The 41,183-nt window shown below is 74.1% G+C and carries 36 protein-coding genes and 3 pseudogenes; 16 read left to right on the top strand and 23 right to left on the bottom strand.

Going from position 1 to position 41,183, the window contains the following annotated elements:
- From AEQ27_RS06690 to AEQ27_RS06680, 3 genes are all read right to left on the bottom strand, one after another.
- A partial coding sequence (locus AEQ27_RS06690; RefSeq protein ID WP_082383309.1) for an ABC transporter permease subunit occupies positions 1-828 on the bottom strand: 828 nt, incomplete at its 3' end.
- Positions 825-1,805 (bottom strand): ABC transporter permease subunit, encoded by a 981-nt coding sequence (locus AEQ27_RS06685; protein WP_152970220.1) that lies wholly within the window; start codon positions 1,803-1,805, stop codon positions 825-827. The genes AEQ27_RS06685 and AEQ27_RS06690, both read right to left, overlap by 4 nt.
- The gene (locus AEQ27_RS06680) at positions 1,805-2,947 is read right to left on the bottom strand and encodes an ABC transporter substrate-binding protein (protein WP_054145944.1); all 1,143 of its coding nucleotides are present in this window, start codon (positions 2,945-2,947) and stop codon (positions 1,805-1,807) included. The genes AEQ27_RS06685 and AEQ27_RS06680 overlap by 1 nt, the downstream gene beginning before the upstream one ends.
- Before the next feature lie 284 nt (positions 2,948-3,231).
- Between AEQ27_RS06680 and AEQ27_RS06675 the strand changes: the two genes are divergently transcribed.
- On the top strand, positions 3,232-3,750 hold the full coding sequence (locus AEQ27_RS06675) for an NYN domain-containing protein (protein ID WP_161805502.1): 519 nt from the start codon (positions 3,232-3,234) through the stop codon (positions 3,748-3,750).
- Between the two features lie 203 nt (positions 3,751-3,953).
- Here AEQ27_RS06675 and bla read toward each other — a convergent pair whose 3' ends face one another.
- Both bla and AEQ27_RS06665 read right to left on the bottom strand, forming a co-directional pair.
- The gene (gene bla, locus AEQ27_RS06670) at positions 3,954-4,907 is read right to left on the bottom strand and encodes a class A beta-lactamase (RefSeq protein ID WP_054145942.1); all 954 of its coding nucleotides are present in this window, start codon (positions 4,905-4,907) and stop codon (positions 3,954-3,956) included.
- A gap of 71 nt (positions 4,908-4,978) precedes the next feature.
- Positions 4,979-5,458, bottom strand: a complete 480-nt coding sequence (locus tag AEQ27_RS06665; RefSeq protein WP_054145941.1) for a hypothetical protein — start codon at positions 5,456-5,458, stop codon at positions 4,979-4,981.
- A gap of 128 nt (positions 5,459-5,586) precedes the next feature.
- Between AEQ27_RS06665 and AEQ27_RS06660 the strand changes: the two genes are divergently transcribed.
- The 3 genes from AEQ27_RS06660 to AEQ27_RS06650 are packed head-to-tail and all read left to right on the top strand — an operon-like array spanning position 5,587 to position 9,778.
- The gene (locus AEQ27_RS06660) at positions 5,587-6,552 is read left to right on the top strand and encodes an ABC transporter ATP-binding protein (RefSeq protein ID WP_304437574.1); all 966 of its coding nucleotides are present in this window, start codon (positions 5,587-5,589) and stop codon (positions 6,550-6,552) included.
- A 14-nt stretch (positions 6,553-6,566) separates the two neighbouring features.
- Positions 6,567-7,616, top strand: coding sequence for an iron-siderophore ABC transporter substrate-binding protein (locus AEQ27_RS06655; RefSeq protein WP_304437573.1), 1,050 nt, complete (start codon positions 6,567-6,569; stop codon positions 7,614-7,616).
- Between the two features lie 8 nt (positions 7,617-7,624).
- Complete coding sequence (locus tag AEQ27_RS06650) at positions 7,625-9,778, top strand: iron ABC transporter permease (RefSeq protein ID WP_082383308.1); 2,154 nt, start codon at positions 7,625-7,627, stop codon at positions 9,776-9,778.
- Positions 9,779-9,904: 126 nt separating this feature from the next.
- Here AEQ27_RS06650 and AEQ27_RS17745 read toward each other — a convergent pair whose 3' ends face one another.
- From AEQ27_RS17745 to AEQ27_RS06635, 3 genes are read right to left on the bottom strand one after another with little or no spacing between them, the layout of a single operon-like run.
- The gene (locus AEQ27_RS17745) at positions 9,905-10,381 is read right to left on the bottom strand and encodes a DUF2809 domain-containing protein (protein WP_161805501.1); all 477 of its coding nucleotides are present in this window, start codon (positions 10,379-10,381) and stop codon (positions 9,905-9,907) included.
- Positions 10,378-13,455, bottom strand: a complete 3,078-nt coding sequence (locus AEQ27_RS18055; protein WP_200908333.1) for a GMC oxidoreductase — start codon at positions 13,453-13,455, stop codon at positions 10,378-10,380. Before AEQ27_RS18055 ends, AEQ27_RS17745 begins: the two co-directional genes overlap by 4 nt.
- Positions 13,452-14,825: an alpha/beta hydrolase gene (locus tag AEQ27_RS06635; protein ID WP_054145939.1), complete on the bottom strand. Its 1,374-nt coding sequence runs from the start codon at positions 14,823-14,825 to the stop codon at positions 13,452-13,454. The genes AEQ27_RS18055 and AEQ27_RS06635 overlap by 4 nt, the downstream gene beginning before the upstream one ends.
- 240 nt (positions 14,826-15,065) lie before the next feature.
- Here AEQ27_RS06635 and AEQ27_RS17740 point away from each other — a divergent pair, with 240 nt between their 5' ends.
- The gene (locus tag AEQ27_RS17740; protein WP_156155479.1) at positions 15,066-15,218 is read left to right on the top strand and encodes a hypothetical protein; all 153 of its coding nucleotides are present in this window, start codon (positions 15,066-15,068) and stop codon (positions 15,216-15,218) included.
- Between the two features lie 20 nt (positions 15,219-15,238).
- Positions 15,239-15,583, top strand: coding sequence for a ribonuclease E inhibitor RraB (locus AEQ27_RS06630; protein WP_054145938.1), 345 nt, complete (start codon positions 15,239-15,241; stop codon positions 15,581-15,583).
- A gap of 33 nt (positions 15,584-15,616) precedes the next feature.
- Here AEQ27_RS06630 and AEQ27_RS06625 read toward each other — a convergent pair whose 3' ends face one another.
- The 5 genes and pseudogenes from AEQ27_RS06625 to AEQ27_RS18530 form a co-directional block, all read right to left on the bottom strand.
- A complete protein-coding gene (locus AEQ27_RS06625; protein WP_054145937.1) occupies positions 15,617-16,450 on the bottom strand; it encodes an SDR family NAD(P)-dependent oxidoreductase in 834 nt (277 codons plus the stop codon).
- A gap of 42 nt (positions 16,451-16,492) precedes the next feature.
- Positions 16,493-17,323: an ABC transporter ATP-binding protein gene (locus AEQ27_RS06620; RefSeq protein WP_054145949.1), complete on the bottom strand. Its 831-nt coding sequence runs from the start codon at positions 17,321-17,323 to the stop codon at positions 16,493-16,495.
- A gap of 77 nt (positions 17,324-17,400) precedes the next feature.
- Positions 17,401-18,267 (bottom strand): annotated as a pseudogene (locus tag AEQ27_RS18275) (FecCD family ABC transporter permease); the annotation flags it as partial.
- 226 nt (positions 18,268-18,493) lie between these two features.
- On the bottom strand, positions 18,494-18,610 hold the full coding sequence (locus tag AEQ27_RS18725) for a hypothetical protein (protein ID WP_369813601.1): 117 nt from the start codon (positions 18,608-18,610) through the stop codon (positions 18,494-18,496).
- Between the two features lie 128 nt (positions 18,611-18,738).
- Positions 18,739-19,548 (bottom strand): annotated as a pseudogene (locus AEQ27_RS18530) (iron chelate uptake ABC transporter family permease subunit); the annotation flags it as partial.
- 128 nt (positions 19,549-19,676) lie between these two features.
- On the opposite strand from AEQ27_RS18530, the gene AEQ27_RS06610 reads away from it, so the two are divergent.
- From AEQ27_RS06610 to AEQ27_RS06595, 4 genes are all read left to right on the top strand, one after another.
- The gene (locus AEQ27_RS06610; protein ID WP_054145936.1) at positions 19,677-20,672 is read left to right on the top strand and encodes an iron-siderophore ABC transporter substrate-binding protein; all 996 of its coding nucleotides are present in this window, start codon (positions 19,677-19,679) and stop codon (positions 20,670-20,672) included.
- Positions 20,673-20,770: 98 nt separating this feature from the next.
- Positions 20,771-21,130: a hypothetical protein gene (locus tag AEQ27_RS06605; RefSeq protein WP_054145935.1), complete on the top strand. Its 360-nt coding sequence runs from the start codon at positions 20,771-20,773 to the stop codon at positions 21,128-21,130.
- Between the two features lie 70 nt (positions 21,131-21,200).
- Entirely contained in the window at positions 21,201-22,553 is a 1,353-nt protein-coding gene (locus AEQ27_RS06600; RefSeq protein ID WP_054145934.1) for an alpha-amylase family glycosyl hydrolase, read from the top strand.
- A gap of 105 nt (positions 22,554-22,658) precedes the next feature.
- A complete protein-coding gene (locus AEQ27_RS06595) occupies positions 22,659-23,480 on the top strand; it encodes a hypothetical protein (RefSeq protein WP_152970219.1) in 822 nt (273 codons plus the stop codon).
- A gap of 96 nt (positions 23,481-23,576) precedes the next feature.
- On the opposite strand, the gene rlmC is transcribed toward AEQ27_RS06595, so the two are convergent.
- Together rlmC and AEQ27_RS06585 are read right to left on the bottom strand one after the other, a co-directional pair.
- Positions 23,577-24,746: a 23S rRNA (uracil(747)-C(5))-methyltransferase RlmC gene (rlmC, locus tag AEQ27_RS06590; protein ID WP_054145932.1), complete on the bottom strand. Its 1,170-nt coding sequence runs from the start codon at positions 24,744-24,746 to the stop codon at positions 23,577-23,579.
- 61 nt (positions 24,747-24,807) lie between these two features.
- Positions 24,808-25,533: a sulfite exporter TauE/SafE family protein gene (locus tag AEQ27_RS06585; protein WP_054145931.1), complete on the bottom strand. Its 726-nt coding sequence runs from the start codon at positions 25,531-25,533 to the stop codon at positions 24,808-24,810.
- 146 nt (positions 25,534-25,679) lie between these two features.
- On the opposite strand from AEQ27_RS06585, the gene AEQ27_RS06580 reads away from it, so the two are divergent.
- Positions 25,680-25,991 carry a hypothetical protein gene (locus AEQ27_RS06580; protein WP_054145930.1) on the top strand — a complete coding sequence of 104 codons (312 nt, stop codon included), beginning with the start codon at positions 25,680-25,682 and terminating at the stop codon, positions 25,989-25,991.
- A gap of 128 nt (positions 25,992-26,119) precedes the next feature.
- Here the strand turns inward: AEQ27_RS06580 and AEQ27_RS06575 are convergent, their stop codons facing one another.
- The 4 genes and pseudogenes from AEQ27_RS06575 to AEQ27_RS06560 form a co-directional block, all read right to left on the bottom strand.
- Entirely contained in the window at positions 26,120-26,818 is a 699-nt protein-coding gene (locus AEQ27_RS06575; protein ID WP_054145929.1) for a hypothetical protein, read from the bottom strand.
- A gap of 202 nt (positions 26,819-27,020) precedes the next feature.
- The gene (locus AEQ27_RS06570) at positions 27,021-27,728 is read right to left on the bottom strand and encodes a response regulator transcription factor (protein WP_054145947.1); all 708 of its coding nucleotides are present in this window, start codon (positions 27,726-27,728) and stop codon (positions 27,021-27,023) included.
- Positions 27,725-29,131, bottom strand: a complete 1,407-nt coding sequence (locus tag AEQ27_RS06565) for a sensor histidine kinase (RefSeq protein WP_235451003.1) — start codon at positions 29,129-29,131, stop codon at positions 27,725-27,727. The genes AEQ27_RS06570 and AEQ27_RS06565 overlap by 4 nt, the downstream gene beginning before the upstream one ends.
- 92 nt (positions 29,132-29,223) lie before the next feature.
- Positions 29,224-31,321 (bottom strand): annotated as a pseudogene (locus AEQ27_RS06560) (serine hydrolase domain-containing protein).
- 135 nt (positions 31,322-31,456) lie between these two features.
- On the opposite strand from AEQ27_RS06560, the gene AEQ27_RS06555 reads away from it, so the two are divergent.
- Entirely contained in the window at positions 31,457-31,834 is a 378-nt protein-coding gene (locus AEQ27_RS06555; RefSeq protein WP_152970218.1) for a hypothetical protein, read from the top strand.
- A 332-nt stretch (positions 31,835-32,166) separates the two neighbouring features.
- Here the strand turns inward: AEQ27_RS06555 and AEQ27_RS06550 are convergent, their stop codons facing one another.
- Both AEQ27_RS06550 and AEQ27_RS06545 read right to left on the bottom strand, forming a co-directional pair.
- Positions 32,167-32,871, bottom strand: coding sequence for a hypothetical protein (locus AEQ27_RS06550; protein WP_054145927.1), 705 nt, complete (start codon positions 32,869-32,871; stop codon positions 32,167-32,169).
- Positions 32,872-33,130: 259 nt separating this feature from the next.
- Entirely contained in the window at positions 33,131-33,967 is an 837-nt protein-coding gene (locus AEQ27_RS06545; protein ID WP_054145926.1) for an alpha/beta fold hydrolase, read from the bottom strand.
- Between the two features lie 174 nt (positions 33,968-34,141).
- Here AEQ27_RS06545 and AEQ27_RS06540 point away from each other — a divergent pair, with 174 nt between their 5' ends.
- The 3 genes from AEQ27_RS06540 (at position 34,142) to AEQ27_RS06530 (ending at position 37,409) form a co-directional block, all read left to right on the top strand.
- On the top strand, positions 34,142-34,369 hold the full coding sequence (locus tag AEQ27_RS06540; RefSeq protein ID WP_054145925.1) for a heavy-metal-associated domain-containing protein: 228 nt from the start codon (positions 34,142-34,144) through the stop codon (positions 34,367-34,369).
- Positions 34,366-36,843 (top strand): cation-translocating P-type ATPase, encoded by a 2,478-nt coding sequence (locus AEQ27_RS06535; RefSeq protein WP_082383304.1) that lies wholly within the window; start codon positions 34,366-34,368, stop codon positions 36,841-36,843. The genes AEQ27_RS06540 and AEQ27_RS06535 overlap by 4 nt, the downstream gene beginning before the upstream one ends.
- 293 nt (positions 36,844-37,136) lie before the next feature.
- Positions 37,137-37,409, top strand: a complete 273-nt coding sequence (locus AEQ27_RS06530; protein ID WP_054145924.1) for a zinc-ribbon domain-containing protein — start codon at positions 37,137-37,139, stop codon at positions 37,407-37,409.
- Positions 37,410-37,530: 121 nt separating this feature from the next.
- Here AEQ27_RS06530 and AEQ27_RS06525 read toward each other — a convergent pair whose 3' ends face one another.
- Positions 37,531-37,767, bottom strand: a complete 237-nt coding sequence (locus AEQ27_RS06525; protein ID WP_152970217.1) for a hypothetical protein — start codon at positions 37,765-37,767, stop codon at positions 37,531-37,533.
- Between the two features lie 220 nt (positions 37,768-37,987).
- Between AEQ27_RS06525 and AEQ27_RS06520 the strand changes: the two genes are divergently transcribed.
- Positions 37,988-39,220 carry an ROK family transcriptional regulator gene (locus AEQ27_RS06520; protein WP_082383303.1) on the top strand — a complete coding sequence of 411 codons (1,233 nt, stop codon included), beginning with the start codon at positions 37,988-37,990 and terminating at the stop codon, positions 39,218-39,220.
- A 145-nt stretch (positions 39,221-39,365) separates the two neighbouring features.
- On the opposite strand, the gene AEQ27_RS06515 is transcribed toward AEQ27_RS06520, so the two are convergent.
- Positions 39,366-41,183: alpha-galactosidase (locus tag AEQ27_RS06515; protein ID WP_152970216.1), on the bottom strand; the 1,818-nt coding region annotated here is incomplete at its 5' end.

Genomic DNA, 41,183 nt, shown 5'->3' with positions numbered 1-41,183 from the left:
GATCGGGCGGGCGGCCCCGAGGGCTCCGACCCGGCCGATCACGAGCAGCAGCACGAAGGCGAAGGCCAGCGAGATCAGGGCGAGGATCACGGCGGCGTAGGGGTCGGAACGCGACACCTGCACCAGGGCGGTCTGCAGGTTCACGCGGTTGAGCAGCGAGGCGATGGTGAACTCGCCGAGCACCACGGCCACGGTGATGAACGCCGCCGCGAGCAGGCCCCGGCGCAGGCTCGGCACGACAACGAGGGCCATCGTGCGCGGCCAGCTCGAGCCGAGCGTGCGCGCGGCCTCGGTCAGCGTGCGGAGGTCGGTGGCCGCCAGGTCGGACTGGACCGCCCGGTAGGCGTAGGGCAACACCGTGACGCCGTAGGCGAGGGCCAGCGTCCAGGCGCCCGAGCCTGCCACCCGCGAGACGACCGAGTAGACCGGCGCGAGGCCGACCACGAGCACGATCGCCGGCACCGTGATCGGCACGAGGCAGACGAACTCCAGCGGCCGCACGAGGCGCGGGTAGCGCAGGTGCACGAGCACCATGGCCGGCACCAGCAGCACGAGCACGAGCAGTGCCGCGACGACGGCGAGCAGCAGCGAGTTCGTGACTCCCTCGACGAGGTTGCGGTACATCCGCTCGTTCTCGGGGTCGACGATCGCCAGCCAGTGGTCCAGGTCGTGACCCGTGCCGTCGGCGCTGCGCAGCGAGAACGCGACCATCGCCGCGATCGGCACCGCGAAGAGGGCTCCCACGACGACCAGGGCGGTGCGGCGCGCGACCGTGCCCGCGCCTCCTGCGCTCGTCGACCGCGGGGCGTTCGTCGTCCGCGCGCTCATCGCTGCCACCGCTCGGTGCGGCGCTGCAGCAGCGAGTAGCCGGTCATCAGCACGGCCATGACGACGACCATGCCGAGCGCGAGCGCGCCGGCGACGTTCTCGCGGCCGAGCACGGTCTCGCTGATGAGAGCGGCGCGGATCTGCAACGGCACGATCTGCGCGCCCTGGCTGATCAGGGCGGCGGCGGTCGCGTACGACGAGAAGGCGTTGGCGAAGAGCAGCAGCAGGCTGCCGACGAACGCCGGGGCGAGCACCGGGACGACCACGCGGACGAGGTGCTGCCACCGGGTGCCGCCGAGCGTGGCGACGGCCTCGCTCCACTGCGGGCGGAGGCCGCTGACGGCGGGCATGAAGGTGATCACCATCAGGGGTACCTGGAAGTAGAGGTAGGGCAGCAGCAGCCCGGGCACCTGGTAGAACCAGACCCCGTCGGCGTAGAGGTCGACGCCGGCGACGTCGATCAGCAGCCGCGTGACGACGCCCTGGATGCCGATCGTCGCGATGAAGGCGAACGCCAGCCTGACGCCGCCGAACTGGGCGAGCACGCTCGACGCGGCGTCGATCGCGCTGCGGACGGCTCCGTCGGGGCGCAGCGAGGTGAGGCCCCAGCAGACGACGGCTCCGACGACGGCCCCCGCCACCGCGGTGACGGCCGAGACCGCGGCCGAGCTGGCGAAGGCCCGCACGATCAGCGGGTCGCCGAGCGCCGCGAGGTTGTCGAGCGTGGGGGCGCCGTCGCCGTCGACGAAGCCCGTTCCGAGTGCGAGCAGGCACGGCACGATCAGGAAGAGGAGCACCCAGACGGCGAACGGGGTCAGCCCCCACCACGCCGCCGGACGGCGCCGACCCCGCGAGGGGCCGACGCCGTCGGAGGACGAGGACGAGGAGGCGCGGGTCGACAGGCCGCCGCCGCCCCCTTCGTGCGCCGACCGCACGTCGGCGGTCGTGTCCGCCGCGCGGGTCGACGTCGTCACCATCAGCCGATCGCCGTGGCCCAGGTGTCGGCCAGGACCTTCGAGGCGGCCTCGGTCTGCTCGGCCGTGAACTGCACGGTGTCGGCGGGCTGCTCGCCGACCTTCTCGAGGGCGTCCTGGTCGACGGTGCCGGCCTCGGTCATCGCCGCGAGGCGGACGGGGTAGGCGCCGGCCGCGAGGTACAGGTTCTGCGCGTCGTCGCTCATGACGTACTCCTGCCACAGGCGGGCTGCGGCGGGGGGCGGGGCGTCGACGTTGATCGCCTGGTTGTAGTAGCTGCCGAGCGCGGTGCCGGGCAGCACGGCCGTCTTCCAGTCGCGTCCGCCGGCGTCGGCCGCGGCGGCCAGGTTGTTGTAGCTCCAGTCGAAGACGACCGGGGTCTCGCCCGAGGCGATGGTCGCCGGGGTCGGGTCGGTGGGCAGGAAGTTGCCCGCGTCGGAGAGCTTCGAGAACCAGTCGACGCCCGTGCTGACGTCGTCGGCGCTGCCGCCGGACTGCAGCGCGGCCCACTCGACGGCCGCGGCGGCGGCACCGGCTTGGGTCGGGTCCCCGTTGATCGCGACCTTGCCCTCGTAGTCGCCACCGAGGAGGTCGTCGAGGCTCTCGGGGGCGGGCACGGCGTCGGCGTCGTAGCCGACCGACATCAGGCCCGTGTAGTCGTAGACCCACTTCCCGTCGGCGTCCTTGTGGTCGTCGGCGATGTCGTCCCAGGTCGACACCTTGTAGGGCGCGAACTGGTCGAGGTTGGCGAGGGCGACGGCCGAGCCGAGGTCGAAGACGTCGGGTGCGGTGTCCTGACCCTTCAGGTTCTGCGCGGCGGTGATCTCCTCGGCGCTCGAGACGTCGGGGCTGTCCGAGTTGACGGTGATGTCGTACTTCTCCTCGAACCCGTCGATGATCTTCCCGTAGTTCGCCCAGGTGTCGGGCAGGGCGATGACGTTGAGCTCGCCCTCGGCCTGGGCGGCGCTGACGAGGGCGTCCATGCCGCCGAAGGCCTCGGCGCTGGTGGCGGTGGCGGTGGCGGCGTCGGTGCCGTTCGCCGCGCCTCCTGCACTGTCGGCGTCGGCGCTCGCCGAGCAGCCGGTCAGGGCGAGGGCGGCGATGCTGAGGGTCGCTGCCGAGACGAGCAGGCGCTTGTCGATCATGCGGTGTGGGTCCTTCGGGTGCGGGGCCGGGGTTCGCCGGGGACGGCGACGGGGGACCGGGCGGCCCGCTGGGCACGCTAAGGAGGCGCGGCGACGTCCCGGGGGAGGCCGCGTGAACGCGGGGCGAACAGGTGGTGGCGGGGTGTGCGGCGGACGGTGTGCCCAACCAACTCGCGGACGAGCTGCGGATCGATGGCCCTGGGGGCACACCCGCGCCGTTCGGGCTCGTCCACTGGCTCGATCTCGCGACTCTGGCCGCGCGTCTTTTCCCACACAGGGACGTCGTGGGGGTCAAGTACTTCACGGCCAAGCTCAAACCGTTGACGAACAACCCCGGGATCGGCCAGAGGCAACAGATCTACTGGGAGGCCTTGCGAACGACGCGTGTCGAGATCATCGAGGGTTCGTTCCAGTTCAACAAGCAGTTCCTGCCCCTGCACCCCGAGCAGTTGGATGCCAGTGGCCGGGTGGTCACGGTCAGAGTGAAGCGGCCCGAAGAGAAGGGCAGCGATGTGGCGCTGGCCTCACATCTCTTGGTGGATGCGTTCGAGGGACGCGCCGACTCGTACGCCGTTGTGACGAACGACTCGGATCTCGTCCCTCCGGTCCACATGCTCAGTCAGAGGGGTGTCGCCGTGGCCCTTGTGTCTGTGGTGGGCTCGCAGTACAACAAGGCGTTCAGTGCAGCTGGCCTCGAATCGGTCCGGCAGATCCGCCGAGGCAGTCTTGCTGCTTCGCAGTTCCCTGCAGCAATCACGACCGGTACCGGACGGACGATCCGCAAGCCCAAGACGTGGTCTTAAAAAGTGCAGGCCCCCGATTTCTCGGGGGCCGCGCTCGGTAGTCGAAACATCCGAGTGGTTACGCATCGACTCTAGCCCGAGACGCCCGAGCTGTCCATGGCGTTCACACCGACGGTGCCGCAGGAGCGCACATCGAGAGTTCGCCCGTCCGGATGAGTCATCACCGACCACCTGCCCCCGCCCCCGACGCCTCCGGGGCCGCGTCAGCGGGCGGCGGCCGCGGCGGCGAGGGCGATGCGGGCGGCCTCGGCGACCAGGGCGTCGTCGTAGGTCGCGGCCGGGTCGTTGCGCGTGGTGAGGACCGAGATCACCACGGGGTCGCCCGACGGGGGGACCACGATCGCGACGTCGTTACGGATGCCGCCCGCGCCTCCGGACTTGTCGGCGACCTGCCAGCCGTCAGGGGCGCCGGCGCGGATCAGGGTGTCGCCGGTCGCGTTGCCCGACATCCACTCGAGCAGGGTGGCGCGGTCGTCGGCGGCGAGCCAGTCGCCGTCCGAGATGCGGGCGAGGGTGGCGGTGAAGGCGGCGGGCGTGGTCGTGTCAGCCGTGCTGTCCGGTGTGAGCGTGTTGAGCTCGGGTTCGCCGTGGACGACGTCGGTCACGTCGTCGCCCTGCGCGGCGAGGGCGGCGTCCAGCCCGGTCGGGCCGCCGAGCTCGGTGAGCACGAGGTTCAGCGCCGTGTTGTCGCTCTGCCGCACGGCCGCCTCGGCGAGCTGCCGCAGCGGGAGCCCGTCGGCGACGTGCTGACCGGTCAGCGGCGAGTAGCCGGCGGCGTCGACCTCGGCCTGGGTCCAGGTGACGACGCGGTCGAGGTCGGCGTCGTCGGTCGCGTCGAGCGGGGCCGCCGCGGCGAACGCCTTGAGGCTCGACGCGTAGCCGAAGCGCTCGTCGGCACGGTGGTCGAGGGTCGCGCCCGAGCCGGTGTCGAGCACGGAGAGCCCGACGCGCGCGTCGTACCGGGTCTCGAGGTCGGCCAGTGCGGACTCGACCTCGGGGGTCGCGAGGTCGGGCGCGGCGACCGGGCTGGGCAAGGGCACCGGGGTGGCGGTCGGGCTCGGGGCGGGGGCCGACGCCCCGGGCGTCGAGCAGGCGGCGAGGCCGAGGCCCAGGGTGGCGGCGATCGCGAGGGAGGCCGAGAGGGCGCGGGAGGACATGCGGCTCGTTTCGTCGTCGGGCGGAGGAGCGGTCACCACGATAGGCGAGACCTCTGTCGGCCCCGCGGGCGTCACGACACGACGGGATGTCCCTCCACACCTTCCGAGCGGTGGTGCTTCCAGTGCCGGTGCAGCCGGAGCAGCGCCCTGGTCGGCTCGGCCGACACCAGCGGCGCGAACGGCCCCGACACCCAGAACGCCGTCAGGGGAGTGGCGCGCCAGGGCAGACGAGGGCTCGTCCAGGTGATCCAGGGCAGGGTGCCCACCGATTCCGGCCCGGGCATCCGGCGGACGGCGTCGAGCGGGATGCGTCGGTTGCGGAAGAGTCCTCGGACGACGAACGCCTGCGGCTCGCATGAGACGCCGAGCGAGAGAGAGCGCATCACGAGGACTGCTCCCGCGACGAGACCGACCGCGGCGATGGCGACCACGAAGCCGACGTCCGCAGGGCCCTCGTATCCCGAGGCTCCTGCGAGGACCCCGAAGCCGGCGACGATGACGCCGAGAAGGGTGTTGCTGTATCGGATGAAGCGCGAGGCGGGGACGAACACCGCTGAATCCTGTCCCATCGAGCGCCTCACCCGGAAGCCCCGCTCCGAGGGGACCGGGAGGCGCTTGTCGGCTCGACGTCGAGAGGCCGGGTTGCGGCTACGGGGTGAGGTTAGGCTAACCTAAGCACGTGACCACCGACCTGCCCCTCGCGGCCACCGCATCCTCCTCGGCCGCCCTCCGCGCCGACGACGTCTCGGTCGCCTACGACGGCGTCGACGTCGTCCGCGGGGCCCGCCTCGAGCTGCGGCCCGGCTGCGTCACCGCCCTCGTCGGCCCGAACGGCAGCGGCAAGTCGACCCTGTTGCGCACCCTCGCCCGACTGCAGAAGCCGCGCACGGGCTCGCTGACCCTCGCCGCGCCTCCTGAAGGGGGCGAGTGGTCCGAGAACGTCGTTCGCGCCTCGGGGAAGGACGATTCGCGACCACTCGACCGGCCCGACGCGCGCGAGAACACGGGCACGGGCACGGGCGAGGACGTCGACGCGTTCGAGCTGTCGTTGCGGCAGTTCGCGCAGCGCGTCGCGTTGCTGACGCAGGGGCGCCCGACCCCCGGCGGCCTCAGCGTGCGCGACGTCGTCGAGTTCGGCCGCTACCCGCACCGCGGCCGCTGGGGACGCTCCGACCCCGACGGCCCGGCCGCCGTCGACCGGGCTCTCGAGCTCACCGGCGTGGCCGACCTCGCCGACCGCGGCGTGGACCAGCTATCGGGCGGGCAGCTGCAGCGCGTCTGGCTCGCCAGCTGCCTCGCGCAGGACACGGGGGTGCTGCTGCTCGACGAGCCCACCACCTACCTCGACCTGCGCTACCAGGTCGAACTGCTCGACCTGGTCCGTGACCTGGCCGACTCGGGCCGCATCGCGGTCGGAGTCGTCCTGCACGACCTCGACCAGGCCGCCGCGCTCGCCGGCCGCATCGTCGTGCTGAGCGAGGGCCGCATCGTCGCCGAGGGCGACCCCGGGGACGTGCTGACACCGCGCCTCCTGACCGACGTCTGGGGCATCCGCATCGACGTCGACACCGACCCCACCACCGGCCACCTGCGCACCCGCGCGATCGGCCGACACCACACCCGGGCCGAGACGCCCGTCCGATGAGAGAGACACCACCCGTGACCCAGCGCCCCCAGACGACGCCCCGCCACACCCCGAGCTCCGGCGGGCCCGCCCGCCGCCCCGTGCGCCGACTGCTGACGGTCACCGCCGTCGCGGCCGCCGCGGCCCTGACCCTGGCCGGCTGCGGCACCACCGAGTCGGCCGATGCCGGTCCGACCTCGGGCAGCGGTGAGCAGATCACCCTGACCGACGGCACGGGGGCCGAGATCCCCCTCGACGGCCCGGCGTCCCAGGTCGTCGGCACCGAGTGGAACGTCGTCGAGGACCTCGTCGCCCTCGGCGTCGAGCCCGTGGGCGTCGCCGACGTCAAGGGATACAACGAGTGGGACGCGGCCGTGCCGCTGACCAACGAGCCGACCGACATCGGCACCCGCGGCGAGCCGAGCCTCGACACCGTCGCGTCACTCGCGCCCGACCTGATCGTCGCGACCGACGGCCTCAGCGCCGACGCCGTCGAGCAGCTGAAGGAGATCGCTCCCGTGCTGCAGGTCACCTCGGCCGACGCCTCGCGCCAGATCGAGCACAGCATGGACAACCTCGACCTCATCGCCAAGGCGACCGGCACCGAGGACAAGGCGACCGAGGTGAAGAAGGAGTTCACCGACGCCGTCGAGTCGGGCAAGCAGGCCCTCGCCGACGCCGGCCTCGCCGGCACGCCGTTCGCCTTCGCCGACGGGTACGTCGACGCCGGCCAGGTCAGCATCCGGCCCTACGCCAAGGGCTCGCTCGTCGCCGACGTCACCGAAGAGCTGGGTCTGACCAACGCCTGGACCGTCGAGGGCGACGAGGCGTACGGCCTCGCCACGACCGACGTCGAAGGCCTCACGCAGCTGCCCGCCGACGTGCAGTTCCTCTACATCGACAACACGGCCGCCGGTGCCGACGACCCGTTCGCGGTGTCGCTCGCCTCGAACGCCGTCTGGACGTCGCTGCCGTTCGTGCAGTCCGGTGACGTGCCCCGCCTCGCCGACGGCGTCTGGATGTTCGGTGGCCCGGCCGCGATGACCGCCTACGTCGACTCGCTGGTGTCGACGCTGACGAAGTAACCGGCCCCGTGAGCACGCCCGTCACCCCCCCCGACCCCGCGCCGTCCCGGCTCGACGAGCCCGCCGCCGGGCCCGACGAGCGGGCGCTGCGCGCGGCACGAGCCCAGGAGGCGCGGCTCGCCGCCCCCCGTCGGCTCACGCTCGGGTCGGTGGGCGTGACGGTCGCGCTGGTCGCCGTCGTCGTGGTGCTCGCCCTCGTGGACGTCACGCAGGGCACCGCCGACGTCGGCGCCCGGCAGGTCTGGCAGGCGCTGACCGGCACCGCGACGGCCGGTGACGCGTCCGTGGTGGTGGCCTCGCGCCTCCCGCGGATGGTCGCGGGCCTGCTGGTCGGCGTCGCCCTCGGCGCCGCCGGTGCGGCCCTGCAGCAGATGAGCCGCAACGTGCTCGCCTCGCCCGACACCCTCGCCGTGAACGCCGGGGCCTACGTCGCGCTCGCGCTCGCCGCCGTCACCGGGCTGAGCCTGCCCCTGCTCGCGTCGTCCGGCGTCGCTTTCGTCGGTGGGCTGCTCGCCGCGGGGCTCGTGCTCGCCGTGTCCGGGCTCGGAGCGGGCACCGTGCGGCTCGTGCTCGCCGGCAGCGCCCTCGCCCTCGGCCTCGCCTCGGTGACCAGTGCCCTCCTGCTGCTCTTCCCGCAGCAGACCGCCGGGCTCTACGCCTGGGGCCAGGGCAGCATCTCGCAGAACGGCTTCGACGGCGTCGTGCAGCTCGCCCCGGTGATCGTCGTCGGGCTGCTGGTGCTCGTCGCGGTGAACCTCCGCGTGGACGCCCTCGCCCTCGGGGACGACGCCGCCCGCAGCGTCGGCGTCGACGTCCGCACCACCCGCGTGGTGACCGTCCTCGCCGCCGTGCTGCTCTCGGCCGCCGCCGTCACCCTCGCGGGGCCGATCGGTTTCGTCGGCCTCTGCGCCCCCGCCCTCGTCCGGCTGCTGCGTCGGGCCGTGCCCGCCGTCCGTCGCTTCCTCGTCTTCCTGCCCCTCGCGGCTCTGGCCGGCGCCGCCCTCGTGCTCGGCGCCGACGTGCTGCTGCGCGCCCTGGTCGGTGCTGAGACGTCGGTCCAGGTGCCCACCGGCGTGGTGACCTCGCTGCTCGGGGCGGTCGTCCTCGTCGTGCTGGCCTTCCGGGCCCGCGACCACGGCGGCGTCACCCCGACCGACCGGCACCCCGTCGTCTCGCGCCTGCGTTTCGTGGTCGTCCTCGTGGTCGTGCTCGCCGCCCTCGTCGCCGTCGTGCTCGGCTCGGTGCTGCTCGGCGACGCCAAGCTGTTGCTCGGCGACGTCGCCAACTGGGTGACCGGTCGGTCCGGCCGCGTCGTCACCTACGTGCTCGACACGCGCGTGCCGCGGGTCGCGGCCGCCCTGGCGGCGGGTGCGGCGTTGGCCCTCGCCGGCACGCTCGTGCAGGCCGTCACCCGCAACCCGCTCGCCGAGCCGGGCATCCTCGGCGTGACGGGCGGAGCCGGCCTCGGGGCCGTGCTGCTCGTCACCACCGTGCCGCTCGCGACGGGCTGGGGAATCGCGGGTGGGGCGTTCGCCGGGGCCGTCGCCGCGGCCGTGGTCGTGTTCGGCCTCGCCTCACGCGGAGGCTTCCCGCAGAACCGGCTCGTGCTGATCGGCATCGGCGTCTCGACGGCGACGGCGGCCGCGATCAGCCTGCTGATCGTCCTGACGGACCCGTTCAACGGCGCCAAGGCGCTCACCTGGCTGTCCGGCTCGACCTACGGCCGCACGCTCGACGACGCCCTGCCGGTGTCGCTGGTACTCGTGGCCGCCCTCGTCGTGGTCGTGCTGCTGCGTCGTCGCCTCGACCTGCTCGGGGTGGACGACGACACCCCGCGCCTCCTCGGGGTCTCGTTGTCGCGGTCGCGGCTGGTCTTCCTGGCGCTGGCGGTGCTGCTCACGGCGACGGCCGTGGCCGCCGTCGGCGTGGTCGGATTCGTCGGGCTCGTCGCCCCGCACGCCGCGCGTTCGCTGGTCGGACGGCGGCACGCGCGGGTGCTGCCCGTGGCCGTGCTGCTCGGTGCCGTGCTGGTCTGCGCCGCGGACGTGCTCGGCCGCACGCTGATCGCCCCGGCGCAGCTCGGCGCCGGCCTGCTGACCGCCGTCATCGGCACGCCGTACTTCGTCTGGCTGCTCTGGCGCGGGCGGGCCTCCGCGAGCTGAGGCCCCGGCCCTGGCTCTGGCGCGGGCCCTGGCTCTCGCGCCGGTCGAGTGGGCAGAAGACGTCCCTCGCGTCTCGACGAAGGACACTCCGCGCCCACTCGACCCGCGCCTCCCGGGGGGAGGGGGTCAGGAGGCGCGGCGCAGCACCCGGAGCAGCACCAGTCCCGAGACCCCACCGGCGAGGTACCCGAGCAGATCGGTCGCCGCGAACGTCGAGCCGAGCACCCAGGCCGCAGGCGGGAACGCGGCCGACGCGGCGGCGGGCAGCCCGGTCAGCTGCAGCAGCTCGACCCCGACCGAGGCGACCGTGGCGGCACCGGACACGATGACGGCGGGCAGGCGCGGGGCGACGAGCGCGAGCAGCAGGGCGAGCAGCACGGTGTAGAGGACCGAGCCGAGCAGGTCGCCCGCCAGCCCGGGCACGGCGAGCTTCGCGACGACGCCGAGCACGACCGTCGTGGCCGCCGCGACCGCCGTGACGGTTGTCGCGGTCCGCAGCCGTCGCGCACGCCCCGAGCGCGCGTCCCGCGGGTCGAGTGGTCGCGAACCGGCCCTCGTCACAGCAGGAGGGACGCTTCGCGACCACTCGACGGGCGGCGTCACGAGAGGCACCCGGTCTGGACGCCGAACGACAAGCCGTCGGCCGTGCCGCGGATGCTCGCCGACTCGATGCCGTCGGGACGGCCGGGTGGCGCGGACCAGTAGTCGCGGCCCATGGCCCGACCGGCCTGGTGGAACCCGTCGGCCGACCACCCGTCGATGACCGCGTCGAACGGGTCCTGCGCGTCGTCGTAGACGGTGAACACGGGCACGAGCACCGACCCGACCACTCGCGTGCCGAACTCGGTCTCGCACAGTTCGCGTCTGGTCTCGACCTCGGCCGGCACTCCCGTCGCCGCCACGGATGCCTCGACGTAGGCGCGCACGGCGGCCTCCTGTTCGGGCAGTTCGGCGAGCGGGCCCTCGTTGACGAACGGGTTCTCACCGACGTCGCCCGGCTGGGGCTCTGGACCGTCGTCGGGCTCGGGTGCGCCGAGGGGCAGGCCGACCCAGCCCGTCTCCGGGGTGGCCGCGTCCGGCCGCTGCACCGAGAAGCCCGTGCGGCGGGCGACCCCGGAGTCGGCCTGCTCGTCGACTGCACCCCGCAGGGTGGTGACCACGACGTCGGGGGCGTAGGTCGAGATGCGCAGCGACGGTCGCGTGCTCGCCGTGGCGTCGCCGGGGACGAAGGCGAGTTCGGTCACGCCGTCGAGGGCGAGGACGGCGTCGATCGTCGCGAGCATCGTCGGCGCCGGTGAGGTCGGGGTCAGGGCCACGGACGGGGCGACGGACGTCGTGGTCGCGGCCTGGCCGAGCCGCACCGTGAAGGGCGGGTCGGCCGTGCCGAGGTGGGGCTGGACGGCGGCCGCGGCGTCGGCGAACGATCGCCCGGATGCGACGACCCCCGTGAAGGCGTACCGCGTCGTGTCGATCGAGGCGAGGGCGCTCTCGACGCGCAGGGCACCGGCCAGCGCGACGCGGGTCTCCGACGTCGGATCGACGGTGACCGGGGCGAGGCCCGGGCCGCCGGGGACGTCGAGGTCGATGTCGAGGGTGGTACCCGTGACGCCGTCGCCCACCGCGTCGTCGACGAGGGTGGCGACAGCCAGGTCGGAGCCGTCCGCGGTGACGTCGACGTGGGCGTCCCAGGTGAACGGATCGTCCTTCGCGTCACGCTGCTGCAGGCGGGTCTCGACCGAGTCGATGCCGTCGACGGCCGCGATCCGATCGGCGAGCTCGGCCAGGGACTCCTCGGACCCCTCGGGCGGTGGTTCGGCGAAGAAGCACGACGTGAGGCCGCACGCGACGACGACGGTTGCCAGCGATGCCGCGATCGCCCGGTGCAGCGTTCGTGAGGCCATCTCTCGAGCGTACGAACCGGCCCGACGGGCCGCGTCCTCCTCGGGGACCACACCGTGCGCCGGGAGGACCATCCCGTCAGCCCACCGACGGACGTCCCCCGACGACGCGACCCGCGCCTCCTGGGCTGGGAGGCTCAGGAGGCGCGGCTCGCGTGATGCAGGGCAGGCCGCGTCGACGACGCGCGAGACGTCCGCGCCGACGCGCTCGCCGGCGACGGCGCCCGAGAGCCCGGCGCTCGCCAGGAAGCGGTCGGCGGTACGCAGGCCGAGCGCCATGATCGTCAGCGCGGGGTTGGCGACGACGGCGCTCGGGAAGACCGAGTTGTCGGCGATCCAGAGGTTCGGCACGTCGAAGCTGCGTCCGTCGGGGTCGACCACGGCCGTCGCCGGGTCGGTGCCCATGCGGCAGGTGCCGATCGTGTGCGCCGTGCGGGCCAGGACGCGGATGTCGCGCCCGCCGGCCGCCTCGACGATGGCCGTCATGGTCTCGACGGCGTGGTCGTCGATCGCCTTCTCGTTCTCGCCCGGCGTGAACGTGACGACGACCTTGGGCATGCCGAACTCGTCGACCTCGTCGGACAGCGTCAGGCGGTTCTGCCCGCCCGGCCGGCACTCGGCGTGGATGCCGACGCCCGCCATGAAGCGGTAGTCGTCGCGCGCCTTCACGAGGCCGGGGCCCCACAGGCCGGCGCCGCGGGCCAGGGTCGTGGCCAGCGTCAGGGGCATCGCGCCGAGGCTCTGGATCAGGTAGCCGCCGACGAAGTCGACGCCGTCGGGCCGCATCGTGTCTTCGGTGATGATCGACGACGGGTACCCGCGGTAGCCGCGCATCTCGGTGTCGAAGGTGCCCCAGACCTGCGTGGCGCCGTGGGCCATGAAGTTGCGGCCGACCTGGTCGCTGCTGTTCGCGATGCCGGCGTGGAGCAGCAGGCGCGGGGTCTCGACACCGCCCGCGCAGAGGAAGAGCGCGGCCGTGCGCTGGCGGTGCTCGACGCCGTCGCGGACGTAGACCACGGCCGACACCTCGCCGGCCTCGTCGAGCTCGATGCCCGTGACCATGGACTCGGGGCGGATCTCGGCCCCGTTCGCGACGGCCATCGGCAGGTAGCTCGTGTCCATGCTGACCTTGGCGCCGCTGCGGCACCCCTGGTGGCAGCTGCCGCAGCCGACGCACGCCGGGCGGGTGCCGACGTGCTCCTGGCGCCAGTCACGGCTGACCAGGGCGGCGGGGGCGTCGGTCGCCCGGATGCCCAGGGCCTCGCAGCCGCGGATCATCATGTCGCTCGACGCGTTGCGCGCGGGCGGCGGCATCAGGTACGAACGCGACGGGTCCCACGGGTAGTCGGCCGGGCCGGAGACGCCGACGAAGTGCTCGACCTCTTCGATGTAGTCGATCAGCTCGGCGTGGTCGACCGGCCAGTCCTCGCCCTTGCCGGTCAGCGACTTCAGCTTCAGGTCGCGCTCGTCGGGGCGGGGCGTGAACGCGCCCCAGTGCAGGGTGGAGCCGCCGACGCCCTTGCCGCTGTTGTTCTGGCCGAACGCGGTCGGGGTCTCGCCGCCGCTGAGGCGCTCGTCCATCCAGTTGATCTGGACGGCCTCGATCTCGTCCTGCGTGTACTCGTCGGGCTCGAAGTTGCGGCCCGCCTCGAGGGCGACGACCTTCAAGCCCTGCAGGGCGAGCTTCGCCAGGATCGGGGCACCACCGGCTCCGGTGCCGATGACGACCGCGTCGACGACCTCGGACTCGTCGTAGGTGCGTTGTCCGTCGAGCTTCATCGGGTGACCTCCATGGCTGGTTCCCAGCCTTCTCGTTGGCCGGCGCCGAGCCGGCTGAATCCTTGCAGGGCGCGACCGGCACGGCCGTTCGCGAAACCGTCGAAGCCGATGCGTTCCATCGTCGCGGGGTGGGCGGGCCAGGCCTTGACCAGGTCGACGCGGCAGTCCTCGAACCACGCGGTCAGCTGCTCCGCCGAGAAGGAGTCCGTCGCGGGTGCCTCGCCCGCGACGATGGGCGTGAGGTGCGCGTCTTGCTGCTCGGGCGTCAGGTCGCTGAAGTCGGCCAGGGCGTCGAGGCCCAGCGCGTAGGCCTCGGGGTCGGTCGGCAGGTCGGCGTTGCGCCAACCGTCGCCCTGGCCCGCGGCCAGCTGGGCGTCGACCCGGGCGGCGAGGTCGATCGAGTGGTCGGGGTCGTCCTGCGGCACGACGCGGGCGGCGACGGCGCGCAGCGTGGTCAGCTGGGCCTCGGTCAGCACCTGCGGCGCGTAGCGCGGGTCGTCGGCGACGGCTCGCTTCGCGAGGATGCCGCGGGTGTTCGAGGCGGTGCGGCTCGACGCGATGACGCGGGCGAAGTCGTCCGACAACACCGGAGTCCGCCCGGCGTCGTCGCGCCAGAAGTCGACGACGGCCGAAGCGACCTCGGCCGGACGCTCGAGCGGCAGCAGGTGGCCGGCCCCGTCGAGGGTCAGGTGCGTGGCGCGCGGGTAGACGGAGCCGTTGAGGCGACGCTGGGCGTCCTCGCCGAGCGGCCCGTCGGCGCCGCCGGCCACGATCAGGGCGGGCAGGTCGAGGGTGCCGACCTCGGCCGACCAGTCCTCGCGGCTGCCGCGGTCGAACCAGGCCGTCCACGCCTCGGGGGAGGTGCGGTGCAGGTCGGCGAGGGCCTGGTCGTCGAGCGCCGTGGGCAAGGGTGAGCCCACGTTGTCGTCGACGAAGGCGCGGGCCGTGTCGGGGCCGAGGGGCCCGTCGGCGGCCGCGGCGATCATCTGCTCGCGGTTCTGCTCGTCCATGGGTTCGGGAGACGGGGGCGAGGCCGCGAGCAGCACCACCCCGGCGAGGCCGAACAGCCCGCCCTGGCCGGCGAGCGTGCGGGCCGCGACGATCGAGGCGATCTTGCCGCCCATGCTGTGGCCGACGAGCAGCCAGCGGGTGGCGCCGTGCCGGCGGATCTGCCGGGTGACCTGGCGGACCATGTCGTCGACGGTCACGCCGTCGGCGGTGGTGGCGTCGCCGAAGCCGGGCAGGTCGAGGGCGACCACCTCGAAGTCGTCGCCGAGTGCGTCGGTGACGGGGCCGTACTCGAGTCGGCTCATGCCGAGGGCGTGCAGGCAGAACAGGGTCGGGCGGGTGGTGGTCGTGTCGCTGGTCACTCGGACTCCTCGGAGAAGACGTGGTGCCGGGCGACGTCCCCCGTCGCGCCGACGACCTCGACGCTACGTCCGGCCGCCGACATCGGGCCGAATGAGGGCGTGCGGTCCGTGCCGGTGGTACGACTGACTGCCCGAGGACGATGGTAGGGACGCTGGGAGGCGTACCCCGAGGAGGCGCGGGCGGCGGATGCTCAGGAGTCGCGCCTTGTGCGGGCCCCGCCACCCCGGGAGGATGGACGGATGGAAACCGTCATCATCGCCCTCATGGTCATCGGGTCGATCGTCGTCATCTTCGGCATCGTCTTCTTCTTGGTCGCGGCGGTGCTGCCCTCCCGTGCCCCGCGCGCCGACCGTCGCGGTCGCGGCGGACGCCCCGCCGCCCGCACCCGCTAGGCCGGGCCCGAGGTACGACGATGGACACGGGACTCGTCGTCCACCTCCAGCGCTGCGCGGCCCAGCTGGTGACCCGCCGCGAGCTCCGCGACCGGTTCGACCTCGCGCGGACGGTCACGCACTCCGCAGGCTTCCCGCGCCGCGCGGCTGCCGAACGGGCAGCAGGCGAGCTGCGCAGCTCGGGCTACGACGCCACGGTCACCCGGCACGGTCTGCTGGGGGCCGATCTGCGGGCCAGCCGTGAGGACGCGCTCGACGACGACCGCGCCGTGACCTTCACCCGCGAGGTGTTCGACGTCGTGCAGCGAGCCGGCGGTCGGTACGACGGCTGGAGCGCCGAGGTCGTCGCCGAAGCCCAGGCCTGAGCCGGCTGCCCCGCCTGTACCTCGCTTCCCGCTCTACGGGACGATCGCGTCGACGTAACCGCCGTCGACCCGCAGCGCCCCGCCCGTCGTCGCCGAGGCGAAGCGCGAGCTGAGGTAGACCACCATGTTCGCGATCTCCTCCGGCTCGATCAGGCGCTGGATGAGCGACTGCGGCCGGTGCTTCAGCATGAACTCGTGCTGGGCCTCGTCCCAGGGCAGGTCGTCGCCGACCAGCTCGCGGACGAACTCCTCGACGCCACCCGTGTGCGTCGGCCCGGCGATGACGCTGTTGACCGTCACGCCCGAGCCCGCCGCCGCCTTCGCGAAGCCCCGCGACACCCCGAGCAGCGCCGTCTTCGACACTCCGTAATGGATCATCTCGACCGGCGTCACGATCGCCGAGTCGCTCGCGATGTACTGCACCCTGCCCCAGCCGTGCTCCATCATGCCGGGCAGGTAGGCCCGCGTCAGCCGCACGGCCGAGAGCACGTTCGTCTCGAAGTAGCGCCGCCACTCGTCGTCGTCGATGCTCAACGCGTCGGCCGAGCCGAAGACGCCGAGGTTGTTCACCAGCACGTCGACCTCGGGGAAGGCCGCGACCGCCGCCCGGGCGCCCGCCTCGGTGGCCAGGTCGGCCGCGAGCGTGACGACCCGCGCCTCCTGGGCTTCGTGGTCGAGGGCCGCGAAGGCGGCGTCCTCGGCCAACGATGCGAGGAGGCGCGCTCGGGCCGCCCCCGTGGTCTCGGTCGAGCGTCCGTTCACGATGACGCGGGCCCCGGCGGCGGCGAGCCCCCGGGCGATCGCGAAGCCGATGCCCTGGGTCGATCCGGTGACGAGTGCGGTGGTGCCGTCGAGTTCGATCTTCATGGGTCCATCCTGCTCGCCGGCACCCCGGGTGCCTACCCGACCTCAGCGGCGGCGCGGCACGACCATGGGCGAACCGGTCACGGGATCCGGCACGACGACGCAGGGCAGGTCGAACACGTCGGTCACGAGCTGCTCGGTCAGCACCTCGGCCGGGGTGCCCGTCGCCACCACGTCGCCGTCGGCCATCACGATCAGGTCGGTCGCGTACCGCGCGGCCTGGTTGAGGTCGTGCAGCACCGCGACCACGGTCGTGCCCTGCCCGTGCAGCCGGGCGAACAGGTCGAGCAGGTCGTACTGGTGGGCGATGTCGAGGTAGGTCGTCGGCTCGTCGAGCAGCAGCACCGGGGTCTGCTGCGCGAGCGCCATCGCCACCCACACCCGCTGCCGCTGCCCGCCCGACAGTTCGTCGACGGGCACGTCGACCAGCTCGGTGAGGTCGGTCTCGGCCAGGGCCGCGTCGACGGCCTCGCGGTCGGTGCCGGTCCACTGCCGGAAGAGCCCCTGGTGCGGGTAGCGGCCGCGCGCGACGAGCTCGGCGACCGTGATGCCGTCGGGTGCGGTCGAGGTCTGCGGCAGCAGGCCGACGATGCGGGCCACCTCTTTCGCCGGCACGCCCGCGAGCTCGCGTCCGTCGAGCAGGACCGACCCCGACCGGGGCTTCAGGAGGCGCGCGAAGGCCCTCAGCAGGGTCGACTTCCCGCAGGCGTTCGGCCCGACGATGACCGTGAACGAGCCGTCGCGCACGTCGGCGTCGACGGCCTCGCTCACCGTGCGCCGGTCGTAGGCGAGGTGCGCTCCGCGGGCGACGAGGCGGGAGGAGCGGCTCCCGTCGGAGGCGCGGGCGGCGCCGGTCCCGTCGGGCGCACGGGTCACGTCGGGCGCACGGGTCACGTCGGGCGCACCGGGCGCACCGGTCACGTCGGGGGAGGGGGGGCGGGTGGCGTCGGCGTTCACGCGGACCTCCTGGATTCCGAGACGAGCAGCGTGATCAGGTAGACCCCGCCGATCACGAGGGTGACGAGGCCGACCGGCACCGGGTTGGCGGCCACGTGCTGGGCGACCAGGTCGGCGACGAGCAGCAGCACCCCGCCGACGAGCCCACCCGCGACGAGCGGCACCCCGGCCGAGCGCACCAGGCGGCGGGCGAGCTGCGGCGCGGCCAGGGCCACGAACGCGATCGGCCCGGTGCTGGCGGTCACGACGGCGGTCAGCGCGACGCCGACGACGACCAGCGCCAGGCGCGACCGTTCGGCGCTGAGGCCGTGCGACCGGGCGGCGTCGTCGCCGAGCTCGAGCTGACGCAGCGGCCGGGACAACCCCGTCACGAGCGGGGTCAGCACGACGAGCAGCACCAGCGCCGGGACGAGCTGCTGCCAGCCGACCAGCGCGAGCGAGCCCGCCCCCCAGAACGACGCGGTCAGCGCGACCTCGTTCTGGGCGCGCAGCAGGAGCCAGCTGTTGACGGAGTGCAGCAGGGCCGTGACACCGATGCCCACGATGATGAGCCGCAGTCCGTGCACGCCGCGGCGGTAGGCGAGCACGTAGACGACCAGGGCGGTGACGAGCCCGCCGATCAGGGCGCCGGCGGCCGTGCCGATCGTCGAGGCCGCCCCCGACACGATGACGACGATCGCCCCGGTGTAGGCGCCGGTCGAGAAGCCGATCACGTCGGGCGAGCCCAGCGGGTTGCGGGTCAGCGACTGGAAGATCGCGCCCGAGACGCCGAGCGCGGCGCCGAAGACGAGGGCCGCGAGGACGCGCGGCAGCCGCCAGTTCAGCACGATGGTCGACGCGAACCCGCCGCCGCCGAACAGGGCCCGCACGACCGCGGGGGGGCGGGGGGGGGGGCCGCCGGGGCCGGGGGCGACGCCCGCGACGACGACGCCCCCCACGCCCAGCACCGCGGCGCCGTGGGCCGCCGCCCGCCGGTCGAGCGCCACGAGCGCAGGAGGCGCGGGCCGACACCCGAGGACCCCGGCGTCGTCCGTGACCCCGACGTCGTCCCCCTGCCCGAAGTCGAGTGCGTGCCCTCGTCCGCCCGCGTCATGCGCCGCCCACCCGTCGGCGTCGGGCGATCGCGATGAGCACCGGTGCCCCGATCGCAGCCGTGACGAGCCCGGCGGCCAGCTCGCCCGGGGGCGCGACCACGCGACCGAGCACGTCCGCGAGGAGCAGCAACACGGGCCCGAGCACGGCCGAGAGCGCGGGGATCCAGGGCTGGCTGGGGCCGCGACGCCGCGGGCGGCGTGCGCGACCATGAGCCCCACGAACGCGACGGGCCCGACCACCGCGGTCGCGCCTCCGGCCAGCAGGGTGACGACGACCAACGAGACGACGCGGACGGCGGGCACCGAGCCGCCGCCCGGCGCGGCGTGCTCGCCGCCGAGCGCGACGGCGCCGAGCGGGCGCGGGGCGATCAGGGCGACGACGACCCCGGCCGCGACGAAGGGCAGCACGGTGACCACGGGCTCCCAGCCGCGGTCGGCGAGCGAGCCGACCTCCCACGCGCGGACAGCGTCGAAGCGGCGGGGATCGGCCAGGACGATCGACGAGGGGATGCCCGCGGGCACCGAGCCGAGCGCGGGGCGGGGGAGGGGCGGGCGGGGGGGCCCGCCGCCGCCTCGGCCGGCGCCGCCGATCAGCGCGACGGCGACCGGCGCGACACCGGCGCCGACGAACGAGAACCAGGCCCAGCCGCTCGCCGAGGTGACCCCGGCGAAGCCGACCGCGAGGGCGACGGCGAAGGCGCTGCCCGAGGTGACGCCCAGGATGCCCGGGTCGGCCAGAGGGTTGCGCGTCACGGCCTGCACGACGGCGCCGGCGACCCCGAGCCCGGCCCCGGCCACGATCGCGGCGACCGTACGCGGCAGCCGGAGGTCGAGCACGGCCGTGGCGTCGGCCGTGTCACGGCCCGCGGCCCCGGTGAGGCTGCGCAGCACCTCGTCGAGGGCGACCGGCCGCGCGCCGACGGCCAGGCCCAGCACGACGGCGAGGGCCAGCAGGGCCAGGGCGGCCAGGAGGGCGAGGAGGCGCGTGCGGATGCGCCGCGAGCCTCGCGTCGGTCGCGGGGCACGGCCGACCGTGAGCGCTCGGGGCATCGCCATGATGATTAGCTTAGGCTACCCTCACTTGGAGTCCTGCCGGGCGGCGTCCGCCGGGACACCCGGCACCCGACCTCCCGCCCGACACCACGTCTCCGCACCGACGTCACAGCCCTGAGGAACACATGCGCAAGTCACTCTCGATCGCCGCCGCCGTCGCGGTCGCCACCCTCGCCCTGGCCGGTTGCTCGGCCGACACCGACTCCGACGACGCCGCCAGCGGCGCCTCGGGCGGGTCGGGAGCGTTCCCCGTCTCGATCGACACGAAGTTCGGCGAGGTCACCGTCGAGAAGAAGCCGACGCGCGTCGTCGCGTTGGGCTGGGGCGACGCCGAGGCGGCGCTCGCGCTGGGCGTGCAGCCCGTCGGGGCGTCGGACTGGCTGGCCTTCGGCGACGAGGCCGACGGCGTCGGCCCCTGGGCGCAGGGTCTCTACGACCAGGCCCCCGAGATCATCGGCACCCTGGAGCCCTCGTACGAGGCGATCGCGGCCCCCGAGCCCGACGTGATCCTCGACACGAGGAGCGCGGGCGACCGGGTGCGCTACGACCGCCTGTCGAGCATCGCCCCGACGGTCGGCGTGCCCGAGGGCGGCGACAGCTACCTGACCGACTTCGACGACCAGATGGAGCTCGTGTCGAAGGCGCTGGGCGAAGAGGCGAAGGGCGAGCAGCTCGTCGACGAGAACGAGAAGGCCGTCGAGGCCGTCGCCGCCGCCCACCCCGAGTGGGAGGGCAAGACGATCACCGCCGCCACGAAGACCAGCGAGGGCTGGGGCGCCTACGTCGAGGACAGCGAGCGGGTCGACCAGCTCGAGGCGCTCGGCTTCGAGCAGAACCCCGCCATCTCGGCGTCGAAGCCGAACGCCGGCGGCTTCTCGGTGTCGATCTCGAGCGAGCAGCTCGACCAGATCGACGCCGACGTCATCGTGGCGTTCCCGATCTACATCGACACGACCGAGATCACCGACGACCCGCAGTGGAAGGCCCTGTCGGCCGTGCAGGACGGCCACGCGGTCGTCATCGACGGCGACGTCGCCGCCGCGTACTCGCTCGGTTCGGCCCTGTCGCGCCAGTACGCGCTGGAGAAGCTGGTGCCGCTGCTCGAGGGCGCCACGAAGTAGTCGCCGCGCCCCCTCCGCGCTGCGCCGATCCGGCCCGCACACCCCTTCCGAGCCGGGGCGTGCGGGCCGGATCGCTGCAGAGGGTGAAAGATGTTCTGGTGACCCACGAGCTGCACGACCTGATGACCCCCGAGAAGAACGTCCAACGCATCATGTGGACCGGCACGATCTGGTTCGTCGCCGCGGTCGGCAGCGTGGCGGTGGCCCTGGGGTTGCTGCTCTCGTCCGGCTGGCGTCCGGCGGTGCTCTCGGCCGGTGTGGCCACCCTGTTCTGGGTCGGTGCCGCGCTCGTCGCCCTGAGCGTCGGCCTGATCGGCTGGTCGGGCTGCCCGATCCTCGAGGTCGACGTCCCCACGGCCGACCGCAACAAGACCCGCACGATGCAGGCCGGCACGATGCTCTTCATCGTCGGCGGTGCCGCCGCGCTGCTCGCCGTCCTCCTCGGCCCCGCGAGCTGAGCCCTGCGAGCTGAGCCCTGCGAGTCGAGCGGGGGACACCTCACGAGCGCCCCTCACTAGGGTGGCGCGAATGAGCGAACACGAGCCCACGACGACGGCCACCGCCGTGCCGGGCCCCGACTGGACCGAGCACGTCGTGTGGTGGCACGTGTACCCCCTGGGATTCGTCGGGGCGGACACGACGGGAGCGGACCGCTCGCCGGCACCGCGCCTCCTCGATCTCGTGCCGTGGCTCGACCACCTGCTGGCGCTCGGCGCCAACGGGCTCGCCCTCGGGCCGGTCTTCGCGTCGTCGACCCACGGCTACGACACGATCGACTGGTTCACGGTCGACCCGCGCCTCGGCACCGAGGCCGACCTCGTCACGCTGATCGAGGCCGCCCACGCGAAGGGCGTCAAGGTCATGCTCGACGGCGTCTTCAACCACGTCGGCCCCGAGTTCCCCGCGCTGGTCGAGGCCCGTCGCGACCCCGACTCCCGTGAAGCCTCGCTGTTCCGACGCGAGGCCGACGGCAGCCTGGGCACCTTCGAGGGCCACGACGGGCTGATCGCCCTCGACCACTCGTCGCCCGAGGTGGCCCGCACGGTGACCGACGTGCTGACGTACTGGGCCGACCGCGGCGCCGACGCCTGGCGCCTCGACGCCGCCTACTCGGTGCCCTCGGAGTTCTGGGCGACCGTGCTGCCCCCGCTGCGTGAGCGGCACCCCGACGTGTACGTCGTCGGCGAGGTGCTGCACGGCGACTACGCCGCGGCCGTCCGCGACGGAGGCCTCGACTCGGTCACCCAGTACGAACTGTGGCAGGGCGTCTGGCACGCCCTGGCCGAGGTCAACCTGTTCGAGCTCGAGTGGGCGCTGCAGCGTCACGACGGCTTCCTCGACGACTTCGTGCCGCTGACCTTCGTGGGCAACCACGACGTCACGCGCATCGCCAGCCAGATCGACGACGAGCGCCACCACGACCACGCGATCGTGCTGCTCTTCACCCTCGGCGGCACCCCGTCGGTGTACTACGGCGACGAGTTCGGCCTGCGGGCCGTCAAGGAGGCGCGGGTCGGCGGCGACGACGCCGTGCGTCCCGCGTTCCCCTCGACGCCTGCCGAGGTCCCGGGTGCCGGCGTGCCGGACGCCCTCCCCGAGGTCCTCGCCCTGCACCAGGAACTGATCGGCGTGCGACGTCGGCACCCGTGGTTGCACACCGCCCGCAGCCGCACCGTGTCGGTCGCGAACGAGTCGCTCGTGCTCGAGGTGCGCGGGGCCTCGTCCGACCAGGCGCTCGTCGTCGCGCTCAACCTCGGCGACGACGAGCTGCGCGTGGCGGATCCCGCCCCGGGCGAGTGGCTGGCCGGCCGGGACGCCGGCCTCGACGGCGACGTGTTGTCGGTGGGGCCGCACGGCTGGGCGGTCGTCGCGCGCGCCTGACCCGGCCCGCGCCTCCTGGGGTCGCCGGTCGAGGCCGTCCGCCGCGCGTGGGCATCCCCTGGGAGTCGCGACGGGCCCGCCCGAGCCCTCGCTACCGTGCCACGCATGGCAAAGACACGAGAGCTACTCATGACCTCGACCCTCGCCGTCGGTGCGCTGGTCGCCGCCACCGGGTGCACCTCCGACCCCGCCGTCACGGCTCCGACCGCGGCGGGCACGGGCTCGCCGAGTGCCACCGCGACCGCCACCGTCCCGGCCGACGCGCAGCAGGCCTCGGCCGAGCAGGCGATCGTCGTCCGCTACCTCGACGCGATCGCCGACGGTGACACGGCGGCCGCCTGGGCTCTGCTCAGCCCCGAGGCGCAGCAGTTCTACGGCACCGAGCAGACCTTCGCCTCGTCCTCGCCGAGCGACGGGACGGTGACACCCGACGAGGCGGCCGTCCTGAGCGATGCCGACCTCGAGGCCGCCGAGGGTCCCGAGGGCGCCTTCACCCTCGTGAGCGCCACGACCGACGACCTCGCCGACGCCTGGGTCGTGCGCGAGACCTCCGACGGCCTCCGCGTCGACGACGCGGGCGTGCCGCCGACCGGCGACTCCCTCTACGAGTGGACCAACCCGGCGACAGGCGCCGAGGACCAGACCGCAGGAGGCGCGGCGTACGACACCATGGTCCTCGCGTCGATCTCCTTCGCCAGCCCGCAGAGCCAGGACCAGACCGAGCCGAGCGTCGTCGGCTACCCCGACACCCTGTGGGTGTTCCGCGACGGGCAGCAGCGGCCGTCGATCGAGGCCGTCTCGGCCGGTTCGGGCAAGCGCTTCACGACCGAGAGCGGCGAGTCGAGCGGGGCCGGCCGCGGCCTCACCGTCGTGTGGCAGACGGGTGCCGACTCGCTCGGCTGGCGCAGCAGCACCGTCGTGCTCTGAGGTCGCCGAGGCTCGTGGTCGAGTGGTCCCGGATCGTCCTTCCGCCGCCGGTGGAGGACGATTCGGGACCACTCGACCGTCGGGGCCGTGCCCGGATCAGCGGCGGCGCAGCAGCGCCATCGCCTCGAGGTGTGGCGTCTGCGGGAACATGTCGAACACCCGCGTGGCGACCACGTCGAACGACGGCATGGCGTCGAGGTCGCTCGCCAGGGTGACGGGGTTGCAGCTCGAGTAGACGACGTGCTCGACGTCCGACCCCTCGAGCCAGCCGGCCAGCGTCGCGCCGATGCCGCGTCGCGGCGGGTTGACGATGACGAGCTCAGGAGGCGCGGTGTCGGCCGCCGACTCCGCGGTCGTCGCGAACCGGGTCGCGTCGTCCGCCGCGAAGCGCACGTGCTCGAGGCCTGCGCGACGGGCGCTGCCCCGGGCGCTGGCCACCGCCTCCTCGCTGGTCTCGATGCCGACGACCTCGCGGTGCGCGTGCCGACTCGTCCGGCCGGCGCCCGGGCGCGCGACGTGCAGGGCGAACCCGCCGACGCCGCAGTAGAGATCCCACACCGTGGCCGGGTCGATCGCGTCGACCCACTCGGCGGCCTGTGCGTAGAGCCCGGCCGCGATCGCCGTGTTCGTCTGGAAGAAGCTCTGGGGCCGTAGCTCGAGATCGACCGCGCCGAGCCGCATGGTGAGCGTCTCGCGGTCGGTGAGCACGATCTCGTCCGCGCCCTCGAGCACGGCCTTGTGCTCGGGCAGCAGGTTGACCGACACGACCGCGACCTGCGGCAGGGCCTCGAGCAGCCAGGGCAGCTCGGCCCGCAGTCGCGGCAGGGCCTGCTCGCTCCGCAGCACGAAGCGCACCATCAGCTCGCCCGAGGGCGACTCGGTCACGTGGACGGACTTCGCCTCGCCGCGGCGGTTCGGCACGTCGTAGGGCAGGGGGCGCGCCCGGGGCACGAACGCCGCCAGCGTCGGCAGCACCGCTTGGATGCCCGCCGTGTGCAGCCCGCCCCCGCGCAGGTCGACACCCTGCCCGCGCCCGTCGAGGATGCCGAGCGTCGGCTCGTCGATCGTGCCGCCGACGACCATCTTCGCCTTGTTGCGGAACCCCGACTCGGGGCTGGTCAGCGTCGGCAGCCAGGCCGCGGGGGCATGTCGCTCGCCGAGGAGGTCGCGGACGCGCGCCTCCTTCTCGGCGACCTGCACCGGGTAGGGGCGGTCGAGGAGCGTGCACGAACGGCACAGTCCCGCGTCGAAGTAGTCGCACTGCATGGCGGGCCGAGGCTAGGCGGGGGGCGCCGGGGGGGGCCCCGCGCCTCCTCGGCGGGGTGGGTCAGAGCTGGGTGGTGCCGCGGACGAGGGCGAGGGCGCTGCCGACGGCGGCGAGCGTCAAGACGAGGATGCGGCCGACCCGGGCGGGCACGCCCTTGCTGAGGGGGTGTCCGACGAACGCGCCGACGAACAGCAGGCCGAGGGCTCCCGCCCACACGGGGACCGGCTCGGAGGGGATGCCCTTCGTCAGCACCGAGGTCAGGTTGACCGCCAGCAGGAACACCTGGCCGGTGCCGACGAACACCTCGCGCGGCCAGCGGTCGCTCGTCGCGTGCACCGTCAACGCCGGGCCGCCGACGCCGGCCGTCACGTTCATGAAGCCGCCCAGCGCCCCGGCGGCGACGGCGCCGACCCGGCCGGGCAGGAGGCGCGCGCGGCTCGAGAACGCCATCACCAGCACTCCGACCAGGGCCAGTGCGCCCACCGCGATGGTCAACGGACCGGTCGGGGCGGTCTGCACGACCCACGCGCCGATCGGGATCGTCACGAGCGCGGGCAGGACGAGGAGGGCCGCCGTCCGCCACCGCACCGTGCGCCAGGTGCTCGCCAGCACGACCAGCGCGAGCACGGCGGCGAGGGCGTTGCCGGCCGGGACGCCGGCCTCGGGGCCGAGCACCACCACGAGGAGGGGCGCGGCGGTGAGCGCGAAGCCGATGCCCGCCATGCGCTGCGTCAAGGCGCCGACCACGATGGCCGCGGCGGCGAGGGCGAGCGTCAGCGGGGTCACGCCGCCACGCTACCGGGCGTGGGTGCGGGGGCGCGGCGCTGTGTGCAAGCAACGGGGCACGACGCCAGGCGATGGGCACAGCGCCAGGACTAGTCGTGGTGCGGTGTCCATCTCGTGGTGCAGTGCGGCGTCAGTAGGGTGGCGGCATGACCGACTCGTCGAAGACCGTCCAGCTGCGCCGTTACGAACTCGTCGAGGGGGTGCTGGACGACTTCGTCGCGTGGTTCACCTCGACGCTGATCCCGGCGCGCCTGTCCGAGGGGTTCGAGATCGAGTTCGCCTACGCCGACCGTGACGCCAACGAGTTCGTCTGGGCCGTCAGCACGCCCGGCGACGCGGCCCGATTCGCCGAGGTCGAGGCCGCCTCCCTGCAGTCCGAGGCGCGTGCGGCCGCGTTCGCCGGCCAGCCCGTGCGCGTCACAGCGCAGCACGCCACGCTCGTCGAGCCCGTCGCCTAGCCCGCTCCGCCTCCACGACACCGCCGAGTGGACAGGACGCCGCCGAACGCCGCGGTGTCTCGTCCACTCGGCGGTTTTCTGCCGGCGCGGCGATCGTCGGTGCGGCGACGGCCCCGGGGCAGGCCCGACTAGAGCGCGTCGACGAACATCTGCGTCGCGAGCGGCACGTTCGTGGCGTTCGACGACGGGTCCCACCCGACGATCGCGACGGCGTCGCCGCCGACCCGGGCGGTCAGGCCGACCAGGGTGAAGCTGCCGCCGCCGACGGTGCCCGTGACGCGCCAGCCGAGCGACTCGTCGGTGCCCGTGAGGGTCGGTTCGGTGGTCTCGACCGTGGTCTGCACGGGCTGGCCCTGCATCGTGAAGAGGGCGGTGCCGTCCGCGCAGCGGGTCAGGGCGTCGGACGCCGCGGCGACCAGGGCCGAGGCCGCGTCGTCGTCACCCGTGCTGGCGACGACGGCGGTCATCGAGCGGTCATTGCTCGTGCCGAACTCGAGCGCACCGTCGGGGGCGGTGTCGTCCCAGCCGACGCCGAACGGGGCGAGGCAGCTCGGATCGCTCGCGGTCAGTCCCGGGTAGACCGAGTCGAGCAGCTGATCGGTCGTGTCGAACTCGTCGGGCACGAACTGGATGCCCGTGAACACGGACGCCAGCTCGGCATCCGAGAGGGCGGCCGAGGACGCCTCGGCGGTCGCCGTGGCCGACGGGCTCGCCGTGGTGGCGGCGCTCGGCGTCGTGGTCGGCTCGTCGCCGGCACCCCCTGAGCACCCGGTCAGCAGCACCGCGAGAGCGGCGGCTCCGACGGGCAGCGTGATCCTGATCGACATGTCGTCCCCTCCGTCCGGGCACCCCCGTGGCCCCGCGACGCCCCGAGGCTATCAGCGGGCCGTGGCTCCAGGACGGCCCGCGCGTCGAGCCGGGACGACCCGGGTGTCGCACCCCGGACCGAACGACGCACCGCCGAGATGGGCGGTGCGACGTTCGGACGGCGGTGCGACGTGGGCGGCCGACGGATGGACGCCCCGGGCCTCAGGGCAGCAGGCCCGAGCGGTAGGCCCAGACGACGGTCTGCAGCCGGTCGCGGGTGCCGAGCTTGGTCGTGATGCGGGTGAGGTGCGACTTGACCGTGCTCGTCTCGACCACCAGGCGCTCGCCGATCTCGTCGTTCGACAGCCCCTCGCCGAGCAGGCGGACGAGCTCGCGCTCGCGCTCCGTCAGGACGTCGGGCGACGGTTCGACCGCCGACGTCCGCCGGCGACGCGTGAACTCGGCGATCCCCCGCCGCGTGGTGGCGCCGTCGATCGCCGCGCGACCCGAGGCCAGTGCCCGGACCGCACCGCCGACCGCGCCGGGCGCGACGGCCTTCAGCACGAACCCGCTCGCGCCCGCCTCGAGGGCGCCGAAGACGTACTCGCCGAGGTCGAGGGTCGTGGCGCCGAGGCCCGCCGGGGCGCCCGCCGACCCGACCCGCGCCTCCTGCCCGTCTACGGAGGCCACCCCGGCATCCCCGGGCCCGACGCGGGCGTCGACGATGGCCCGCGTCGCCTCGATCCCGTCGCCGCCGGGCATGCGCACGTCCATCACGACGACGTCGGGGCGGGTGCGCCGAACGACCCCGACCGCCCCGCGCCCGCCGGACGCCTCGCCGACGACCTCGATGCCGCCCGCCGTCTCGAGCACGACCCGGAAACCGGTGCGCACGATCGCCTGGTCGTCGACCAGCACGACCCGGATCATTCCGCGCCCCCGCCGGAGGGCCCCGCGCCGGGTCCGGGTGTCGCAGCGGGGGGCACGGTGGGCGCCGCCGGCCCGGCGTCGGCCACGGCCCCGGCCGGCGGCGCGGGCCGCCCCCGCCACCGACCCTCGGCGGTCGCCCCGGGGTCGAGCCGTCCACCGACCAGGTCGGCCCGCTCGCGCATGCCGACCAGCCCGAAGCCGCCGCCCCCCGACGTGTCACGGACGACGGGCAGGTCGTTCTCGACGACGATCACGAGGGACCCGGCCGTGGCGCGCAGGCGCAGCTCGACCGGCGCCCCCGGCGCGTGCCGACGGGCGTTGACCAGCGCCTCTTGCACCGTGCGGTAGGCCGTCACGTCGGCGAGCGGGGCCAGCGACGGCAGCGTGCCGTCGACGTGCGAGTCGACGACCGCCCCGGAGGCGCGGGCCTGGTCGACGAGGTCGCCCACGTCCCCGAGGCCGGGCACGGGGACGGTGCCGCTCGGCCCGTCGCCGGTCTCACGGAGGATGCCGACGATCGACCGCAGCGCGTCGAGCGTCTCGCGGCCCTGGGCGCGGACGCTGCGCAGGGACTCCTTGGCGCGCTCGGGGTCGCCGTCGACGAGGCGTTCGGCGGCACCCGCCTGAACGACGAGCCCGGTGAGGTGGTGGGCGGCGACGTCGTGCAGTTCCCGGGCCATGCGGGTGCGCTCGGCGGCGACCGCGGCACGGGTGAGCGTCGCCTGGTGCTCGACGCTCTCGGCCGCGCGGGCCCGGGCGTCGCGATCGTGTGCACGGCGCAGGGCCACCCACGAGCCGACGGCGGCGCTCACGCCGTTGATCAGCACCGCACTGGCGACGAGGGCGAGCGCCTCGACGACGACGCCGACCTCGCCGAGCCCGGCGGGGGCACCGAGCTGGTCCTTGACGAGGGCCGAGGCACCGACGGCGGCACCCACGGCCTCGATGCCGACGGCGGCGAGCACCACTCCGACGACGGCCCGGGTGGGCCGCAGGGTGGCGACCGTGTACGCCGTGACGACCGGGGCGGCCGTCCACAGGGCGAGCCCGGTCGGCAGGACCGCGAGCAGGGCGGCCTGGAGGACGGCGACCGCGAGCAGGGCCGTGACGGGTCGGACGCGCCGGAGCGCCAGGGGCACGTGCTGGACGAGCGCCAGCACGATCACGGCGACGACCTGGGCGGTCGGGATGCTGCGGTTCGCGCCGTAGAACTCGCCCGCCGCGAGCAGCGTCGCGAGGAAGGCGATCGTGACGAGCGCCCAGACGCCGGCGAGGGCGACGTCGCGACCGAGCACCGTGTGCACGCCGAGCCGGTCGAGGACGCGGCGCACCGTGTCGACCCCGGGGCCGGGCCGGTCGACGACCCCCGCCGCGGTGGGCGAGGGGTCAGGGTGCGTGGTCACGGTCCGAGCATGCCAGGTGCCGCGGCCCTCCCGGCCCCGGGCCGACGACGGCTGTGCACCGTCGGCCCGGGTGTCGCGCTGGGGGCGGGCCATCAGAAGCTCACGCTCGGGGCGATGAGGCGGAAGCCGAAGGCGAAGCCGGCGAGCACGACGAGCGACACGAGGACGAGCACGCGTCCGGTCACCACGGCCCAGCCGCGACGGTCGCGCACGGCCCCCCAGGCGACCAGGGCGGCCGGCACGATCGCGACGACGCCGAGCAGTTGAAGCCCCTGCAGCCCGCGCAGGGTCACGGCCGACACGTCGGCGAACGCCATGGCCTGCACCGCGACGGCGGCCCCGCCGACGAGGGCCAGCAGCGTCGCCGCCTGCCCCAGACGGGAGAGCAGCAGGGTGCGGTCACGACGACGCGGGGTGGTGGCGACCGTCCCGGCCGTCGTGCCGGCGCGGAGGTCGCGACGTCGGCGTCCGACCCCGGCCAGGGCGGTGGCCGGCCAGACGATCATCGACGCGAGCAGCACCACGACGGCCAGGAGCACGCCCGGCAGCACGGCCGAGGCCGCCTGCCAGGGCTGCGCCCGCAGCATGGTGAAGGAGGCGCCCCACGAGATCGCCTCGACCGTCGCGTCCCCGTCGGTGCCGGCGGTCCGCGTCGCGAGCAGGGCGTCTCCGCCGATTTCGCGCCACAGGTCGGTCCCGACCTTCTCGTAGACGCCGGTGGTGACGCCGAGCGGCTTCGGGGTGACGGCGACCGTGCCGTCCGAGCGGGGCACGACCGTGGTCTGACCACTCAGGGCGAGCAGGGCGCCGGGGTTGGTGACGGGGGAGCGCGACGAGAGGTACGTGCCGGCCAGGTCGGCCGCGACGGGCCCGTCGTCCGGGGCCGCGCCGGAGCCGGTGCCCGAGGCGGACGAATCGGCGGTGGCCGCGTCACGCAGGTAGCGGTCGGCGAAGCCCTGCAGCACCGTGGTGCGCAGGTCGAGGGACGCCGTGGCCGAGCGTCCGCTGCCGTTCATGCTGAGGAAGATGCCGGTGTCGTGCTCGGGGAACATCCGCATCGCCGAGTGGAAGACCTGCGTGTCGCCGTCGTGACCGAAGGCGGCCAGACCGGGCGTGCTGTCGTCGAAGAACGCGAGGTCCATGCGCTGGCCGGCGACGAGCGTGCCGAGGTCGTCGGCGTCGAGGGCGGGGCGGTGCATCTCGGCGAGCGTGTCGGGCTGCAGCAGCGCCTGGTCGTCCGGGAGGTCGCCGAGCTGGGCGAGCATGAAGCGGGCCATGTCGGTCGCGGTGGCCGACATCGCACCGGCCGGTGCCGCGTTGACGACCTCGGTGGCCACGGCGGGCTTGGAGCGTCGGGGTAGCCGTGCGCCCGGCGGGCGGCGTGGGCGGGGGCAGCGGCTGGGCGAACGACGACGAGGTCATGCCGGCTCGGTCGAAGACGTCCTGCTGCAGCAGCTCGGCGAACGGGACGCCGCTGACGCGCTCGGCGACGTAACCGGCCAGGGTGGCTCCGTAGTTGGAGTACGCCGGCGTCGTCCCGGGCGTGAACACCTGGGCGGGAGGGGCGTCCGAGACGGCCTCGCGCAACGTCTTCTCGCTGCCGGGGGGGCCGATCAGCCCGGCGATGACCTCCTCGAAGCCCGCCGTGTGGGTGAGCAGGTGCCGCAGGGTGACGGCACCCTTCGGGGTGTCGAGGTCGAAGTCGAGGTACTGCTGCACGTCGGCGTCGAGGTCGAGGTCGCCCTTCTCGACGAGCTGCATGATCGCCGTCGCCGAGACCACCTTCGACACCGAGCCGACGCGGAACAGCGTGCGCTCGGGGTCGACGGCCTCGGCGGGCGTCTCGCCGGTGCCGGTGTCGGCCATGCCGTAGCCGCGGGCGGTGAGCAGCTTCCCGTCGGCGACGACCGACACGGTCGCGCCCGGGATGCCGGTGGTCTGCAGTGCCGAGCCGACGGCTCCGTCGAGCCACGAGTCGACGTCGTCCTGCGTGAGGGAGTGCCCGCCGGGCTGGTGCTGCGGCGGTGCAGGAGGCGCGGGGTCGGCGGTCGCGCCCGTCGCCCCGGACGCGCACCCGGCGAGCGTCACGCCCAGGGCGACGACGGCCGCGGCGGCGAGGGTCTTTCGGACGAGGAGGCGCGGGTGGCGCCGTCGGGACGGAGGGGCTTCTCGAGTCGGTGTCGTGATCATGTCTCTACGCTCGCGGCTGCGCCGCCGCGACACCGGGTGCAGGAGTCGGGACCTCGCGTACGACTTTCGTCGTACGCCGTCCCCGCCCGGCCCCCGCCGGGCCCGGCGTCGGTGGTCGCGCCTACGGTCACCGACATGGGCGTGCAGACGAAGTTCGAGAACGCGCGGGCGGCACTGCGCAAACCGCCGGCCGAGCACCCGTGCGCGATCCCGCCGATCCCGGGCGGGCAGGGGTTGTGGCTGATCCGGCAGGGCGAGGCGGCTCCGCTCGGCTACGTGCGCCAGCGGCCGGTCACGGGCGGCTTCGCGTTCGACGTCTACGCCCACTGCCGCGACGAGGGCGGGCGTCGGCCGTGGTTGCACACGGCGTCGTCGCTGAACTCGGCCGTCGCGTGGACGCTGCAGCACGACGCCGACGTCCGTGCGCTCATCGCCCGCAGCACGGCCGAGCCCGCCCCGTGGCCGCCCGCCGCGCCTCCCGAGCCTGCAGCCGGTCGCCGTCGCACCTCGTGATCAGGCGGCCGCACCCCGCGAACCGCACGCGCGGCGCCCGCGCCCGAAGAACCCCGTTCCGTGCGATGAACCACGAAGCTTCGTGGTTCATGGCACGGAACGGGGTTCGCGACGGCCGGGCCGGGCCACGTCGCCCGATGCGGTCGGGTGGGCGGGCACCCAGGGGGTGATCCGGTACGTAGCGGATCAGCCGACACGGAAAAACCCCGCCCCGTGCGTGAGCACGAGGCGGGGTCCACCGGGATCGCCGACCCCGTCGAGCAGGACGGGGCCGGTGCGTCGTCACGGAGACGACCCGGGGATCGGGCCGGCGGCAGCCGGCCCGACGGGTACTACTCCGTGGCGGCGGTGATCTTCGCGACGCCGACGAGCATCTCGTCCTGGACGGCGTCGGTCTTGAAGGTCTGGTTCAGCAGCGCGGCGGCGTCGGGGCTGATGTGGACGGTGGTGCCCTCGAGGACGGCGTTGGCGCCTTCCATCTGGATGGGCTTCAGGGTGCCGCCCCAGAGGTTGAACAGGTAGGCGTCCTCGGCGGCGACGGTGCCGTTGGCCGTGACGGTGCCGTAGAGCTTCGACTCGCCCGGGTCGATGCGGAAGTCGGTGAGTTCGACGACGGTGCCGTCGGCCGAGGTCAGCGACAGGCCGGAGCCGTCGTGGTCGATCTCGCCCTGGACGTAGGGGCGGACGTCGCTGTCGGGGCCGTAGTAGTCGACGTTGCCGCCGGTGATCGGGAACGAGAAGGTTCCGTCGGTGAAGGTCGCGGTGCCCACGACGCCGGGGGTCAGGCCGAGCGAGGTGATCGCGTCGACGAAGGACTGGTCGACGGCGACCTGGGTGTCGACACCGTTGCTGAGGTCGGCGATCGACGCGGCGGGCGTCGACGCGGCCGACGGCTCGGACGAGGACGACGACGTCGACGAGGTGTCCGTCGCGGTGCCCGAGTTGGACGAGCAGGCGGCGAGGGAGAAGATCAGGGCGCCGGAGGCGGCGATGCCGAAGGCGGCTTTCGTGATGCGCTTGCGAGTGAAGGCGTTCATGGTGGAGCTCCTTGTCTGTTGGTCCCGGTGGGGATGTACAGGGTTCGCCACCGGGCGCGGAAAAGATTGGACCCGTTCCACTTCGTTACCCGCCCGTGACCTTCACCCCCGAACGGGGGGCGAGGGTGCACGACGGGTCGAGTCGGACGCGCAGGAGGTTCCGAACCGGACGCGCAGGAGGCGCGGTGCCGGTCTCGGGGACCGGCACCGCGCCTCCTGGGGTCGCGTCGCGAGCGGCTGCAGCCGCCCGTGGTGGTGCCTACTTCTTGAGGAACTCCAGCACGACGCGGTTGAACTCGTCGGCGTCGCTGACGTTGGCGCCGTGCGGTGCGCCGGCGATCACGTGCAGCTCGGACCCGGCGACGGCCGCGTGCGTCCGTGCACCCGATCCCTCGTAGGGCACGGTCGCGTCGCCGTCGCCGTGGATGACCAGCGTCGGCACGGTGACCTTGGTCAGGTCGTCACGGAAGTCGGTGTTGGCGAACGAGGCCATGGCCTCGAGCGCCGCGGTCTTGTTCGCCTGCTTCGCGAGTCGCAGGGCGTCCTGGCGGTCGGCCTCGGAAACCTTGAGCACGCCGTCGACCGAGAAGAAGCCGGTCGTGAAGTCCTCGTAGAACGCGTCCTCGTCCTTGGTCAGGCCGGCCGTCATGTCGGCGGCGGCCTCCTTGGTGAGGGGGCCGTCGGGGTTGTCGTCGGTCTTCATCAGGTACGGCGGCACGGCCGAGGCGAAGACGACGCTGTGCAGGCGCTCGGTGCCGTATTTGCTGAAGTAGCGCGCGACCTCGCCGCCGCCCATCGAGAAGCCGACGAGCGTGACGTCGTCGAGGTCGAGCTCGGTGAGGACGGTGTGCAGGTCCTCGGTCAGGTGGTCGTAGTCGTAGCCCGTCTTGGGCTTGTCGCTGCGTCCGAAGCCGCGGCGGTCGTAGGTGACGACGCGGTAGCCGGCGTCGGCGAACGCGGGGACCTGCTTGCTCCAGGACTCGCCCGAGAGGGGCCAGCCGTGGATCAGGACGACGGTGCGGCCCGTGCCGCCGGTGTCGTCGACGTGGAGGTTCGTGTCCTTGAAGAGGCCGTGGTGTGCGGTGATCTCGGTCATGGTCGGGTGCCTTCTCTCTCCCGCCGTCCTGGCGGGTCCGTCTCCGTTCGTAGTCCGCCACCCCGGGCGCCGCCTCGACGCGGAGGCATCTCGGAGGTGGGGGACAAGAGCGGACACCCCTGGCATCGATACCCCTAGGGGGTATAACCTGAGGGCCGATCGAGAGGACCGAGCATGACCGACACCACCATCACCACCCTGCAGGTCGACGGCATGACCTGCGAGCACTGTGTCGCGAGCGTCACCGAGGAGCTCTCCGAGGTCGACGGCGTCGACTCGGTCGAGGTCGACCTCAACCCGGGCGGCGCGTCCACCGTCTCGGTCCAGGCCGACGCCACCGTCGAGCACGACCAGCTGCGGGCCGCCGTCGAAGAGGCCGGCTACCAGCTCTCCGCGCGATGACCACCGCAGGAGGCGCGGGCCGGCCGGGCGGGAGCGTCCCGCGGGGCACCGTCCCGCCTGCCGCCGGGCAGCCCGGTGCCGTGCAGCCCGGCGCGGTGCAGTCGGACGCTGTGCCGCTCGACGCCGTGCAGCTGGACATCACCGGCATGACCTGCGCCTCCTGCGCGAACCGCATCGAGCGCAAGCTCAACAAGCTCCCCGGCGTCGAGGCGTCGGTCAACTACGCGACCGAGAAGGCGCACGTGCGGGTCGTGGCCGGTGCGGCCGGTGACGCACGCGACGGCGACCCCGTCGCGCCCGACGTCGACGCGCTCATCGCCACGGTGGCCGCCGCGGGGTACGGGGCCACCGTGCCCGCGCCTCCTGCGTCCTCGACCGCCGCGGCCGACGGCTCGTCCGACGCGTCCCCGGACGCCCGGGCCGCGGAGGTCGACGTCCTCCGCCGCCGCACCCTCGTCAGCGCCGCCCTCGCCCTGCCCGTCGTCGTGCTCTCGATGGTGCCGGCCCTGCAGTTCGCGAACTGGCAGTGGCTCGCGCTGACCCTGGCCGCACCGGTCGCCGTCTGGGGTGCCTGGCCCTTCCACCGCGCCGCCGCGGTGAACGCCCGCCACGGTGCCGCGACCATGGACACCCTCGTCAGCGTCGGCGTGATCGCCGCCTTCGCCTGGTCGCTCTGGGCGCTCTTCTTCGGCGACGCCGGGCGGCCCGGCATGCACATGTCGTTCAGCCTGGTGGCGACCCACGGCGGCCCGACCGAGCTCTACCTCGAGGTCGCCGCGGCCGTGACGGTGTTCATCCTGCTCGGGCGCTGGCTCGAGGCCCGAGCCAAGCGCCGCTCGGGCGAGGCCCTGCGCGCCCTGCTCGAGCTCGGCGCCAAGGAGGCCACCGTGCTGCGCGACGGTCAGGAGGCGCGGGTCGCCACCGCGGGTCTGGTGCCCGGCGACCTCGTGGTCGTCCGTCCGGGCGAGGCGATCGCCAGCGACGCCCTCGTGCGCGAGGGCACCTCGGCGGTCGACCTGAGCATGCTCACCGGCGAGTCGGTGCCGGTCGAGGTGGGCCCGGGCGACCGCGTGGGCGGTGCGACCCTCAACGTCGGCGGGCGCCTGCTCGGCGGGATCCCCCGGGTCGGGGCCGCCCCCGGGCGCGCCCGCCTCGGACGTCTCGTCGAGGAGGCGCAGAGCGGCAAGGCCGAGGTGCAGCGGCTGGCGGGCCGGGGGTCGGCCGGGTTCGTGCCGGTCGTGGTCGGGCTGGCCGGGCTGACCGTCGTCGGGTGGCCCGCGTTCGGCGGGCCGGTCGCCGGGGCCGGTCCCGGGGCCGGCGGTTCCGGTGCCTTCTTCACCGGGTCGCTGCAGACCGCGTTCACCGCCGCCGTCGCCCCGCTGATCGTCGCCTGCCCGTGCGCGCTGGGGCTCGCGACGCCGCCCGCACTGCTCGTCGGCACGGGCCGCGGCTCGCAGCTCGGCATCGTGATCCGCGGGCCGCAGGTGCTCGAGCGCACCCGCACGGTCGACACGATCGTCCTCGACAAGACCGGGACGGTCACGACGGGACGCATGAGCGTCCGCGAGGTGGTCGTGGAGGCCGTCGTGGGCGATGCACGGTCCGTCGAGGCCGACGACGTCCTGGCCCGGGCCGCCGCCGTCGAGTCCGGCTCGGAGCACCCGGTCGCCCGGGCGATCGAGGCCGAGGCCGCCCGACGCGGGGTCGTCGTCCCGTCCGTCGAGCAGTTCGCCGCCCACGCCGGGGCCGGCGTGCAGGCCCTCGTCGACGACACGCTCGTGCTCGTCGGCCGCCCCGGGTGGTTGGCCGACGAGTGGTCGGTCACCGCGCCTCCTGACCTCGAGACGGCGTTCGCCGCGGCCGAGGCGACCGGAGCGACCCCCGTCGCCGTCGCCTGGGACGGTCGGGTTCGCGGTGTCGTCACCGTCGCCGACACCGTGAAGCCCGGGGCGCGGGAGGCCGTCGAGCGGTTCCGCGGGCTGGGCCTGACGCCCGTGCTGCTGACCGGCGACAACGCGGGCGCGGCCCGGCACGTCGCGGCGCAGGTCGGCATCGCCGCGGCGGACGTGATCGCGCAGGCGACCCCGCAGCAGAAGGTGGAGGCGGTGGCCCGGTTGCAGGCGGACGGTCGCGTCGTCGCCATGGTCGGCGACGGCGTCAACGACGCGGCGGCCCTCGCGACGGCCGACCTCGGCATCGCCCTGGGGACGGGCACGGACGCGGCGATCGCGGCCGGAGACCTGACCGTCGTCAGCGGCGAGCTCGCCGGGGTGGCCGACGCCATCCGGTTGTCGCGGGCGACCCTGGGCACGATCAAGGGCAACCTGTTCTGGGCTTTCGCCTACAACGTCGCGGCGATCCCGGTCGCGATGCTCGGACTGCTCAACCCCGTGCTGGCCGGCGCGGCGATGGCGGCGTCGTCGGTGTTCGTCGTGACGAACAGCCTGCGCCTGCGGCGGTTCCGCGCCGGGTGAGGTGGGGCGGGCACGTGCCGCACCTCCTGCTGAACGTCGCCCCGCCTGTTTCGGCGGCGCGATGTTCATTCCGTGGTGCGATCACCCACAGGCTGCCTGCGCCGGAACGACCCCCGGGCATGGCGAAGCCCGAGACCGCACAACCGATCTCGGGCTTCGATGCGCTCTCCGTGAAGAGAACCAGGGACCCACCAGAGATCCCGCTTCATCTGATCGAAAGTGTGATCCCATGACGATCGACGTGCACACGTCGGCGTCACAGGTGGGGCCCCGGTCCCGCCTAGGGTGAGCGCATGATCATCTTCGGCACCAAGGGCACGAGCGCCCTGCTGGGCGTCCTCTTCTTCGTCTGCCGGGTCTGCGGCAACGAGGCCGCGCAGCGCCTGGTCAAGCACCGTCGGTGGTTCACGCTGTTCTTCATCCCGGTGATCCCGTACTCGACGAAGCACGTCTACACCTGCGCCTACTGCGGCGCGGGCACCGAGCTCGACGCCGAGGCGGCCGGGCGCTTCCAGGCCGACGCCGAGCACGCGGCGGCCACGCGCGGCGGCCGACCGCAGGACTGACCGACCGCTCGGCCGCACACAGCCGAACACCACCGACGGGACAGGACACCGCGGTGTTCCGGGGTGTTCTGTCCCGTCGATGGTGCTCCGGCACGGGAAGCGCAGGAGGCGCGGCGCGCGGTCAGGGCAGCGCGCGGTACCAGCCGGCCACGCGGGCACGGAGGCCGACGGAGTGGGACCGGCGCCGCGCCTCCTCGGGGGCGTCGGCGACGACCGGGACGAAGCCGACGGTCGAGCACGAGGTGCAGACGAGCACGTGGCGGTGCACCGAGAGGGCCGTGCCGTAGAACGGGTTGGGCTCGCGACGGGTCGGCGCGGCGCACAACGTGCAGAGGGGCAGTTCGCGCGTTTCGTCCATGAGGGTCACCACGACTCATGTTCGGCCACGAGGGGGTGGTCGGTTGTCCCCCAATTCGGGTGGCGGGGTACGCAGCCCCGTCCGGGCCGGGCTCGACCCACACGGCGCGGCCCCGACGCCGCCCGATCGGTCCCGACCCGACCCGACCCACCCGGCCCATCGGCCCACCGGCCCCCCGGTCACGACCAGGAGGCGCGGGTCGGCTGCATAGGATCGTCGCGTGACGGACTCCCACGATCTCGGGCAGGGCGATCTCGAGCACGGGGCCCTCGGGCAGGCCGGCGGCAGCTGGTCGCCGCTGGCCGGGAGCGCCCAGGCCGTGGTGCTCGACATCCTCGTGCACGGTGCCCGCCCGCGCACCGAGCTCGCGGCCCGGCTCGGCCTGTCGGGCCCGAGCCTCACGCGCATCACCAAGCCCCTGCTCGAGAGCGGGCTGCTGGTCGAGCGAGCCTCCCTCGCGCCGTCCGGCTCGGGTCGGCCCTCGGTCCCGCTCGACCTCGACCCGGATGCGCACCACTTCGTCGGCGTCAAGCTGACCCGCGACCGCCTCTTCGTCGTCGTGACCGACCAGCGGGGACGGGTGCTGGGGGAGCACGACGAACCCCTGCCCGACCCGTCGCCCGCGGCGGTCGTGGGCCAGGTCACGGCGGTCGTGGCCGCGGCCCGGGCCCGGGACGATCGCATCCGCGCGGTCGGCGTGACCGTCGGCGGACAGGCCGGCGACCGTGCGCACGTGCGGCACGCACCGTTCCTCGGCTGGGACGACGTGCCCCTCGCCGACCTGCTGACCGCCCCGACCGGCCTGCCGACCTGGGTCGAGAACGACGTGCGCGCGCTGACCCAGGCCGAGCACTGGTTCGGTGAGGGACGCGGGCTGCGGTCGTTCGCCCTCGTCACGATCGGCGCGGGCGTGGGACTCGGCCTCGTCGCCGCGGGCGAGGTGCTCGGCGGGGCGCACTCGTCGGCGGGGAGAATCGGACACCAGCGGATCGTGGTGCCGGTGCCGGTGCCGGTGCCGGTGCCCGCCCCTACCGACGCGTCGGCCCCGACTTGCGACCTCGGCCACCACGACTGCGCCGGGGCGTTCCTCACGGTCGCCGCGGTCGAGGCCGCCGCCGTCCGGGCCCTCGGCCGCCCGGTCGCCTACGACGACCTGCTCGCCCTCGCCGCCGACGGACACGAGGCGGCGCGGGTCGTCGTCGCCACCGCCGCCGACGTCCTGGGGCAGCTGATCGCGGGCGTCCTGAACGTGCTCGACCCCGAGGTGGTCCTGCTGTCGGGCGAGGGCGTGCGGCTCGCGACCGTCGGCGGTGCCGCGGTCGACGCCGCCATCGAGCGCGGCGTGCATCCGACGGCTCCGCCGCCGCGACTGCTCGTCCAGGAGTTCCACTTCGACGAGTGGGCCCGCGGCGCCGCCGCCGTCGCGATCCAGATGCACGCGCTCGGTCGCTGACGCGGCCCTCTCCCCGGAAGGCGGCCCGCGCCTCCTGCCTGCCCCACGCCTCCGACCCGTCGCGAACCCCGTTCCGTGCGACGAACCACGCCCTCCGAGGTCATCGCACGGAACGGGGGTCGTCGGCACCGGGGGCCGCCCGCGCTCAGTCCTCGGCGGTGACCCGCTGCAGCCCGGCGCGTTCGGGGAAGGACGACGCCGCCGGCGGCCCGGCGGCCGCCAGTGCGCGCCCGTCGAGCACGATCCCCGGGTACGCGCCGCCCTCGTCCGCGGCACCCCACCACGGCGGCGGTGTCAGGCCCTGGTCCGGCGCCCCGACGGTCACGGGCGCCACGCGGTACCGCCGCTCGGGGTCGAGCCCGGGCAGCGTGACCCGGCCGAGCGGTGCCACGTCCGATCGTCCGACGTAGGCGAGGAAGAACAGGGCCTCGCTCGCGTCGGCGGCGACCGAGCCGTAGACCAGCAGCGACGGGTCGGTCCCGTCGACCCGCACGACGTCGCCCGTGTGCATCAGCCGGCGGTGCTCCTTGTAGAGGGCGATCCACGCGGCGAGGTCGCGGTTCTCGGCGTCGGTCGCCCGGGCGAGGTCCCACTCGATGCCGAGGTGGCCGAACAGGGCGGTGCCGGCCCGGAACGACAGCTCGTGCCAGCGGCCGGTCGAGTGGCTGACGCCCGAGGCGATGTGCGAGCCGAGCAGCTCGGGTGGCAGCAGCTGCATCGTCCAGCGGTTCATCTGCTGCCGGTCGAGCGGGTCGATGCAGTCGCTGACCCAGACGCGGTCGGTGCGCTCGAGCACGCCGAGGTCGACGCGGGCGCCGCCGGACGAGCACGACTCGATCTCGAGCCCGGGGAACCTCGCCTTGAGCTCGTCCATCAGCCGGTACGCCGCGAGGGTCTGCTCGTGGACGCCCGCCGCGCCGGTGGGCCAGGTGCCGGCGTCGACGAGGTCGCGGTTGTGGTCCCACTTCAGGTAGGCGATGTCGTACTCGGTGAGGATCGCCGTCATCTGGCCGAGCACGTGCTCGAACGCCCCGGGGACGCCGAGGTTCAGCACCTGCTGGTCGCGCGACCGCGGGGGCAGGCGGTCGCCGGTCTGCAGGAGCCACTCGGGGTGCTCCCGGGCGAGGTCGCTGTCCTCGTTGACCATCTCGGGCTCGAACCAGAGGCCGAACTCCATGCCGAGGCCCGTGACGTGGTCGATCAGCGGCGAGAGGCCGTCGGGCCAGACGTCGGCGTCGACCACCCAGTCGCCGAGGCCGGCGTGGTCGTCGCGGCGGCCCTCGAACCATCCGTCGTCGAGCACGTACCGTTCGACGCCGAGGGCGGCGGCCCGGTCGGCCAGGTCGCGCAGGCGCGCCAGGTCGTGGTCGAAGTAGACGGCCTCCCAGACGTTGATCGTCATCGGGCGCGGGCGGGTCGGGTGCTGCTCGCGGGAGCGCAGCCACCGGTGGAACCGTCGGGCCTGGTCGTCGAGGCCGTCGCCGTACGAGCCGAAGACCCACGGGCTGCGGTACGACTCGCCCACCTCGAGCCGCAGCTCGCCCGGCAGCAGCAGCTCGCCGCCGCCCAGCACCTGCGCGCCGGTCGACAGGCGTTCGGCGTAGTGCCGGTGGTTGCCGCTGAACCCGACGTGCAGGCCCCAGACCTCGCCCGAGCCCGCGCCGAAGCCGAAGCCGGGCACGCCGACGCTCAGCACGGTGGCGGCGTCGGGGCCGGTGCGTCCCTTGCGTCCCTCGCGCTCGTGCGCGCCGACGACGAGCTCGCGGCGCTGCGGCGTGCGCTCCTTGCCCCAGCGGCCCGCGAAGTCGAGGACCTCGCGGGCTCGCGGCGGCACCGGCAGGGCCAGGTGCAGGTCGGTGAGCGTGTAGACGTCGGCGGCGGTGCTCGCGGCCCCGGCGGGGCCCCCGGCCCTCCTGCCCCCCGCGCTCCCCGGCCGTGCCGGTCGCCCTGCAGGCTCCGCCGA

It is taken from the genome of Frigoribacterium sp. RIT-PI-h, from assembly GCF_001297205.1.
Taxonomy (GTDB): domain Bacteria; phylum Actinomycetota; class Actinomycetes; order Actinomycetales; family Microbacteriaceae; genus Frigoribacterium.
This window is presented reverse-complemented; position numbering and strand designations above follow the sequence as displayed.

Excerpts from the sequence above, each read along its gene's own strand:
- AEQ27_RS06685 (WP_152970220.1), bottom strand. The coding sequence starts at position 1,805 with ATGGTGACGACGTCGACCCGCGCGGCGGACACGACCGCCGACGTGCGG.
- AEQ27_RS06680 (WP_054145944.1), bottom strand. The coding sequence starts at position 2,947 with ATGATCGACAAGCGCCTGCTCGTCTCGGCAGCGACCCTCAGCATCGCC.
- bla (WP_054145942.1), bottom strand. The coding sequence starts at position 4,907 with ATGTCCTCCCGCGCCCTCTCGGCCTCCCTCGCGATCGCCGCCACCCTG.
- AEQ27_RS18055 (WP_200908333.1), bottom strand. The coding sequence starts at position 13,455 with ATGAAGCTCGACGGACAACGCACCTACGACGAGTCCGAGGTCGTCGAC.
- AEQ27_RS17740 (WP_156155479.1), top strand. The coding sequence starts at position 15,066 with ATGGAAACCGTCATCATCGCCCTCATGGTCATCGGGTCGATCGTCGTC.
- AEQ27_RS06630 (WP_054145938.1), top strand. The coding sequence starts at position 15,239 with ATGGACACGGGACTCGTCGTCCACCTCCAGCGCTGCGCGGCCCAGCTG.
- AEQ27_RS06625 (WP_054145937.1), bottom strand. The coding sequence starts at position 16,450 with ATGAAGATCGAACTCGACGGCACCACCGCACTCGTCACCGGATCGACC.
- AEQ27_RS06610 (WP_054145936.1), top strand. The coding sequence starts at position 19,677 with ATGCGCAAGTCACTCTCGATCGCCGCCGCCGTCGCGGTCGCCACCCTC.
- AEQ27_RS06600 (WP_054145934.1), top strand. The coding sequence starts at position 21,201 with ATGAGCGAACACGAGCCCACGACGACGGCCACCGCCGTGCCGGGCCCC.
- AEQ27_RS06595 (WP_152970219.1), top strand. The coding sequence starts at position 22,659 with ATGGCAAAGACACGAGAGCTACTCATGACCTCGACCCTCGCCGTCGGT.
- rlmC (WP_054145932.1), bottom strand. The coding sequence starts at position 24,746 with ATGCAGTGCGACTACTTCGACGCGGGACTGTGCCGTTCGTGCACGCTC.
- AEQ27_RS06580 (WP_054145930.1), top strand. The coding sequence starts at position 25,680 with ATGACCGACTCGTCGAAGACCGTCCAGCTGCGCCGTTACGAACTCGTC.
- AEQ27_RS06575 (WP_054145929.1), bottom strand. The coding sequence starts at position 26,818 with ATGTCGATCAGGATCACGCTGCCCGTCGGAGCCGCCGCTCTCGCGGTG.
- AEQ27_RS06570 (WP_054145947.1), bottom strand. The coding sequence starts at position 27,728 with ATGATCCGGGTCGTGCTGGTCGACGACCAGGCGATCGTGCGCACCGGT.
- AEQ27_RS06555 (WP_152970218.1), top strand. The coding sequence starts at position 31,457 with ATGGGCGTGCAGACGAAGTTCGAGAACGCGCGGGCGGCACTGCGCAAA.
- AEQ27_RS06550 (WP_054145927.1), bottom strand. The coding sequence starts at position 32,871 with ATGAACGCCTTCACTCGCAAGCGCATCACGAAAGCCGCCTTCGGCATC.
- AEQ27_RS06545 (WP_054145926.1), bottom strand. The coding sequence starts at position 33,967 with ATGACCGAGATCACCGCACACCACGGCCTCTTCAAGGACACGAACCTC.
- AEQ27_RS06540 (WP_054145925.1), top strand. The coding sequence starts at position 34,142 with ATGACCGACACCACCATCACCACCCTGCAGGTCGACGGCATGACCTGC.
- AEQ27_RS06535 (WP_082383304.1), top strand. The coding sequence starts at position 34,366 with ATGACCACCGCAGGAGGCGCGGGCCGGCCGGGCGGGAGCGTCCCGCGG.
- AEQ27_RS06530 (WP_054145924.1), top strand. The coding sequence starts at position 37,137 with ATGATCATCTTCGGCACCAAGGGCACGAGCGCCCTGCTGGGCGTCCTC.
- AEQ27_RS06525 (WP_152970217.1), bottom strand. The coding sequence starts at position 37,767 with ATGGACGAAACGCGCGAACTGCCCCTCTGCACGTTGTGCGCCGCGCCG.